Source organism: Marinifilum sp. D714, from assembly GCF_030851345.1.
Classification (GTDB): domain Bacteria; phylum Bacteroidota; class Bacteroidia; order Bacteroidales; family Marinifilaceae; genus Marinifilum.
On record NZ_JALPNU010000006.1, the window covers coordinates 1 to 57,671 of the forward strand.

The window sequence follows — 57,671 nt, forward strand, 5'->3', positions numbered from 1 at the left end:
GATATACTATCTACAAAAAGTGGCACAACTTAGACCGAAATCAGTGGCACACTTTGCTCCGATATGAGTGGCATAAGTTCGAGCGATTTATCCAAGTGAGAACAATTTTGCGGAAGCATTTATTTAATGTTATAATTCTAAGTTTCTCTGAAACTATTCATTTGTGGAGTCAGCTTTATTTAAGATTTATATTCAAAAATTTGAAAAAACTTCATATTAACATATTTTTTTTAATCAAATACCTCTTCATGAATTTATTACTAGAATACTTTAATTAAATTCGACAGGTTAGAAAAAAGTTTCAAAAAAAAGTCTCCAGGGAATATACCCTGAAGACTATTGATTTTTATTTAATAAAAACAATCAATAACGATTATTTAAATTAACGGCTAATCATTTCTCGTAAACAAGAAATTATAGGTTCCAAATGATCCTTCATCCACACTAATCTTAAATTGCATCTCGAAAGAACCATCACAAGACTTATACAGACCTCCACCAGGACCATAATAGTAGTTTGTGTAAGCCCCCCAAGGAGCACTTGAACCAAGAAGCGAAGTTACAACATCTACTTTAAATGAATTAGGATCAATGTTTAATTCAAGTAAATTATCATTTGCAGCTCCACCTTCCATTTCATAAATACCAGATACAAAAATTTTGAACGGATCATTAGGATCTGCTGTAAATTCAACATCGCCTGCAACCTCCCAATCTTCAGATACAACATGGTAGCTACCAACTGCCATAGCAGGAGTAAATTCACAAGTTACAAATACATTTAATGCAGCTGTCGATCTCGATGTAACATCACCTGAAGTAGTAACAACATGAAATAAAAACGAATCATCTACTTTAATATCACTTTCGGATAAACCTAAAACACCAATTACATCTAAAGCTGGTAAAGTAATAGTTGCCGGAAATGAAGCAATTTCTTGTACAACAGCAGTAGTGCCTTTATAAGTTACCTGTACTTCAGCAGCATCAACCTGTTCTCCTTCTGGTAAATCAACAACAAATTCCACATAAGAATTTGCTAAATCTGATGTATAAAAGGCTGGATTAACATCTGTAATTACCGGTATAATCGATAAACCACGAGATCCTACAAGATTCTCGTTCGTGTCATCACATCCACTAATAAAAAGTGAAAGTGCAACAAATAAACTTAATAATCTATATAATTTCATTCCTTTTTCGTTTTTGTTTAGTTATAACATTATCTGGATCCTCCAGCCCACCATACATTCTCAGAATAAACGTAACTTCCATCACCATATGCTTCACGAACATTTGCATTAGTAGTTACATCTTCAGATCCGTATGAAAATCTTAATGGAAATTGATTAGTATTCAAAGGATTATCCAATTGAATAAAATCTTCGCCCATAGCTCTTAATCGTCTAATATCATTATATGCTTCAATTGCTTCTTCTTCAAAAAAGGCAATATATTTCTGAACCATGATCTCTTTCAAAGTTGTGTTCTGATCTAATAATTTAGGCTCCACCTCATCAGTAAAATAAGTTTCAGCATCAGCTTGTGAAATACCAATATTAGATTTTGCACATGCTGCTACTATTGCTTTTTTAAGAGCTGCAGTCGCATTTACAAGATCACTTTGTCTAGCATATGCTTCAGCTTTTAAAAACTCAACCTCATGATAACTCATTAAATAAGTTGGTGCAGTTAGAGAACTAATTGCAGAAATTCCATAGCGCCCTTGTTCTTGACTTGGTGTTCCATTTGGAGCAAATTCCAAAGTACCTCCATCTGCGTAAGGCTTAAAGAAAATGGCATCTCGTGGATCGTTTCTAGAAGTAAGTTTGTTGTGTAAACTTGTACTTGCACCAAAATAATCACGATCTAAGAAAAATTGTTGAAAAGGACTTTTCGAAGAAGAACCATTGTAATTAAATTGACATTGTTCATCAGCATTAGCAAAAGATTGATTTGCAAAAGAAATTACATCAGTATAATTTGCATTGCGCAATGATAATCTCATTGTATACCTTGCTTTTAAACCGTAAGCAAATTTTATCCAATTATCAATACTATCTTCGTCTCCGTCATAAAGGAAATCCTGATTTCCTAAATTTGGAAAAGTTGTTTCCTTTCCTAAATTCTCAATAGCATTATTTAAAAAGCTAAATATTTCAGTATAGATCGATTCTTGAGAATCTAATACAGGGGTAAAAATTACACCAGGTTGCAATGCTTCAGTCCAAGGTACATCACCCATAACATCTGTTAATATCGCCAAATTATATGCAGATAAAATTTGTGCAATCCCTAACGTATGATAATTACCCTCTTCAGATCCACCTTCGGAACATTTAGCAATCACATCATTAAGATTCAATAAGGTCTGATAAATTGAATTCCATGAATTATTATAAGTAGTACTACTTGTAGGTTCATTCGATCTAATCTCTGCATTATACATCTGATTGTAAACACCCACATTATGCTCAACATAACATGAAGAATAAAAAGCCAAATCAGATCCTGTCACACTAAATGCTGTACTTGTCATTACATCCGTAATAATCAAGTTTGATGCTACATTTGCAGGATCATTCACGTTCTTATTGATATTGTCCATCAAATCTTCAGAACATGAACTAACCATAAAAGCAAATAAAACAATGGTTATATTATAAAATATTTTTTTCATAATTGTCCTTTCTTAATAATTAGAATTTAACATCTATACTAAATCCATAACTTGTTGCCTGAGGAAGAGAAAATCTCTCAAAACCTCCAGCCATATTATTATTTCCCTGAGAAGATTCAGGATCAAAATTATCTAGCTCTGTCCAAAGCAAGATATTTCGTGCAAAGGCAGAAACAGAAAGATCTACATTAGGAATTAAAGTCTTACCAAAATTATATTTTAATGATAATTCTCTAAGTTTCACAAAAGAATTACCATGTATATAATACTCATCAATATTAGTTAATACATCTGAGTATAATGTCTGGTATGCACCAACGTCATTAGCACCACCTCTTGCAATATCGTTTTTCGATCCATCTGCCTTATAACCTTCAAATATAAATGTAGATTCTCTGTCTTCTGTTCTTTCAGACATACCGTATAGATCAAGAAGTCCATTAGAGCCAGAATACATCTGTCCACCATCTTTCCATTCGAAAGTAGCACCAAGAGACCATTTCTTATATCTTAAGTTAGTAGAAACACCTACAATAAAATCAGGAGAAACAGAACCTATTACGCCAGGATCACCAGCCATTGGCATACCGTAACCGTCAGCGTTAGGATCTTCATTAACAAGGATTCTTCCCATTTCATCACGCTTATACTGAGATCCATAAATTACAGGATAAGTATCTCCAATTCCAGCTCTAACTTGAGGAGTTGTAAAACCACCTAAGAAAATACTCTCCACACCTGGGGCCAATTTATCGACAACATTCTCAATTTTTGAATAATTAACATTCAAATCCCAAGTAAAATCGTTTGTAGAGATAGGGGTAAAGTATAAAACAACCTCATGACCATTAGTATGTACCTCTCCTCCATTCATAGTTAAACTACTAGCTCCTGTAGAACCAGCAAGAGGTACCGAGAAAATTTGATCTTCAACATTTTGTCTTGAATATGTATAATCAACTCCTATTCTGTTGTTTAAGAATTTCAAGTTAATCCCTAACTCATAAGATTTTGTATTCTGTGGTTTTAATGCTGGATCGTACAAAACATTATTAGGAATATAAGAACTTGTACCATCTAACGGATATATGATAGGTTCATCAGTCCAGAATCCACCGCCATAATTAGGTTTTGCATAATAATTTTCTCTATATGTTCCAGCTTGTCCAACTTCCGCATAAGAACCTCTAATTTTAGCAAACGAAATCCATTTTGCATTCTTAATAAAATCAAGTTCCGAGGCTACAAATCCTAAAGAAACAGAAGGGTAAAAGAATGATCTGTTATCACGAGGCATTGAAGATGCAACGTCATTACGTCCAGTCATATTCAAGAATAACATATTTTTCCATGAAAGTGAAACACTTGAAAATACACCAACGGTTCTGTCTTTATATTGTGCCTCATCAGAAGTTACTGTATTCGCATTGTTAACATGATTCCATCCTCCAAAATTGAACTCCTGACCAAACTGATCATAAGTTTTCGTTTCGTTATGATTTAATTCATTACCAACAATAACATTCAATTGGAAATCATCATTTATTTTCCAATCAAAATTAGCTGTTAACAAAGAGTTATAGGTTACGTCAGTTACTCCGTAATTATTAATAGAACCTGTCTTTCCTTTACTTCCAAAACCAAAAATATCCTGATAGTGAGTAGTATAAGAATCAATACCCAATTGATATTTCACAGTTAAGTTCATATCTGCTGTTAACTCTTTAGAATATTGAATATATCCATTTCCGAAAAAACGATTTGTTTGTTCATTAAACTCATTATTATGCTCAATCCAATATGGATTGTCAAAAGTTAATGAACGATAATAAATCTGAGTATATGGATCGCCAGGAACATGATAAGGTATGCCTTTTAGGTTATAACTACTTGGAGCAGATAATACACCTGCCAAAGAAGCATCATTAGCTCCCGACAATTTATCAACTTCAGTTTTTGCAAAGTTTGTAGAAAATCCAACTGTAAAATTTTCATTAAGTTTTCTTTCAGCTGCAGCCTTTGCATTCCATCTTTCCATTCCAGTATTTAAAGCAATACCGTCTTGATCTGTATAACCAATTCCCACTGAGAAATTACCATTTTCTGTAGCTTGGCTAACATTAATTCCCGTAGTTGATGTATAACCAGTTTGGTAATAATCATCCCAATTGTTATATACCTGAGGAGTAACCCAAGGATCAAGACCTGCATCCTCTAACTGAGGAACCCTATACATTCCATCATGACCATTTCCATTACCACCATAAGTTGGATCATTAGGTAATTCTGAAATTTTACTACCCCATGACATTGATGTTCTTGGACTATACGCACCAGCATATCCTTGAGCCCAGGTTTTTTGATAGTCTGGAGTTCTGGAAACCATATCAAAACTTGTTGTGTGGTTAATTGAAACTATAGGTTTTCCTTTTACTCCTCCTTTTCCACTCTTGGTAGTAATAATAACAACACCATTCGAGGCTCTAAGCCCATATAATGCTGCTGCTGCCTGACCTTTTAGTACATTAATACTTTCAATATCATTAGGATTCAAATCTAATGCTCTATTAGAAATATCGGCTCCTGTAACACTACTACCAGTACTAAATGCAGCTGTACTTGCGATAGGCATTCCGTCTACTACATACAATGGAGTATTATTTCCTGTAAACGAACGCGATCCTCTAATAACAATTTGAGAAGAAGCACCAGGCATACCGCTTGACATTTTAATATCAACCCCAGCTACCTTCCCTTGCAGCGCTTTTGCCAAATCTGGCGTTCCTGTTTTCTTAAGATCTTCAGCTTTTACGTCCTGTACTGCATATCCAAGAGCTTTCTTTTCTCTTTTAATACCCAATGCAGTAACAACAACTTCATCAACCCCTATTGATTCAGCTTCCATAACAACATCAATTACAGTTTTATTTCCTACTGTAATTTCTTGTGGGACCATTCCCACGAAGCTAAACATTAAAACATCGTTTGGTGAAGCTTCTAATGTATATTTTCCATCAATATCAGTACTAGATCCTATTGTAGTACCTTTAATAACAACAGATACTCCAGGCATGCCCAGACCATCCTCAGCACTCGTTACCGTACCGGTAACTTGCTTGCTTTGCGCATTCACTATTTGTAAGCCCATTAACATGAGACACACAAATAGTCCAATCATTTTTTTCATAAAAAAACTTTTTAGTTAGTAATTAAGTAATGCAAAATGGTTAATGGTAATTAGGTAGGTAAAAATAGTATTTTAATTGGTTTTAACAAACATTAACATTTACAAACACCAGAAAATATAATCATTCTAGCAAAAAATAATTAACCATACAATAAGGCAAAAGTCTTAAACATGCACTTCACCACAACACAATATTTTATGACCTCATGATCTTATTATATTCATTTAATGAAAATTACACACCCCACAACACAACGAAGAGCTAACATCAAAATATGCTAGCTCTTCGTTTTATATTTATCTATGTATAAATCTATTCAAGAAAAAATCAGATTAAATATTTCATTCAAATTCCTATTTTCCCTATTAGCGTGTTCATAGAATGCTAAAACAAACTGTTATAGTGATTAAAAACTTTAATCAAATCATCTTCTTTACCAATCTTCAATTTATTCTTTTTTATTAAAGTTTGAACATACTCCCTTTTATCTTCTAGTAATTGTAAAATCGATTTTTTATTCACTTTAATGAGTTCAGCAACTTCATTACTCCTTCTTATATAGTATTCTTTCTTCAACACATAACGATCAGGATCTGGTGCAGAATAAGAACTAACATCTCTCCCTTTTATGAAACGACAGGTATAATATCTTAACAATTGCACCTTCTTACCTCCACCAAGCAATTCCATAAAATCATCTCTTACCTTATTTCCGTACAACAGTTTTCCATAGATAAAAGTGTGATTGTTAACAATAATAGAATCCATCGTTTGAGGATTTAAGAACCTTAAGAATACCTATTCAAAGTCAATTTGAGACAACCTCTTTTAAAAAAACATTCTATTTTAGTTGAATTACATAATGATTATTTTATCATCTTTTAGAGTATTAAAAGCTAGACCTAAGATGTGTCCTAAATATAAAAAACCGTCTCAAAAAATTATTCTGAGACGGTCTCTTTTTATTTATAATATACTTTTTTAAGGATTTTGATCATCAGGAGTAATTTCTGGATTATTATTAATCTCAGAATCCGGAATCATTAAAAGAATATCTTTATGATTATATGGCATATCTGGCAATAAATAACCATGATTAGATCCTGTATAATCTCTTATAATAGTTTTCTTAAATCTCTTTTTATAATATAATGCACGGCCTTCTCCCCATAATTCAATTCTTGCTTGCATATAGATTTCCTGAAGCAGTGCATCTCCAGAAAGAGAAGCTACATTATAAGGATCCGTATTATTACATCTTGCATTTATAAGATCTAACAATACTGTTTTAGCTTCACCATCTTTTCCTTGACGAGCCAAGGCCTCAGCTTCAATTAAGTACATCTCAGAAACTCTCATCAACACATAATCAGAAACCCAATCAAGCTCTTTTCCTGCTTCATTATAAAACTTATTTTGCCAAGCATCACCATAAGCAGCTCTATTGTCAGCATCTTGATTATAAAATGTGTTATAACGATAATCATTCTCGTCAATATGACTAAACAATTCTGCATCCATGATTTTATACATGTTAAATGGCGTATAACCGTCATCAACACTACTTACATGCGAGAAAAATGAATCATAGCTATTATTCGTCTCTGTAGTAACATCAATACCCCAAATCCATTCATCGTTATTAATATCATTAAATCCACTTTGATACTTTGATTCTGTCATGAAAGAATAACCTACTTTAGCTTTTTTAGCTTCTACTTCTGCTTTCTCATAATCGCCCATAAATAAAGCAACTTGTGCATAAATAGCAGATAGTGCATTTTCATTAAAATCGCGTACTCCCAAAGAAGCGACATCTTTCACATTAAATGCAATCTGCGCAGAATCTAAATCATTAACAATTTGTGTATATACTTCACCAACACTATTTCGTCCCTTAGGAGCATCATTAACAGATGTTGTATATACAGGTACTCCTGGTGCATTCATATCATCAAGATATGGGTGCTGAAGCATATTAATTAATTTGAAATAACAATATCCTCTTAAACCACGAGCTTGTGCATAAATTGATGCTAATTTAGGATCCTCAGGGACTGTTGGCATCGTTTCTATAATTCCATTCAAAGAATAAATTAAACTATAAAATGTTCTCCAATAATACGTAGGACGCGAATAAGTTGGACTATGAACTTGTAGGGTATATTCCCACCAGTACCATCCATATCCTTGGGCCGTCATAACCATATCTCCTGAAAATAAATCGGAAACAAGATCATATGACTTCTGCCCTGAATAAGGCTCACGATTGCTAACAGCTTCATTAATTAATAAAGTACTATAAACACCCTTTAATTTGCCTTCGATAACTCCAGCTAACTTTGATGCTGGTAAATCTGCTAATTGTTCTGGCGTAACCTGGGCTTCAGGTTCTGCCTCTAAAAAATCATCTGAACATCCGATAAATGTTAAAATGAAGATTCCTAATATAATATATTTAAATTTCATCATTTTCATCTATTTCAATTAAAACGTTACTTTTACACCTAATGTTACTGCACTCATTGGAGTATACCTATACTCATCAGAACTACCTGTAGTAGAAGTATTAGGATAAAAACCTTTTCTTTTTGTAAAAGTATATAAATTATTACCTGAAGCATATACACTTAATGCATCAACATTTAATTTATCACAAATTTCATTTGAGAAAGTATAGCCTAACCTAACATTAGATAGTCCAAGGAAAGAAGCATCTGTTAACCAGCGGTCAGATCTTGAACTAATATTCTTGTCTAAATCATTTGTTAATCTTGGAATGTCTGTAGTAGTATTTCCAGGGGTCCATCTATTCAATATATCCTTGTGATAAACTCCTTTACCAACAGCTCTGGCCGAATTCATAAGATCTGCATAAATACCATCATATGCTTTTCCACCAATTTGATAAATACATCTCACATCTAAGTCAAAACCTTTGTATCTATAATAAAACGAGAATCCACCTTGTAAATCAGGAATTGCAGTATTTCCAGTAAATACACGTGTAGCTTCATCATAATCTGTTGTCTTTTCCCAGGTATAATCACCAAGGTTTTCCTCGGTTGACTTATTAATATCTGCAATAGCTCCATCTTCATTTACAGCAACCCACCATTGAGCTTGACCCGTTGCAGAATCAACCCCGGCATATCTTTGAAGGTAACGATCATAGATAGAACGTCCTTTTTCATATCCAAATGTTCCATTACGAATGAATTCTGAAGGCTTACCTGTTGCAGGATCAGCTGGCATTTTTGTAATCTCATTTTTATAATGTGCTCCATTCAAATTAATAGTTAATTCATGATCATCATTACTTACAGGAGTATATGAGAAACTAAATTCAAATCCTGAATTACGCATATCTAAATCATTCACAAAAATAGAAGAATATCCCAATGAGCCAGCTACATCACGTGAATATAACATATCCTTAGTATCTCGAACATAATACTCTAATGAACCTGACAGCTTTCTGTTCCATAAGTCAAATTCAACACCAACATTAAAATTGGTATTAGACTCCCAAGTCAAATTAGGATTACCTTTTGAATCAAACTCCAAAGCCATTTGATCGTTAAGGTTAGCAATGTTATACAAGTCAAATGCAGGGTAAGATGATGTAATATTTTCGTTACCTGAAACACCATAACTAGCTTTAAATTTTAATAAATCAATAAAACTATAATCTGCTAAGAAATCTTCATCACTAGCTTTCCATGATCCACCAATTGACCAAAAATCACCCCATCTATCATTAGGGAATCTTGAACTACCATCTCTACGGTAGGAACCTTTAAGGAAATATTTACTTTTATAATCATAAATAACTTGACCAAAGTAACTTTCCATAGAACGACTATATGTATCTGAATTCAATGTCTCTAACTTAATGGCATTACTAAATTCAGGTACATGCTCTTTCAAAGTTCCAGTCTTATAACCATACTGATACTTTCTCTCATAGTCGTAAACCTCATGTCCAACCATAGCTGAAATAGTATGGTCATCAAATTGCTTATTCCAATTTAAAATCTGGTTCCATGTATAGGTAAGTCTGTTATTAGTAGTTCGTGAAACAGAACCTTTTCCTTTACCATCTCCATACAATGAATTTTGCTGTCTTGCTGACAATGAGCTTTGATATGTTACACCAATTCTAGTTGAAAATTTAAAATTATCTAAGAATGTAGCCTCTAAATAAGAATTCGCAGTAACTTCATGAATCTCAGTAAATCTTTCGTCTAACTCATAACTTCTCGCTGGATTAATAAAATTACCAAATCTTCTTTCCAAACCAGGAGCTGATCCATCAGAGTAGTCATACAAATAATCATCATTTTCATCAAAAACTCTGTTATAATCCTCATCATAAACAAATACTGGATAAATAGGAGGGATATTATTAATAAAATAAAATGCATTATTCGCTGCACTACTATCCTCACTAACAGGATTAGTCATTTTTGAATATGTATAACTTAACTTATTTGACGTTTTCAACCAAGATTTAACCTGATGATCCAAATTTATTACAGAACTTAAACGATCAAAACTAGACTCTTTAACATACCCTTCATCATTCATATAATTAACTGACGAATAATAAGTTGTTCTATCTTTACCCCCTCTAAAACTTACACCAATAGATTTGCGAAGACCTGTCCTCATCATTTCATCTTCCCAATCGTCATTAATCATTCGTTGGGCACTCTGATTAAATACACCATCTACTCCTACTAGTTGATCATCCGCAACATTATACAAATTATAACCACCTAACTCACTTACTAAGTTTTGTGATGCCCACGCATTTGCAGCATTTAAATCCAAGGCCCCTGCAGGTGCATATAGTTTAGCATTTCTTAATGCTTCCCAAGATAGCTCATAGTACTCCTCAGGACTATCAGTAGTTTCATAATATGGTAACAATCTAAAGCTAGTACCTAAATCTATATTTACATCAATTTTGGATTTTCCTTGTTTACCTTTCTTGGTTTCAATCAAAACTACACCATTAGCTGCTCTGGAACCATACAAAGCCGCTGCTGAAGCATCTTTCAAAACAGTAAAAGATTCAATATCTCTTGTATCAATAGAGCTTAAATCTCCACCAAATGGGATACCATCCAACACATAAAGAGGCTCTGATGAAGCATTTAAAGAGCCAATACCTCTAATTCTAATCTGTGCCGTCTCACCTGGCTGACCTGAAGAATTGATAACCTGAACACCAGCTACCTCTCCTTCTAAAGCTTTTGTAATCTCTGTAGTCTTTCTCTTTTCTAATTTATCTGCTTTTACTACAGTTGCAGAACCAGTAAATGATGATCTTTTAGCTGTCCCGTACGCAACAACCATTACCTCATCAACACCAATGGATTCGTTTTCCATTACTACATTAATTACAGTTTGATTTCCTACTGTAACTTCTTGAGAAACCATACCAACAAAACTAAACATCAAAACATCTGATGCTTCCGCTTTAAGGGTGTATTTCCCATCAATATCAGTACTAGCCCCAATCGTAGTACCTTTAATCACAACAGATACTCCTGGCATTCCCAGTCCGTCCTCGGCACTAGTTACTGTACCAGTAATCTGTTTACTTTGTGCATTTACTATTTGTACACCTATAAGAAATAGATACACAAATAGTCCAATCATTTTTTTCATAAAAAAACTTTTTTAGTTAGTAATTAAGTAAAGATTCTAATATGGTTAATGGTAATTTTAGATCCTAAATATAATATTTTAAATTTATTTAACAAATTTTAACAAACTCCTCCTGCTACTCATTTTTTTATGACTTTCATCATAGTTTACAACCAATTTTTCAGCACAATAGTTAAACTACAAATAAGCTAATTTTTCACGAGTACGCCCTATTAAAGCATCACTATAAAGATTTTTAACATTTGAATAGAAACAATATTTATCTATTAACTTTTTGTTGAATTATCACCAAGTACTTTTGATGAATACCCAAATATTTATTACTAAATATTATAATCCCGAGCCTAATTATTACATTTGAAAAAAAATTTAAACAACAATGGAAAATATATTAAGCAAATTAGAACCTAAGGAAGTTTGGAAACACTTTGAAGACATCTGTCAGGTCCCTCGCCCTTCTAAAAAGGAAGAAAAAATAATTGAGTTTTTAATTGAGTTTGGAAAGAAGAACAATTTAGAAACTAAAAGAGATGAGATTGGTAATGTGTTGATTAAAAAACCTGCTACTCCAGGCAAAGAAAACCTGAAAACAGTGGTTCTACAATCGCATATGGATATGGTTTGCGAAAAAAACAATGATACAACTCACAATTTTGACACCGATCCAATTACACCATGGATTGACAACGGCTGGGTAAAAGCAAAAGGAACCACTCTGGGCGCTGATGATGGTATTGGTATGGCTGCAGAAATGGCTCTTCTAACATCTAATAATATTGAACATGGTCCTATAGAATGTCTTTTTACTGTAGATGAAGAAACAGGCTTATCAGGTGCTTTCGCTCTACAACCAGGTTTTTTCGATGGTAAGATTCTATTGAATTTAGACTCAGAAGACGAAGGGGAGATATTTATAGGATGTGCTGGAGGAATTGACACTTTAGCCAATATGGAATATCAAAAAGAGGAGGTTCCTAACGGACATTTCGCCATTAGAATTGATGTTAAGGGATTACTTGGCGGTCACTCTGGAGACGAAATCAACAAAGGACGTGGAAATTCGAATAAAATACTGAATAGATTTCTTTGGCAAATCAACAAGAAGTACAATATCCGAATTAACGAATTTAATGGTGGTAACCTTAGAAATGCAATTCCTCGTGAAGCATATGCTATAATAACCTTACCTTCAGAATTTAAGGAAAATGTTAGAGCAGACCTGAACATTTACGCTTCAGAAATGGAGCATGTTTGGGAAATTTACGAGCCAAAACTTAAGATCACATTAGAGTCAGTTGAAAAACCTGCATTTGTTATTGATGTCAATACTAGTAATAATTTAATGGATGCTATTTACGCTTGTCCGCACGGAGTTTTTTCCATGAGTTCAAGAATGCCTGGTATGGTTGAAACATCAACCAATTTAGCTTCTGTTAAATTTACCAATGATAACAAAATACAAATCACAACTTCACAACGTAGCGATGTGGACAGCGAAAAATACAACATTGCTCAAATGGTTGGCAGCTCATTAACTTTGGCTGGTGCTCAAATCGAACATACCGATGGTTATCCTGGATGGGCACCAAACCCTAATTCAGAAATTTTAACTGTTGCTGTAGATTCTTACAAAAAACTTTTTGGAAAAGAGCCTGTAGTCAGATCTATCCATGCAGGATTAGAGTGTGGTTTATTCCTGGAAAAATATCCAGAAATGGACATGATTTCATTTGGACCTACTTTAAGAGATGTACATTCTCCTGATGAAAGAATTAATATCGAAACTGTAGAAAAGTTTTGGCAACATCTGGTAGATATCATTCAAAACATGCCAGCCAACTAAAAAATAGAATTTAAAAAATGCGATCAATAATTGATCGCATTTTTTCTATCTCCAATCGTAAAAATTTAAGTATTGAACCAATGGATAAAGCCTCTTGTCATAAAACATGAACATTGGTCAAATCCTTATCAATTCAACCGTACAAATACTTTCCGCTTTTATAGAAAAGATGTAGTTTTGCGTGCTATTTTAACACATACATCTTGAATCAAGAAATTTACCAAAATATTGAATCCTGGTTTGAAATATACTCAAACAGTTTTTCAAGCGAGAACGAGGAAATCAGCCTGAATTTTGACCTAAAAAGAATTCATTCTTGTAATACGGTTGAGATCATTACAGAACTTTCATCAGAATGTGAATTAAATGATGAACAGTTATTAATTTCCAAAACAATTGCTCTCCTGCATGATGTTGGAAGATTCGAGCAATTATTGAAACACGAAACTTTCTCGGATAACGAACAGGATAATCATATCGATTTAGGAATCGATGTTTTAAAATCGGAAAATGTACTTGGTAAACTAGAAGAGGATACCGTACAAATCATTTTCGAATGTATTCGTTATCACGACATCGACATTTTACCTAAATCAGTAAATAAGGACGCTCTGACATTCCTTAAGCTACTTAGAGATGCTGATAGAATAGATATTCTAAACATTCTTTCAAAGTACTATACAGAATATAAAACTGGCTCTAATAAAAGATTAGAAATGGAGCTGGCAGATAAACCAGAAATCTCGAAAATGGTTTATAAATCGGTTATGGACGAAAAGGTGGTTAGCAAAAAGGATATTCTTACACTTAATGAACAAAAGATTCATCAAATGTCATGGGTTTACGATTTAAACTTTAAAAAGAGCTTTAAAGTAGTAAGCGAAAAGAACTATCTAAAAAAAATCTACGAATCATTACCTAAAAAAGATGAGGTAATAGATATGTACAGACAGATGAAAATCTATCTTGAAAACAACTTATAATCAACACTTTGAATCTTTATTTAGATTTATTTTAAATTAATTACCTTATTTCTCTGATATCAATCGAAGAATATATATATTTACATCAGAATTATATATTAATTGAGATTAACATGAGAGACATAGTTTGCAACTGTCAAATGGTAGACAGAAACACAATAGATAAAGCAATTCACGATAAAAATGCCACTACAATAGAAGAAATTAGACGATACACAGGAGCTAACACAGGATGCGGAAAGTGTATGTCGTATATCAATAGTATTTTAGATGTAGAAGTTCCTAAAATAGTTAAAAAGGAAGAAAGCACTCAAGGTAGTAGATTTAAACTATGGTAACATAAAGCTTCGATTTTTCGAAGCTTTTTTTATTTCTACAAATTCACAAAAACAGAAACAGGAGAAACGAAAAAACCATATCCTTCTCGCCTCTCCCATTAAAACCATTTTTACATCTGATATAATTAGTTGTTATAAATATATAACATCCAATCAATATAAAAAAATCAGATATTTGGAAAGATTATACCTTCTGAAAGCCTCGCAATACATACTTATTGTTCCAATAGATAAACTCTAAACCCGAAAGCAAGGCCATGGCAAGATGAATAGGTTCCCAGACCTATAAGAAGCATGGGAGCTATTCCAAATACGATGAAAATCGTTACATATCCGATAAGAACCATAAAAAGGGCTGTTGATTACTCAACAACCCTTTTGATATATTAACTATAGATGTTTGGCTACATTAAGAAGCTCAATAAGATACCTGCACCTACTGCCGAGCCAATAACCCCAGATACGTTAGGAGCCATTGCATGCATCAATAAGTGGTTAGATGGATCGTTTTGTAATCCCATATTCTGAACTACACGAGCACTATCTGGTACAGCTGATACACCTGCAGCACCAATCATTGGGTTGATTGGACGATCTTTTGGCGAGAACCAGTTCATGATTTTAGCGAAAATTACACCTCCGGCAGTTGCTACAATAAATGAAGCAGCACCAAGACCGAAAATCATGATAGAGTCAGCAGTTAAAAACACGTCAGCCTGGGTAGAAGCACCAACAGTAACACCTAACAAGATTGTAATGGTGTTAATCAATGCATTACTTGCAGTATCTGCCAAACGGTTAGTAACAGTTGATTCCTTTAACAAGTTACCAAAGAACAACATACCTAATAGAGGTAGAGCTGTTGGTGAAATGTATGCAGTTAACAACATACCTACAATAGGGAAAATTATCTTCTCAAGACGAGTAACAGCGCGTGGTGGCTTCATCTTAATCTTTCTTTCCTTCTTAGTTGTAAGCAAGTTGATAATCGGAGGCTGAATTACAGGTACCAATGCCATGTATGAATAAGCAGCAATCGCAATAGGACCAATCAAGTTCTTCACAGTCTCACCATTGGCCATTACATTCATACCATTCGCCAATTTCGATGAAAGGAAGATAGCTGTTGGACCATCAGCACCACCAATGATACCAATTGCACCTGCTTCTGGCGGAGCAAATCCCAACCAAAGAGCACCTAGGAAAGTAGCAAAAATACCAATCTGAGCTGCTGCTCCCAATACCATCAATCTTGGATTCGAGATCAAGGATGAGAAGTCGGTCATTGCACCAATTCCCAAGAATATCAATGGCGGATACCATCCATTCACAACCCCGGAGTATAGAATATTCATTACTGAACCTGGCTCGTAGATACCCAACTTCAAGTTGAAGTCAACCGCCTGGAACATTGGAATATTACCAATAATAATACCTGTACCAATAGGAATCAACAATAATGGCTCATAATCATATCTAATCGCTAAGAAAATGAATACCAACCCAATTAAAACCATTAATAAGTTTCCTGCGGTAACGTTTGCAAATCCGGTAAATTCATAAAAGTTTTTCAACCCAACTACGGCACTTGAATTGTGCTCGCTATCTAACACAGGGTTTCCAAAGTTTAGGAAGTCACCTTCAATTTTTGCATTTCGTTCAGCAATTTGAAGAACTTCTGAAGTTGTAACGTATGCATTTGAACCTGAATTAGGGTCAGTATTCTTATGCAAGTGAGTAACTTTTTTAGGATTAAAGGTCATTGTTAAGTTAGTACCATTTAGCACCCAATGCCCCGTAAATCTCTGCTTAATAGAGTCCATTGTAAAGGTATTATCCTTCTTGAACTCAATAGTTTTGTAACGTTTTACCGTTGTTTTCGATTCACCAATAGGATTTGGAATATAACCATCAGCGTGGTTAACCCATTTTCCGCTTGTTAGTTTAGCTGTTGCATCCCCTTGATCTTGAGCAATAGAGTTTATTGCAAACCCCATTATCAAAATCATCGAGAATACCAATGTATAAAGTTTTCTCATTGTGTCAGTTCTTTGACTTTAAATTCAAAAATGTTATGCAATTTCAACAAGAACATCGTCCTGAAGTACGCTATCGCCTACTGCAACCTTAACGGCTTTAACAGTACCACCCTTTTCAGCCATAACATTGTTTTCCATCTTCATTGCTTCCATTACCAACAAAGTATCACCTGGGTTAATGGTATCACCAACAGCAACGTTGATTTTAATAATGCTACCTGGAAGTGGAGCCTTAACAGTGATTGCACCAGCACCACCTTTTTGAATTTTTCCTTCGCCTGGCTTATTAACAACAGGCTTGCGAACTAGTGTAGGAGTTTTAGTTGCTTTTTCTTCAACATGTACATCTACATCATAGCTAGTTCCGTTCACTTCAATTTTGGCATTCGATCCTTCAAAATCCTTGATTTCTACATCGTATTCCTGCCCTCTTATCGTAAATTTGAACTTCTTCATTTTTTTATCTTGGTTGATTATTTACTCCATAAATCTTAGAACTCCACGGAGAATAATTCTTAGTAACTTTTTTAATTGTGATGATATTGCTTTCTTCATCGTGCAATTGATTGAAGTGCATATGCAAAGCCATTGCAATAGCTGCATTCACGTTTCCTTCAACTGTTAAATCATCAACTTCTGCGCAAGGTTTACCTTCTTTTACAAGCTTCTTTCTTAAATTAAGCTGCAGAAGTTTAGGCAAATTGGTGAAAACAATAACCAAAAGTACCAATGCAACAAATACAATTGAGTACCCCACTAATGCTACTGTCCATCCTCCTTGACTTCCTATAGATAATAAATTCATCATCATAGTGCTATTTTTTACAATGGAATATTAGAGTGCTTCTTCGGTGGATTCACCAATTTCTTAGTCTGTAGAGACTGGAATGCGCGAATCACACGGAAACGAGTATTTCTTGGCTCGATTACATCATCGATATAACCGTAAGAAGCAGCATTGTAAGGATTAGCAAATGCCTCATTGTACTCAACTTCTTTTTCTTCAATGAACTTCACTTTTTCATCATCGCTTAGTTCAGCAAGCTTTCTACCGTGAAGTACTTCAATCGCTCCTTTAGCACCCATTACTGCAATTTCAGCAGTTGGCCAAGCGTAGTTCAAGTCACCACGAAGCTGCTTAGAAGACATTACATCGTGAGCTCCACCGTAAGATTTTCTAAGAGTAATCGTTACTTTTGGTACCGTAGCTTCACCATAAGCGAACATTAATTTCGCACCATGAGTAATGATACCACCGAATTCTTGTCCTGATCCAGGAAGGAAGCCAGGAACATCAACCAATGTTAAAATCGGAATATTGAAACAGTCACAGAAACGGATAAATCTAGCCGCTTTTCTAGATGATTCAATATCAAGAACACCAGCAAGGAAGTTTGGTTGATTAGCAACCACACCTACTGACATTCCGCCCATACGAGTAAAACCAACGATGATATTCTTAGCATAGTGACGGTGAACTTCCAGGAATTCCGCATCGTCAGCAATTGCATAAATAACATCCTTCATATCGTAAGGCATGTTAGGATTGTCAGGAATAATATCATTAAGAACATCCTCCATTCTATCAATTGGGTCGTTACTCGCTACGATTGGAGCTTCTTCCAAGTTGTTTGAAGGCATGTAAGATAATAGCTTACGGATAATAGCGATACCTTCTTCCTCATCTTCCAACATGAAGTGAGAAACACCTGATTTAGAAGCGTGCATTTTAGCACCACCAAGATCCTCTACTGTAATATCTTCACCTGTTACAGTTTTTACAACTTTAGGACCAGTAACAAACATATATGATTTCTCTTCAGTCATCATGATAAAGTCAGTCAACGCTGGAGAATACACAGCACCACCTGCACAAGGACCAAAAATTGCAGAAATTTGAGGAATAACCCCAGAAGCAAGAATATTTCTTTCGAAGATTTCAGCATATCCTGCCAAAGCAGTAACACCTTCCTGAATACGAGCTCCACCTGAATCGTTCAAACCGATAACTGGTGCACCCATTTTCATTGCCATATCCATGATTTTGCAAATCTTCTGTGCAAAAGTTTCTGACAAAGAACCTCCAAAAACAGTAAAATCTTGAGAGAATACGAATACCAATCGTCCATCGATTGTACCTTGTCCTGTAACAACACCATCACCTAAGAATTTGGTTTTTTCCATACCAAAGTTAGTACAACGGTGAGTCACGAACATGTCGAATTCTTCAAAACTTCCTTCATCAAGAAGCATGTCGATTCTTTCGCGAGCTGTATACTTGCCTTTCTTGTGTTGAGAGACGATTCTTTTCTCTCCTCCACCAAGCTTAGCCTCTGCTCTTAAATCAATTAGTTTTTTAATCTTATCCTGACTAGCCATAACTTTATTGAGTTGTTATATATATAATTATTGAGTTTTTATGTAATTATGAGTTTTTATTTGTCTCCACAAAGCTCAGTCAATACTCTCATTGTTGATTTTGGATGCAAGAATCCAATTTTCAATCCTTCAGCACCACCACGAGGAGCTTTATCGATTACCTGGCAACCAGCTTCCTGAACATCATTCAATGCTTCCTGTACGTCTTCAACAGCAAAAGCCAAGTGGTGCATTCCACCTCCTGTTTTCTCTACAAACTTTCCAATTGGACCTTCTGGATCTGTAGACTCCAACAACTCGATTTTTACGTCTCCAACTTTAAAAAAAGCAGTCTTCACCTTCTGATCAACAACTTCTTCAATTGCGTAACACTCCAATCCCAATACTTTTTCATAAAATGGAATTGCTTCTTCTAAGCTTTTTACAGCGATACCGATATGTTCAATATGCGTTGGTTTCATACTAGTTTATTTTTAAAAATTTATTTTGGACAAAAATATCTAATCAAAAATTTTTGATCAATGATCTTGAACATTATTAAAGTTGTTCTTCAACATGTTCTTGATTCACTGCAAAAAAGTTTTCTATCTATTGAATTTCAATAATATAACATTTAAATTCAAGTATTACGGTAACGATTTCACATGTTTTTTTCGAAAACCTTTGCAGAATTAAACGTCATTTTGAATTGCACTCCAAAGGAAAATGTTTTTTTCAAATTAAATGACAAAAAATTTACTATTACAAAACATATCTCTGCAGCATATAAAAGAGCTAAAACTCCAGTTCTATTTTAACAATTTATTGTGCGAGAACACCTACAATATCTATTTGCTTGCTATGCGGAAAATTATTCTTGATTATTCAAATAAATCAGCATATAAATAAAAGCAATAATGCAAGTCTTTTATTTATATTTGCACTTTGAAACAACATTCAACCAGTTTTATAAATTTATAAGTTGACTTTAAGATGATTTTATTCTTCAAAAAAGACGAAGTACACTTTGTTGTTCAGGCAACAAACCAATTGAATGGATTAGATCTTAACAAGCTATCGTGGCTGTTTGGTAATGCGGAAAAATTAGATCAAGACACACTTGATGGAATTTTTGTGGGTCCAAGAAAAGAAATGATTACTCCTTGGAGTACAAATGCTGTAGAAATTACTCAAAACATGGGAATTGATGGCTTGCTAAGAATAGAGCAATACATACTCGTTGATTCCGACAAAGCTGATTTTGATCCTATGCTTCAGTCGATGTACAAAGGCCTTGATCAGGAAGTTTATACAATTGACAAACAACCAGATCCAATTGTTTACATTGACAATATTGAAGAATACAATCAACAAGAAGGTTTAGCATTAAGTGCTGATGAAATTTCTTACTTGAATGATGTTTCAGAAAAAATAGGCAGAAAATTAACAGATTCTGAGGTATTTGGTTTTTCTCAAGTAAACTCAGAACACTGTCGTCATAAAATCTTCAACGGTACCTTTATTATAGATGGTGAAGAAAAAGAATCTTCATTATTCCAATTAATTAAAAAGACATCAAAAGAAAACCACAATAGAATTGTATCTGCATACAAAGACAATTGTGCTTTCCTTGGTGGACCTAAAGCTGAGCAATTTGCTCCGTACTCACACGACAAAGCAGACTTTTTCTATACAAAGGATATCGAAACTGTGATCTCGCTTAAAGCGGAAACTCACAACTTCCCTACTACAGTTGAGCCATTTAATGGTGCTGCAACTGGTACTGGTGGTGAAATTCGTGATAGAATAGCTGGTGGTAAAGCTGCAATTCCAATGGCAGGTACAGCAGTTTACATGACTTCTTACCCAAGATTGGAAGCTTCTCGAAAATGGGAAAGCGCAACTGAAGCAAGAGAGTGGTTGTATCAAACTCCTGAAGAGATCCTTATTAAAGCATCAAATGGAGCTTCTGACTTTGGCAACAAATTCGGACAACCTCTTATTGTAGGTTCGGTTCTTACATTCGAACATTTTGAAAACAACAAGAAGTATGGTTACGACAAGGTGATCATGCAAGCTGGAGGTATTGGTTACGGTCGTTTGGAGCAAGCTCAGAAAGATGTTCCTGAAAAAGGAGATAAAGTGGTTCTTCTTGGTGGTGATAACTACCGTATCGGAATGGGTGGGGGTGCCGTTTCATCGGTTGCTACTGGTGAGTACGACAACTCTATTGAATTGAATGCGGTTCAGCGTTCGAATCCTGAAATGCAGAAACGTGTATGTAATGCGATTCGTGCGATGGCTGAAGCTGATGAGAACCCAATCATCTCTATCCACGACCACGGTGCAGGTGGACACTTGAATTGTCTGTCGGAGTTGGTTGAAGAAACCGGAGGAAAGATTGACTTGAATGCCCTTCCTGTTGGTGATCCTACCCTATCTGCAAAAGAGATTGTAGGTAATGAGTCTCAGGAAAGAATGGGATTGGTAATGAAGGAAAAAGATGTTGAGCTTTTGACTAAGATTGCCGAGAGAGAAAGAGCTCCTATCTATCAGATTGGTGAAACAACTGGTGATATGAGATTTACTTTTGAAGATAAAAAGACAGGTGAAAATCCTATTGATCTTGGACTTTCTGAAATGTTTGGTAAACCACCAAAAACTATCATGAACGACAAGACAGTTAACGAAGGATTCGAAGCTGTTTCATATGATATTAACAAATTCGAAGAATATTTAGAGAATGTTCTTCAGTTAGAGGCAGTAGCTTGTAAGGACTGGTTGACAAACAAAGTTGACCGTTCGGTAACAGGTAAAATTGCAATGCAGCAATGTGCTGGTCCACTGCAATTGCCTTTGAATAACCTTGGTGCGGTTGCTATCGACTTCCAAGGTGAAAAAGGGATTGCAACATCCATTGGACACACTCCTGTAGCTGCTTTGGTTGATTCAAAGAACGGTAGTCGCTTATCGGTTGCTGAATCGTTAACCAATATGGTATGGGCGCCAATTGAGAAAGGTTTGAAAGGAATTTCACTTTCTGCAAACTGGATGTGGCCATGTAAAAACGAAGGTGAAGATGCGCGTTTATACAATGCCGTTGAATCGATTAGTGATTTTGCAATTAAATTAGGAATAAACATTCCAACTGGTAAGGATTCACTTTCCATGACTCAAAAGTATGGACAAGATGATGTTGTTTACTCTCCGGGAACTGTTATCATTTCAACTGTAGGTGAGATTATCGATATCAAAAAGATGATTTCTCCGGTAATGAAAAATGATGCAAACTCTCACTTGGTATATCTTGATTTCTCTAAAGATGATTTCCAACTGGGTGGTAGTAGTTTTGCTCAAATCGTTAACAAACTAGGTAAGCAAACTCCTGATGTTACCGATGCAGATTACTTTGTGAAGGCATTTGAAACACTGCAGCAATTAATCCTTGATGGAAAAGTATTGGCTGGGCACGATATTTCTGCCGGTGGTATGATTACAGCATTGTTGGAAATGTGTTTTGCCGATAACAAACTAGGTGCGAACATCGATTTAAGCTCAATTGAAGAGAAAGACTTAATTAAGGTACTTTTCAGCGAGAATCCAGGTGTTATTTTCCAGGTTGCTGACAAGGATGCTGTTAGCAAAACTCTTGCTGATAATGGTCTTCGTTTCCACTTTATTGGTTCTCCTGCTGAAGCTGGAAAACTCACAATTGCTAAAAATGATCAGTCATTCAATTTAGATATTGCAAGTTTACGTGACCTTTGGTACAAGACTTCTTACCTATTAGATCGCAACCAATCAGGTAAAGATCTTGCTTTGGAAAGATTCGAAAGCTACAAGAAGAATGAATTGACCTACAAGTTCCCTGAGAACTTCACTGGTAAATTCGCTCAATACGGAATCGATCCGAAGAGAAAAAACTTATCAGGCGTTAAAGCTGCTATCATACGCGAAAAAGGTGTGAATGGCGATAGAGAAATGGCATGGATCATGCACTTGGCTGGCATGGATGTGAAAGACATTCACATGACAGACCTGATCGCTGGCCGTGAAGATTTGAGCGACGTTAACATGATTGTTTTCGTTGGTGGTTTCTCTAACTCAGATGTTCTTGGATCGGCAAAAGGTTGGGCCGGAGCATTCCTTTACAATGAAAAAGCAAAAGCTGCTTTAGACAACTTCTACAACAGACCTGACACCTTGAGTCTAGGTGTATGTAATGGTTGTCAGCTAGTTTCTGAACTTGGGTTAATTTATCCTGAGCACGAAAAACATCCTAAGTTGATTCACAATGAATCTCACAAATTTGAATCTGGTTTCGTAAGTGTTGAAGTACCTGAAAATAACTCGGTAATGCTTTCTTCGCTTGCAGGAAGTAAATTAGGAATCTGGGTTGCTCACGGAGAAGGAAAATTCGATCTTCCATTCGGAGAAGAGGAGTACAATATACCAATGAAGTATGCTTACGATCAGTACCCTGCTAATCCAAATGGTTCGCCATTTGCAACTGCTGCTATTTCTTCTAAAGATGGTCGTCATTTAGCGATGATGCCTCACTTGGAGCGTGCTACTTATCCTTGGAACTGGGCATATTATGATGAAAATCGCATGGAAGATGAATTGACTCCATGGGTTGAAGCCTTTGTAAATGCTAAAAACTGGATTATTGAAAATAAATAATCTCATTTTAAAATATTCAAAAAAGCCTCTGCAATTGTAGAGGCTTTTTTTCTGAAAATCTTGAAAAATAGAATAGTTTTAAAGTTCAAAGACTTCCCCAAATTAACATTTGGTAATTAAAAGTAATTCTATTTCCAAATATTCAAAATCACACAAGAACAAATACTTTCATAAATGTCGGTGATTCTTATTTCATCATGAAATTTTTTATATGTAAATCATAGATCGTAATATTTTTTTCATAACTTGGGCTCTGCTAACTAAAATCACAAATAATATGAAAAAAATTCTACCTATTATCGCATTAGCGATCTATGCCATGGCTTGTGCCCCACCCAAAATGGCAAATGAAAATAATGTTCCAAAAAACATTAATCAACATGATAAAAATGTTGATCGAGACAAACAAGTTGCACCTGGAACTTGTTCTCTAATAATTACTGATTGTATTGTTATATCGAAAGATGGCTCCTACAAGCTTAAAGGCAAAGTACAATCCGTAATAGCCTATGGAGCAGGCTTTAATCGCACCTTGTCAAAAAACGATGAGATTACAATTCTAATTTCAAAATCTCAAGCTCAATCTATTAAAAACATGGAAAAAATTTCATGTAATATTTTGAGAAAAGAAGGTCGCTACGAATCGGCTGTTTTGGAACTTAATAAAGTCAATTAACAAACAATTATCACCATTTACTATGAAAAATATATTTATGGTTTGTGTAGCTCTGATAGTTTCACTTACTATTTGTGCTCAAACACCATTTAAAACAAAAAAAGAAAACAATACACAAAGTAAAAGTATTGTTATTACTGAGAATACATATAACAATTTAACCAGCCAAATACCTAACTTAAGAAAATTATCTAAAATTTCGGATAAGAAAAACGGTGTCTTAAGAAAACCTGATGATCCAAATGCAAGAGTAAACTATGCAACTAGAATGTTGATTGATCCAACTACTGGAAAAGTTCCTAATAATATTAGAGAACAAGAATTGAAGTTTGCTCTATCTCCACAGTCTGGATTAAGAAGGTTCACAAAAGCAGGTGGCTTGAACTTCTACAGCGCAGGTCCCAAAAATGTTGGAGGTAGAACAAGAGCTCTTGCAATAGACATTGCAAATGACAATACCATACTTGCTGGTGGAGTTTCAGGTGGTTTATGGAAGTCGACAGATAATGGCTCTAGCTGGAATAAAGTTACAGAACTTAACAATCTTCAGAGTATTACCGCCATTGCTCAAGATCCACGTGAAGGAAATCGTAACACCTGGTATTACGCTACTGGAGAACTTCGTGGGAATAGTGCTAGTTCTGATGGGGCTCCATTTCGTGGAGATGGCATATTCAAATCAACCAATAATGGAGAAACTTGGCAAGTTCTAGCATCCACAGTTTCCAATACTCCACAAACGTATGATCCATTCGATTACAGTTGGAATATCTGCATAGATCCTACCAATGGAAATGTATATGTAGCTACAGCTAATGGGATCAGGAGATCAACTGATGGTGGAAATAGCTGGGAAGTGGTTATAGATTCAGATTCTTATTACAGTGATATTATTTGTACTCCTTCTGGAGTATTGTATGCGGCATTAAGTGACGATGGTAATCTGAAAGGAATATTCAGATCAGAAAGTGGAGCAAGTGGTTCATGGACAAACATTACACCTGATCAATTTCCAGTCAATTTTAATAGAATTGTACTGTCTTATGCTCCTTCAAATGAAAAGTCAGTTTACGTATTAGCTGCTACCCCAGATGGAGGTTTTGAAAATCACAGTCTGTGGAAACTTGAATATGAAACCAGTTCAAATTACAAATGGTCAGATAGATCTAATAACATACCTGCAGCCGCTGGAGATGTGGGTGGATACAACTCTCAAGGATCTTATAATATGCTTATTAAAGTGGCTCCAGATAATGAAAACATCGTATTCATTGGAGGAACAAACCTTCATCGTTCAGATGATGGTTTTGCAACGAATAATAATACATACTGGATTGGAGGATATTCCACTAAAAACAATGTTTCTCAATATGAAAATCATCACCCAGACATTCATTCAATGGCGTTTAAATCAGATAATGCAGGCATGATATGTGGTCATGATGGCGGATTAAGTTTAACTAGTAACTACAAACAAACAGAAGATACTGATGCTTCAGACGGCATTGAAGAACCAGTAGATTGGATAGATTTGAATAATGGTTATCTAACAACCCAAGCATATACGGTTGCTATTGATCATGATATTTTCGCAAATAAATCCATGGTAGCAGGATTTCAAGATAATGGAACCTGGAATACAAACGATGCTACATCGGGTGGCAATTGGAGTGAAGCATTATCTGGCGATGGAAGCTACTGTGCTATAACCGATCAAGGGAAAGCTCAAATCGTTTCATGGCAAAATGGTGGTATGTATTTATTATATACCAATGGAGATTGGACCAGAATTAATCCCGAGGAAGCAGAAGGTCAATTATTTATCAACCCATTTATTGTTGATGCGAATAACAGTGAAATAGTCTATTCTGTTGGAGGTAACTACATTTGGAGAAATTCAAATATCTTTGATATTCCTTTATATTCTAATTCTTCTACAACCATTAATTGGGAAAAAATGGAAGAATCAAAAGCAAGTGGCACTATAACTACCTTTGCCTCATCTACGTACCCAAGTCACATTTTATATTATGGCTCATCAAACGGGAAAGTATATAAGATGGAAAACTCTCACTCGACAGATGCTAAAAAAATAGATATTACCGGCAATGGTATGCCAACAAATGCTTATGTGAGTTCTATTTCAGTTAACCCTTTAAACGCAGATGAAGTATTGGTTGCTTTCTCAAACTATAAGGTTGAAAGTATATTCTACTCTTCCAATGGAGGGACCTCATGGATGGCTGTTAGTGGTAATTTAGAAGAGAATGGAAACGTTATGGGAAGTGGACCTTCGGTAAGAACAGTTTCGATACTAGTCTCCCCTTCAGATACCACTTACTTTGCCGGTACAAGTACTGGATTATATAGTACAACAAAATTAAATGGAAGCTCTACTGTATGGACTCAAGAAGCTGCTAATACCATTGGAAATAGTGTAGTATCTATGATAAAAAATAGAGGCGATGGCTTTATTGGGGTTGGAACTCATGCAAATGGAATTTATTATGCCGACGTTGATTACAGCAGTGCTACTCCTGTTGCCAATATTGGTACAACCGCAGATACTATCTTTATAGGTGAAAAAGTAAATTTCAAAGATCGATCGATTGGAGAAGTAAATGCTTACCAGTGGACTTTTGAAGGAGCTGAAACAGCATCCAGTACTTCTCAACATCCAGAGGATATACTATATAATACAGCAGGGAAATTTAATGTTAGCTTGAAAGTTTCAAATGCCAATGGTGATGATACTAAAGTTCTTGAATCAGCAATTGTTGTAAAATCTGTACTCGCTGATTTTACAGCAAGTGCTACAACGGTTAATGTTGGTGATGAAGTAACCTTTACAGATAAATCTTCTGGTACAGTTAGTGCATGGGAATGGAATTTTGCTGGTGGTACCACCGATGATAATACCGTACAAAATCCTGTTGTAACATTTAGCCAATCAGGAGTTTACACCGTTACCTTAAAGATTACAGGATCAGGTAGTTTTACAGATACAGAAACGAAAGTTGACTATATAACAGTCATTAATCCTGCAGACAAAGAAGACGATATCTTATATAATGTTTTAGCAGAAGATGAAAGTAAATTATCTGTTTATAGCTTTAACGGTGAAACTTCGTGGGGATACGTAACAGGACATAACAGCTATAGCATGTCAGAATTTGCTGAAAAGTTTGAAATGATCAATACCAACCTTAATGTTGTAAGAAGTGTTCAACTAAATCCTGTAATCATTGAATCAAAATCAAGCGATCCGAAAATTCAATTGAAAATATGGAATGGTACAGATGCTCCGGGCACAGAAGTATATTCTCAGAACATACCTTTGTCTCAATTGCAAACAAACCAGTTCAATGAAATAATTTTAGATGCTCCTGTTGAAGTAGAAAATGACTTCTTTGTTGGGTATAAAATCTTCTTTGAAAATCCAGTAGATACTTTCGCTGTATATCATTTACCACTTGACGGAGAAATTACTTGGAACAATAGTGCTTATCTAAAATACAACAATTCATGGTATCCATATTCTTCCCCTTCTATTTTTGATGCCAATTCAGCTTTAGCAATAAAAGTAAAAGTAGGATATGAAGATGCTGAATCATTATTGGTACCTGATTTTACTGCTAGCTCAACATCTATTATTGCTGGTGAAAAAGTAAGTTTTACCGATCAGTCCACTGGAAATATTACTAGTTGGGAATGGACTTTTGAAGGAGGAACTACAAATGACAACACTGTACAAAATCCTGTTGTCACCTATGATGTTCCTGGTGTTTATACTGTTACTCTAAAGATTAAAGGAGAAAATGGCACTTCTAATACAGAAACAAAAATAAACTATATAACTGTATTAAACACTGAAGATAAAGAAGATGACCTTCTATATAATATTTCAGCAGAAGATGAAAATAAACTTTCTGTTTATAGCTTTAATGGAGAAACTTCATGGGGCTACGTAACAGGGCATAATAGCTATAGTATGCCTGAATTTGCTGAAAAATTTGAGATGATCAATCCAAATTTAAATGTTGTAAGAAGTGTACAGTTGAATCCGGTAATTGTTGAATCAAAATCAGGCGATCCTAAAATTCAATTGAAGATATGGAATGGTACCGATGCGCCAGATACTGAATTATACTCAAAGGATATCCCTCTGTCTCAATTAAAAGTAAATCAGTTCAATGAAATAATTTTAGATACTCCTGTTGAAGTGGAAAATGATTTCTTTGTAGGGTATAAAATCTTTTTTGAAAATCCAGTAGATACTTTTGCAGTATATCATCTACCACTTGACGGAGAAATTACTTGGAACAATAGTGCTTATCTAAAATACAACAATTCATGGTATCCATATTCTTCCCCTTCCACTTTTGAAGCAAATTCAGCTTTAGCCGTTAAGGTAAAAGTAGGATATGAGGATATTAGTACAGCTATATCAGCTGATTTTACTGCTAGTTCTACAACTATTATCGCTGGTGAAGAAATTGTTTTTACAGATCAATCTAATGGTGAAATTGTAAGCTGGGAATGGATTGTACCTGGAGGAACAATTGCTGACAACACTGAACAAAATCCATCAGTTCAATATGAACAAACTGGAACATTTAGTGTTACACTTAAAGTTTCAGATGTTAACGGAGTTACAGCTTCAAAAACAAAAACAGATTATATAATTGTTGATGTAGCTACAGCTATTGATGATTTTGATGAAGATAATAACAGGCTTCTTATTTATCCAAACCCAATGGTAGATAAAGTCAACGTTAAATTTCCAAATCAAACCAATCAAAAATATCGTTTGGTAGTTGTTGACGCAAATGGTAAAGTTGTTCGAATTATTGAAAACATTACCAATGATAATATTATCATTAACCGTGAACAGTTAAAACCGGGAGTTCATATCATAAATCTTTCTGGAGAGAAAATTTATAAAGCAAAGCTTTTGGTTAAATAAGAAAATCACACTTTACATATAAAAAAAGCTTGTCTTTAAAGACAAGCTTTTTTTATTCTTATTTTATTATTTATTAATCCTTTTTACTTCAATTAATAATCTAGTTCTCTTGATATTAAAAAAATAGATCATTTTAATATTATCAATTTAAGTTATCCTAAACAGCAATCAATTTGAAAGTAATCACACATCATTCTTAAACTTCACATTGCTAAATCTATATTCCAAACACTTTTCTTATTTAATGCAATCTTTTTTGTAACTTATATCAATTCAGTCTAATAAATCAGTTATGAAGAATTTATATTGTATCTTTTTATTTGCAATTATTTTTTTAGGATGTAATACTGCTAAACAAACATCAAATCCTAAACCTCAGGCTCCTATATCCAACCATGACAAAAAAGACAAAAAGGCTCAACAAATTGCACCCGCTACTTGTTTATTAACTGTCACAATCATTAAGAATTCTTTTGATACCAAAACCATAAAAGCAAAAGTCGTTAAAATACACGGTTATGGTTCAGGATTTATACGCTCTTTTAGTGCCAATCAGGAAATTGTATTGAAATTATCAGATAAACATTTAAAAGAAATTAAAAATTACAAAACCATTTCATGTGTCATTTCACAAGTAACAACAATGAATAATAATTCGCATTTAAAGCTCATTGAAATCAAACAATAATTTTACCAATTAAAATATCCTACTACTCCTCTTACACTTTCTTAGACAAGCTGTTTTTGATAAGTAATACTAATATTTAAAAATTGAACCGCATCTAATTGTTTAGTGCTGAACAAACACTGCAAAAAATGAAGAATTTATTAGTCGCTATAACGATCTCTATATTCAGTTGTACTTTACTTGCTCAAAACACCCCAAAACCGTCAGAAGATAAAGTAAAATCTGAAGTGAAAAACATTATCATCACGGAGAAAACATTCCAAAACCTTACCAATAGAAATGTAAACAAAAGCAAATTATCTAAAATTGCTGATCGTAAAGCTGGTAAATACAATTTTGCAGATGATCCCATAAGAAGACGAGAGTTTGAATTTAATCAACTCAAAAACCCTTTAACAGGAAAAATCCCCAATAACATCAAGCTCTTGGAAAAAAGATATGTGCTTTCTGCAGAATCAAAATTACGAAGCAATCTTAAAGCCGATGAAGTTACCTATCAAATTAGTGGACCACGTAATGTTGGAGGTAGAACAAGAGCTTTGGCAATTGATATCAGCGATGCATCTGGCAATACAATATTGGCAGGTGGAGTTACTGGTGGAATGTGGAAATCGACTAACAGAGGTATTTCATGGGTCAGGACAACAGGTTTGGATGAACACCCAAGCGTTACAGCCATTGCTCAGGATCCAAGAACAGGTTCACAAAACATTTGGTACTATACTACGGGAGAATATTTAGGTAGTGCAAGCGAAGATGGAGCATTCTATGCTGGAAACGGAATATTTAAATCTACAAATAATGGCGATAGTTGGGAACTTTTACCAAATACTGCCGAAAATACTTTTGCTTCATTCGATCGTTTTTTCGATATCTGTTGGAATATATGTGTAGACCCTAATAATGGAGATGTATATGTTGCTACATATGGGGCCATTTATGTTTCGAAGAATGGGGGTACCACATGGACTCGTGAACTAGAGTCGTTTAATGCTACCGATCCTAACTATGCTCCATACACTGATGTGATTTGCACTCCTGATGGCACCAAATACGCAAGTATTAGTTCTGGAGGAGATAAAAATGGAGGCATCTGGAGAAAACCAAATGGTTCTGCAAATTGGGAAAACATAAGCCCCGAGAATTTTCCTACATCCTATGATCGAATTGTTTTGGCACATGCCCCTAGCAACACAACCAAGGATATTGTTTATTTACTGGCCAGAACAAGCGGTGATGGCTTTCAAGACCATAGTTTTTGGAAATTGACTTATGATGTTTCTGCAACAAATCCTGCAAGTTGGGAAGATCGTTCGCAAAATTTACCTGAAAGAGATGAAGGCGATCGCGACGTAAATGGCTACAATTCGCAAAACTCCTACAACATGGTGATTATAGTGTCGCCAACCAATGAGAATGTTGTATTTATTGGTGGAACCAACCTTTTTCGTTCTGATGATGCATTTAAAACAAAGGCTTCTCCTGTCAGCGATGGCATCACCAACAATTCAAACACTTATTGGATTGGTGGATACGCGACTGAAAATGATGTGAGTCAATACGACAATCATCATGCTGATTTACACGCTTTAACCTTTATTGATGATAATACACTGCTATGTGGTCATGATGGTGGTATTAGTATTACCAATAACTTTATGCAGACCAATGATTCTGGGATTGAAGATGACAATGAAAATACACCTAAAAATAATAAGCCAGTGGATTGGGAATTGCTAAACAATGGATACTTAACCACTCAATCGTACACCATTGCAATTGATCATGACAATGTTGACAGAACCTCTCTTATTTCGGGATTTCAGGATAATGGAACCTGGGTAGCAGAGAATGCCAATGCAACAACAGATTGGATAAGATGGGGATCTGGAGATGGAAGTTTCTGCAGTATAACCAACAATGGCAATACAATTATCTCCTCATCGCAAAACGGAACAACATACTTAGAAAATAATGTATACAATGAAGAGAGCTATTACTTTACAAGAGTAGATCCTGACGGAGCAGAAGGACAATTATTTATTAATCCTTTTGTGATTGATGCCAATAATCATAAACTAATGTATTATGCTGCAGGTCAATTTATCTGGAGAAACCTTAATATTTTTGAAATCCCCAAGTTAAGTAACGATAAAGCCACAGTGAATTGGGAGAAATTAGATATTTCAGAGGTTACAGGAACAGTCAGTGCGCTTTCCACATCAACCTACCCGGCCAATATACTCTACTATGGTACCAGTAATGGGAAAGTATATAGAATTGACAATGCCAATTCAACAAATGCAGAAAGAGTAGAAATTACAGACTCTAATATGCCTGAAGGTAATGTAATATCTATAGCTGTAAATCCTTTAAACGGTGATGAAGTGATTGTAGCATTCTCCAATTACAAGATAGAAAGTATATATTATTCCACTGACAAAGGAGCTAGTTGGACAACAGTAAGTGGAAATTTGGAAGAAAATGGAGATCCACAAGGTGATGGGCCTTCGGTACGTTCCGTATCCATCATGCCTACACCAACTACAACAATTTATTTTGCTGGTACAAGTACTGGTCTGTACAAAACTGATAATCTAAGTTCTAACTCAACAATTTGGAATCAAGAGGCGGGAAATTTAATTGGAACAACAATATCGGCAATGGTTAAAAGTAGGCGAGATGGTTTTATAGCGATAGGAACACATGGCAATGGTGCTTTTACCGGCAATATTGATTTCAGCAGCAATACTCCCAAAGCACTCATTGGAATTGAAAACAATCAGCTTCAAATAAATGAATCTACCAGTTTTACAAGCCGATCAATTGGTGATGGAATTAACAGCTGGAATTGGAATTTCGAAGGAGGAACACCTTCAAATTCAACAGAGAAAAATCCAACAAATATAAGCTACAGCCAGGAAGGAACATATAGTGTTAGCCTAACCGTTGCAAATCCTATTGGAGAAGATACACAGACCATTACGGCAGCCATAAATGTAGGAGGACAGCCAGTAGGTATTGAAGACGACATCGCTAACAATATTATTCAGGATTTACGAATCTATCCTAATCCCATGTTTGATAAAAGCAAGGTGGAATTTCCCAATCAGAGCAATCAACAGTACCGATTAATTGTTATTGATGCCAGTGGTAAAGTAGTGCGCATTATCGAAAATATAACAGGAAATAATGTGACTATTAATCGAGAACAATTGAAACCAGGAGTTCATATCATTAACCTTTCTGGTGAGAAAATTTATAAAGGAAAGCTTTTAGTGAAGTAGAAAAACTGACTACAACAGGCCCAACAATGAAAAAACAAACAGCATCAGGTCATTAATCCGACCAGATGCTGTTTGTTCTATAAATTCTTTCTTTATTAACTTGTCAACTGATCAAGCAAATTCTCCTCTTCATCAACCTTAAAGTTTGAAAAGTTGAGAGCTGTTTCTATGATAGCCAAATGTGAATACGCCTGAGGAAAGTTTCCTAACATTCGCTTGGTTGCAAAATCAATATCTTCGGCAAATAAACCCAAATGATTTGAATATGTTAGGAGTTTATCGAATTTTTCCTGTGCCTCTTTTTTCCGTCCGATTTTGAACAAACTATTAATCAACCAAAAAGAACAAATGGTAAAGGCCGATTTTGGCGTTCCAAAATCATCCTGATTTTTGTATCGATACATTAAACCATCGTGTTCGAGCTCTTTTTGAATGGTAAGAACCGTTGATTTAAATTTAGGATCCTTCGCATCGATAAATCCATAAGTTTCCATTAACAAAACCGAAGCATCCATATCTGATGAGCCATAATGTTGAGTAAAAGCTTTTTTCTCCCTGCTCCAAGCTTTCTTTAAAATATCATCCTTAACCGAATGTCTCAACATTTTCCATTTAGCCACATAATAATCACGCTGTAGTAGTTCTGCTATTTTAACAGCTCTATCAAAAGCCACCCAACACATCACCTTGCTAAAGGTAAAGTGTAAACTTCTCCCTCGGATTTCCCAAATCCCTCTGTCAGGCTTTTTCCAGTTAGCTTCAACAACTTTAACAATACTTCTAACAATTGTCCATAAGCCCTCGCTATTTTCCAATGAGTTCTCGAAAGTCTCAAACTGCTGATGAATCAGATCCAATAAAATACCATAAATATCATTTTGCTTCTGCTTATAGGCTGCATTCCCAACTCGTACCGGCTTTGAATTCTCATATCCAGAAAGGTGTTCCAATTCATATTCTGTCAGCTTTTTTTCTCCATTTATTCCATACATGATTTGAATCTTCTCATTCTTTTCAGGTATGATATCCATAATGAATTTCAGGTAACGTTTGGCAACATTATAATGTCCCAATTGAGTTAAAATCTTTACTACCATAGAGCCATCTCGTATCCAACAAAATCGGTAATCCCAATTGCGAACTTCTCCAATGGTTTCTGGAAGCGAAGTTGTAAGAGCAGCTAACACTGCCCCGCTTTTCTGATAACTTAGCAATTTCAACACCAATGCGCTTCTGGTAACTTGTTCATTGTATTCCGGTAGTATTTTTGTTTTCTCACTCCAGTTCAGCCAATAGGTTTTTGTACGTTGTAATTTTAAATAAACGCGCTCAATATCTTGCTCTAAAAGTTTCTGATCATAACTTATCAAGCAAAATTCATTTTTTTCCAGGTGAATTAATTCCCTATCCAGTATATCTTTATTCTTAAAACTAGAATACAAATAAAGCGAATCATAATTCCCTTTTGTAGTGTATGACTTTATGAATCCTTCCCCAGAAATAATGCTTTCGGTATGATTACGAGCATAATCAAGCTTTGGATTATACTTGATTCTAAATGATGGCTTTCCATATACTAATCGAAAAAAACGAACAACATCTGGTGGCGCGTAGTACTGCTTATCATCTGTCAGATATCTTGGCATAAAATCCAAAACCTCAAACACCCCATCAATACATTCAAATCGGGTTTTCAATATATTGGTTTTAGATCGATACTCTTGCTTTATTTCAGACAGATTTTCTGGAATAATTTCAAAACTCCCTCCTTTTTCCTTATCCAAAATCTTAGCAAATGCCGATGAAGAATCGAATTGTGGCAAACAAACCCAATCCAAAGATCCTTGCTCTGATATTAAAGCAGCACTTCGACAATTACCAATTATTCCATAATTTAAATTCTTCATAAAAATTCACTATTTTAGAGCTTAACAAAATACGGTCCGCCAAGCCTTTTTAGTTTTGACAGATCCACAACAACACCAAACACACAAACAATCAAACGCTTAAGGAAAGAAAATTGATATCATAGAAATAATATCAAGATTAAGTAATTGTTAAATTTTAATTATTTGCGTTAGATATGATTCGGAAAATAGAGATTTTTCACGAATATTAATAACATTTCTACCAAAATTAAAAACCACATTTTATGAATAGAATTCACATTGTCTCCAACAGACTTCCTGTAAGTATAAACGTAGAAAATGACAAAATTGATCTTATTCCCAGCGTAGGTGGCCTCGCCACTGGTATGAGATCGGTGTACAAAGAATATAATGGCAAGTGGATTGGTTGGCCTGGATTACCAAATGATGATTTAAATGATGAGCTTAAAGCTGATATTGATGAAAAGCTTAAGGAGGAGGATTGTGTTTCCGTTCATCTGTCGAAAGAAGATATTGACTTGTACTACGATGGTTTTAGCAACAGAACGATTTGGCCATTATTTCATTACTTTGCGCAATATATCGATTATGAACCAGAACTTTGGGAGGCCTTTGTTAAGGTAAATCAAAAGTTTGCAGATAAAGCCTTGGAAACTCTTGAGGAAGGAGACACCATTTGGATTCACGACTATCAACTCCTTCTGGTTCCAGAAATGATTAAATCGAAAAAACCAGGAGTCACAGTTGGTTTTTTCCTACACATTCCGTTCCCTTCTTTCGAAGTTTTCAGAATTCTTCCATGGAGAAAAGAATTGATTCAGGGAATGTTGGGTGCAGATTTAATTGGTTTTCATACATTCGATTATCAGCGACACTTCTTTAGTTGTGTACGCAGATTAATGGGTTATGAGATCTCTTTTAATGAAATTCACATTGAAGATAGAATCATATTGGTTGATTCATTTCCAATGGGAATAGACTATGATAAATTTAGAGATGCTGCCACCCAAACTTTTCAGAAACCTTTGCAAGAGAAGTCAAAGCTGCATCGAGAATTAGAAAAGTACTTCCTTGTTTCTCCGAACAGAAAACTGATATTGTCAATCGATAGGCTGGATTATTCAAAAGGAATTCCTAACCGTCTGCAGGCATTTGCCAAGTTTTTGGAAGAGTATCCCGAATTTATTGGCAAAGTTACTTTAATCATGCTGGCTGTTCCTTCGAGAGGTACGGTAGAACATTACATCAACTTAAAACGTGAGGTTGACGAATTGGTAGGTAATGTAAATGGTAGATTTGGTAGCATTAACTACACTCCTGTTTGGTATTTTTATCGTTCCATGCCATTCGAAAATCTTATTGAACTTTATAGCTCCTGCGATGTAGCATTGGTTACTCCTGTAAGGGATGGAATGAATTTGGTAGCAAAGGAATACGTTGCATCGAGAACAAACAGAACAGGAGTTATTATATTGAGTGAAATGGCTGGCGTATCCAAAGAAATGGGAGAAGCTCTAATGATCAATCCGAACAATACGGGAGAAATTGCTCAAAGTATATATCAAGCCTTAACCATGCCGCTTGATGAACAACGTGAGCGAATGATTTACCTTCAAGATAGAATCAAGCGTTATGATGTTTTCAAATGGTCCTCGGAATTTGTAAAATCACTACGAAAAGTTGAGAAATTACAAAGTTCAATATATGCTAAAAAAGTTAGTACTTCCATTTTAGAGAAAATAAAAAACGAATATGTAGATGCGAAAAAAAGATCAATTTTCCTTGACTACGACGGAACCTTGACCGGATTTAAGAAAAATCCTAACGATGCAAAACCTGATGAAGAATTGCACAACATTTTAAATAAACTGGAAGAAGATCCTAAAAATGCAATCACAATTATTAGTGGACGCGATAGAGAAAGTTTGGAGTCTTGGTTTGAAGGCCACAAAATTAACTTGATTGTTGAACATGGTGTTTGGATTAAAAAACATGGCAAAGAATGGAAAATGCTAGCCAATGCAAATGACACCTGGAAACCAAGTATTCGACCTATTCTTGAAACTTTTGTGGACAGAACTCCTGGTTCATTTATTGAAGAGAAGAATTATTCTTTGGTTTGGCATTTTAGAAAAGCAGAACCTGAACAAGGTGAATTGAGAGCGAATGAGCTAAAAGATGAATTAACAACCATGATTGCCAATCACAACCTTGAAATATTGGAAGGTAACAAAGTGATTGAAGTAAAAAGTGGTGGCATCAATAAAGGAATGGCATCTTTGCAATTTCTACAAAATCAGAATTTTGATTTTGTTTTGGCAATTGGCGATGATTGGACAGATGAATACATGTTTAGAGAACTGCCAGAATCATCGGTTACCATTAAAGTAGGCTTAAAACATACAGCAGCCAGGTATAAAGTAGATTCTGTAGCTAAAGTTCGTAGTTTACTTTCCGAATTGAATTAATTACTTGTAAAGATTAAAACTAAGGTGGCAATATTGTCACCTTTTTTTCTGATATTCAATTAGAATTAATATTCTCGCAGTATTTTTTCTCCAATTTTATAACTGATAGCAGGAAAATAGCTATTTTCGCACGAACCAAGATTTTTCTAAAATGTTACACGAACAATTCGATTTCTTAATAATCGGAAGTGGACTTGCAGGATTGTATTCAGCATTCGAAGCCTCGAAATATGGCTCTGTTGCTATCGTAACCAAATCTAAATTAGATGTTAGTAATTCATACTATGCTCAAGGAGGAATAGCTGCGGTAACCGATTCTGAGGATAATCCTCAATTGCACCTGGAGGATACACTTACTGCCGGCAGAGGTTTGTGTGATTATACCCCTGTTGATATATTGGTGAATGAAGGCCCAGATCGAATCAAGGATTTGATTAATCTTGGAATGCAGTTCGATACAGAAAATGGTGAACTCTCCCTTGCTTTAGAAGGTGGTCATCACAAAAGAAGAGTTTTGCATGCAGGTGGCGATTCAACAGGAAAAGAATTGGTAAGATTTCTGATCCAGAAAGTTTTAAATACGTCGTCAATTACAATATTTGAAAATCAAATGGTTTATGAACTTTTGGTTGAAGAACAAAAATGCTTGGGAGCGAAAAGTTTTAATCTAAATGACAATTCGAATCTTTGTATTCAAGCAAAATCTACCCTATTAACTTTAGGAGGAGCTTCCGCGGTATATCAGAGAACTACCAATCCGGAAACTACAGTTGGAGATGGAATTGCTTTAGCTTATAATGCTGGTGCAGAAATTACTGATATGGAATTTATTCAGTTTCATCCAAGTTCGTTTTATTCTAAAGATGGACATACTTTTTTAATTAGTGAAGCTGTTAGAGGTGAAGGTGCTCATTTAGTTAATTCTAAAGGAGAACGATTTATGCCTAAAATTCATGAACTGGCAGAACTGGCCCCCCGCGATATTGTTGCACGTTCCATTTTTAATGAAATGCAGAAGTATGGCGATAAATATGTAACGCTAAGCTTGAAACACCTGGATAGTGAAAAACTTAAAAATCGATTCCCTTCGATATATGCTAAATGTAAAAAATCGGGAGCTGATTTTTTTGATCAAATTCCTATTGCTCCTGCAGCTCACTATACGGTTGGTGGAATTAAAACAGATAATAAGGGAAAAACAAATATTAATAATCTCTATGCTTGTGGTGAAATAGCTTCAACAGGTGTTATGGGTGCTAATCGTTTGGCATCAAATTCGCTTTTAGAATGTTTGGTGTTTGGTAAACGAGCCATTCAACATGCACAAAAAAATACCAGCATTACTCCATCAAAAACAAATCAAGAAGGCATATCTGTTGACAATAATTTATCTAGCTTGTTCTTAAATCATGTTAATGAAATCGCCAAAGCAATGAATACAAAGGTTGGGATTGTAAGAACAGCTCAACATTTGCAAGAAGTTTTGGATTTGCTGGAGGAAATAAAATCTAAATTTCCTTTTAAAACGAATGAATACTTCAGCATTCGTATGCAAAACCTATTAAGTGTTTGTTATTTAATTACAAGTGCAGCTTTGGCTCGAAAAGAAAGTCGTGGAGGTCATTATCGAGAAGATTTTAATACCGAAAATGAAGACTTTCTTGCTCACTCGGTGCAACAATTAAATAAAGAGCTTACTTTTGTGCCAGTAGAAATAAAATCAGAATAATATCATTTCATTCAAATGGAAGAAACAGGATTGAATATTCAGGAATTAGAATATATAATCGAACACGCTTTTCGCGAAGATATTGGCGATGGCGATATCACAACCAATAACTTGGTGCCCGAGAATTCGGCCGCTAAAGCAAGTATGACTGCAAAAGCAGATGGTGTAATTGCAGGATTACCAATCGCTGAAAAAGTTTTCAAAAAATTAGACCCAAACTTAATTTGGAAACCATTGGTACAAGATGGTGATACCATTGAAAAAGGACAGGTGATTGTTGAAATGCAAGGAAGTTTTAGAGCATTGCTTACAGGTGAAAGATTAGCGCTGAACTTGATGCAAAGAATGTCGGGCATTGCTAGTGAAACAGCAAAGTATGTTGCCGAAGTAAAACACACCAGTGTTCAAATTTTAGACACAAGAAAAACGGTACCAGGACTTCGAACTTTAGACAAATATTCTGTAAAAACAGGTGGTGGAACCAATCACAGAATAGGATTGTACGATTTGGTAATGATCAAAGACAACCATATTAAAGTTGCTGGAGGAATTGCTCCTGCGGTTGAACAAATTAGAAAGTCAATACCAAATCATATTAAAATTGAGGTAGAAACTACCAATATTGAAGAGGTAAAAGAAGCTTTAAGCGCAGGTGCTGACATAATCATGCTCGACAATATGAGCAATGAAGCTATGACAGAAGCCGTACAGCTTGTAGATGGTAAAGCCAAAACAGAAGCTTCTGGAAATATGAGTTTGGAAAGATTAAAAGGTGTTGCTGAAACAGGTGTAGATTTTATATCAATTGGCGCACTAACACATTCAGTAACAGCACTGGATATCAGTCAAAATATTATTCTATAGTTTAATTAGTAAGGGGTTTCCTAAGATGGAAAATAAAGAAATCATAAAACAGATTGAGGAGTTAAAAAAGGCAAAAAATGCAATTGTTCTTGCTCATTATTATACACATCCTGAAGTACAAGATATAGCAGACTATATTGGTGATTCATTGGGCTTAGCTCGTGAAGCTGGAAATACCACGGCAGATATTATAGTGTTTTGTGGAGTACATTTTATGGCAGAAACAGCATCTGTAATATCTCCCAATAAGAAAGTTCTAATTCCAGCTCAAAAGTGTGGATGTTCGCTTGCTGAAAGTATTACTGGTAAAGACATTCAAGATTGGAAAGCTAAAAACCCTGATGGATTAGTAGTGTCATATGTAAACACCACTGCAGAAGTAAAAGCTGAAACCGATTATTGCTGTACCTCATCCAATGCAATTCAGGTAGTAGAACATTTAGGAAAAGGCCAAAAAATCTTCTTTACTCCTGATAAGAACCTTGGTGCTTATATTGTAAAGAAAACCGGAATTGAGATGGATTTGTGGGATGGTGATTGTTGCGTTCATGAAAGAATTGACAGCAAAATGATTGTTGATAAGGCGAATCAATATCCTGAAGCAGATATTTTAATTCATCCGGAAAGCAATTGTGCCAATGATGATGAGATTTTAAACATGCCAAATGCATATTTTTATTCTACTGCTGGAATTATCAAGCATGCAGCAGAATCAAACAAAAAGCAGTTTATCATTGCAACCGAATTAGGTACTCTACATCAATTAGAAAAAGCAAACCCAGATAAAGAATTTATTCTTATTCATCCAAAAACCATTTGTGGTTCTATGAAAAGGGTAAAACTACAAGGAGTATTGGAAGCATTACAGGAAGATAAATATGAAGTAAAAGTTCCTGAAGAAATATCAAAAAAGGCAATCACATCCATTCAGAGGATGCTCGAAATTGGCTAACAACATTAAAAACCTTTCTGTATTATTTTAGAAAGGTTTTTTTTACGACCATCTTTAGCTTTTTTAATGTTAATATCTTGCAAGTAAGAAAAATATGGTATATTTAGCCATCAATAATTTGGCCATATACTATTCTAGTAATAACCAATCTAAATAAACAAAAACCAAATAACAAATTCTCTTTTATAACGTACAACTAACACCAAACAGCTATTGTTAACGAACGATCTTTTATAAAATGCAATTTCCCCTTAAACTTGTATTATTAATTTTCTGTCTATTCCCCTATACCATTTTTGCACAAGAGAAAATCGATCAACTAAAAAAACAGTTGAAATTAGAACCGGATAGTAGCAAAACTATATTATTAATTAATATTTCCGGAAAATATGCTGCAACTAACCTTGACAGTGCTTTTCTCTATGCCAACAAAGCATACAATTTTGCCAAAACCAATCAGGAAAAATCAGATTTAGTTAAAGCGGGTTTAAATTTGGCTAACAGATATTCTCAACTTGGGCAATCTAAAAAATCATATAAATATCTTTTGGAAGCAAAAGATTTAGCTCATTCTATAAAAGATACGGCACTATTAGCAAGGGTGTATCAATATTTCGGCTACCACTTTTCTGACAAAAGCGAATATGATCAGGCTATTGAAAAATTTAATAAAGCAATTGAATTCTGTAAAATATCAAAAAAAAATAGGATACATGCTAGTATTTTGAATGGATTGGGAATCATTTACTGGGAACGTGGCAATTCAGAAGTAGCCTTAAAAAAATACTTGGAAGCATATGATATTTTTGAGGAACTAAAAGATACTAATTTACAATTGGTATTGCTGCTCAATATAGCCAATATATATGCCGATGAAAGTAGAAATGATGTAGCACTTGAATACTACCAGAAAATTCTTGATTTGGCAATCAAAGACAAAAATCTAGATTCTCAAGCTGTAGTATATAATAATATTGCAATCTTACACCAAGAAAATAAAGATTATGGAAAAGCTTTAGAGTTCTTTAAAAAAACGCTAAACATCTATAATCAAATTGGTAACGAAGCCGGAGAAGCTCTAGCTATGAATAATATTGGCGAAAACTATTTCAAGACTGGGAATATCCGAGAAGCTATATTTTATATCGATAATTCTCTTGCCATAAACAGAAAATTAAAGTTAGAAACTGAAATTGTTTATAACCTGGAATCTCTATCGAAAGTATATTTATTTACAGGAAAACTACAAAAGGCCTATGATATTATAAATGAAGGCCTGCAATTATGCAAGAAACTTAAGATAAAAACGATGGAACGTAGTTTCTTGCAACTTAAATCGGAATACTACTATTCGACAGGAAATTATAAAAAAGCTTACAAAACTCACGAAAGATTTAACAAACTCAAAGACAGCTTAATAGAAGCTAGTAAATCTGATAAAATTGCACATCTGCAAATGCAATTTGAAACAGAAAAAAAAGAAAAAGAAAATGAGATATTAAGGGTAAAGAATGAATTAACACAAGAAAACCTAGAGAAAGAAAAGGCATTCACCAATTTCCTAATTGTGTTTTTTGTTATCACCATGTCTTTATTAATACTGGTTTACTTTTTATATAAATCGAAAACAAAAGTCAACCAAAGAATCAATAAGATTAATGGCATGTTGGAGGAATCAAATCAAAAACTAAAAGTAACAAATGCTACAAAGGATAGGTTCTTCTCCATTATTGCTCATGATTTACGTTCTCCATTCAACTCAATTCTAGGATTTTCAGAGTTGATCAAAAGCGAATTAAAGGAAGGCAAAAATCTAAATTTGATTGAAGAATACAATGCAAATATTAATGAATCTTCACACAGCTTGTTTACATTGCTTGAAAACTTATTACAGTGGGCAAAGAGCCAACGCGGTGAACTGGAATTTAATCCGGTGCAATTTGATCTTCACCACTTGGTTCAATCAAATCTCATTATTTTCAAGCTGAAAGCTGCTGATAAAGCAATAAAACTAAGTTCTGACATCGCTCCTCATACAGAAGCTTATGGCGACATTAACATGGTGAGTACAATTCTTAGAAACCTAATTAGTAATGCTCTAAAATTCACTGAACCCAATGGAGATATAAATATCTCTGCGGAGATACAAGATGAATTTGTATTCTTAAAAGTTAAAGATTCAGGGATTGGTATTAGTAAAGAAAACCAAGAGAAACTATTTAAACTAGACTGTAATTATACAACAGTTGGTACAGCTGATGAAACTGGTAGTGGTCTGGGATTAATTCTTTGTAAAGAATTCGCAGAACGAAATGGTGGTGATATTTGGGTAGAAAGCGAAGAAAATAAAGGAAGTGAATTTATACTGAGTTTAAAAATAGCTTAAACAAAATCTAAATAAATATCAAGCGATCTCTTTTTGAGAATCGCTTTTTTTTTGCTTTAATATTTCCTCTTATATTTGCCGTCCAATCTAATAAAACATGGAACTAATTAGTATTTTTCTTATCGCCACAGGGCTTTCGGTAGATTCATTTGCAGCTTCGGTATGCAGTGGTTTAGCAATTAAAGGTATTAGATTTCTTCAGGCTGTTAAAATTGCCTTTTTTCTAGCTTTATTTCAAGGAGGAATGCCTGTTATTGGTTGGTTTATTGGATGGGAAATCAACGAGTTTATAAAAGATTTTGATCATTGGATTGCTTTTATTCTTTTAGCTGGCCTAGGTAGCAAAATGATTTATGAAAGTTTAACCCAGCAGGAAGAGGATTGCTCCTTTAACCCTCTTAAATTAACAGTTCTAATTGGTATATCGATCGCAACAAGCATTGATGCACTTGTTATTGGTTTTAGTATGGCACTAATTGATGTAATTATTTGGTGGCCTGCAGTAATAATTGGAGTTGTAACCTTTATTGCATCTATGCTTGGAATGCTGCTTGGTAAAAAAATTGGAAGTCAAACCAGCAAAAGATTCGAAGTATTTGGTGGAATTGTGTTAATTCTGATTGGTCTTCGAATCTTAATTGAACACTTGCTATTTTAAATCTTTCCTTCCTCTTTTAAATGCACCATTAATAAACTAAGAGATTTTATTCCTGTAGTAATGGCTGGAGCAGATATGGTTGCACCTGAAATTGAATCAATATCTTTATTGAATTCAAGTTGTTCTCCGTTATACTTTCCTTCGAACTGCTTTAACCAATATTTGGCCATTATTTCACCACCATAGGATGAACGATACACAAGAATTACAACTTTCTTAATGGTCATTGACTCCTCAAACAGCACCAAATAATCAAACAGATCGTTTTTACCTTTTGAACTGGCAAAACCAGCTAAGCCAATTGCCTTTCCTTCATTCATTAATTTGCTAATGGACACTTTCTCAATACCTGGAAAGCTGGCAAAATCATACGATACTTCAGGTAAATCAACAAACTTTACCCCCTCAGCATCAAACGCATTTTTTATTGCTTTATCAATTCTTTTTTGAATTGGCTTGGGATAATTTTTAGCATTTACTTCTCCGCAAATCAACACAATTGATGCAATAATTAATATTTGTAATAATCTCTTCATAGTAAGTTTTAAATAACAGAAAACTGCAAAGCAGGTATTTACACCCACCTTGCAGCATTATAATTTGTTAAGAATTTCGGATTAGAACCAAACTCCAACTCCGCAATTGATAAAGTTCTTTTTCACATCATTACCATCTTTAAATCTTTGGTAATCTACTTTTACAACTGCACCTTTTGCCAAGTGATAGCTTAATCCAACAAACCAATCTTCACGATCGTAAGCTTTGTTAGCTGTAATACCATCAACTTTGTGGTGAGTGTTATAGTTTTCGTAACGTACGAAAGGAACTAAAGATTGTTCTTTACCATGTAGCAAATCGTAACCTGCTTCAAGGTAATAACCTCTCATTTGCTTTCCTAAATCTTTTCCAGTCTTATCGTTATACTCCTTTACATCGTTAATGTAAGAATGAATGTATTGCCCTTTAAGCTGGAATGCATCTAGCTTGTAACGCAAGTCAAGACCTAACATGCTAATTCCAACACGAGTTGAATCTGCAACAGCTTCTGCAAAATCATCATCTTTGTCTAAGCCATTAAATTCTGATGATTGAGTTTTACCAAAATATCCTGATAAACCTAGATTAAGCCCTTTAATTCCATAATAATCAACTTTAGCTGATACTGAAGGAGATGTAAATGTAGATTCAGCACCTTTCTGACGACCTTTTCTTAATCCATCTGATCCTCTTAATTTACCGCTACCATCAAATCCATTAAATCCATTCATAACGTACAATTGGTACTTCAAAGGAGCATTTGCTAATCTACCTGTAACACCTACTCCAATTTCTCTCCATGTAGTTGGAACAATGTACTTATCAACGCTAGGACGCTCAACACCATTAAAATTAGTTGGCTCGTGATATTCATTAGTAATACCCATTGGCACCAACATCAAACCTCCACGAATACTTGTATTTGGCTTGATATTGTAATTTAAGAATGCTTGCTCTACATACAATTCTTTAACGTGTTCATACTCAATTTCAGTTACAAAAGATGTCTTTTCGTTGAATTGATATCCAAAGAATAAAACCATTCTGTGTACATCCATTTTACCATTATATCTTTCATTACCGCTAATTTGCTGATTGTAGTGTACCTCGCCGTAACCACCAATACTTAGTTTTTCACTCTTAACTTTCTCTAAAATAGTTGATCCAATACTTTGTGGTTCTTTCTGATCTTGTGCATTAGTAACACCAAACGCAAAACAGATTGCTAATAGTAGTAATACTTTTTTCATTTCGTTTTTTCTTAGGTTTTAATTCTGATAATCCTCAGTGTAATTATCTGCGACAAAATTAGATTCAGTCTTAATAAATAAAAATACCTACATGTTGGTATTTTTTAACTTCAGAGCAGATTTCTTCGTATATAAACATTAAAGCATACAGATATTTTAATACTTTTGAATCAAAATAATTTGCGCAAACAGAAAGAAAAAAATGGAGTACCTGAACCAATTTATAATAGATTTTATTGAGATACTAAATGAAATGTCTCCCTATTTAATGCTGGGATTTTTATTTGCCGGAATACTTAAAGTAGCTTTTCCACAACGTTATATAGACAAATACCTGGGACAAAAAAATAGTAAATCAGTATCGAATGCTTCACTAATTGGGATCCCATTACCCCTGTGTTCATGCGGAGTTATCCCAACAGGAATTTCATTTTATAAAAGTGGAGCCACCAAAGGTTCTTCTGTTTCTTTCCTAATATCAACTCCTCAAACAGGCGTTGATTCCATTTTGGTAACCTATTCCTTATTGGGCTTACCTTTTGCTATCATTAGACCAATCATTGCTTTGGCTACAGGATATTTAGGAGGTATTTTAACCAATAGAATAGATGATTCTGATGAAATTAAAACTTTCAAAACTTCTGACAGTTCTTGTGCTACTGAAGGAAAAGACAATTGTGGTTGCGAAACAAATGACACAAAACAAAAATCAAAATTGTATACACTTTTCCATTATGCCTTTGTAGAGTTCCTGCAGGATATTTCGAAGTGGCTAATCATTGGTTTAGTTTTAGCAGCAGTAATTTCAGTTCTAATTCCTGATGATTTCTTTAGTAGTTTTATTGGCAACGACTTAATTGGAATGTTTGTAATATTAATCGCATCAATTCCTTTGTATATCTGTGCAACTTCATCAGTTCCTGTAGCTGCAGTTTTAATGATGAAAGGTTTATCTCCTGGAGCTGCCCTAGTATTTTTAATGGCTGGACCAGCCACCAATGCAGCAACCATAACCGTATTGAACAAAGTGCTTGGAAAAAAAACAATGTGGGCATACCTTATCTCAATAATTAGCGGTGCCATTGTTTTCGGATTACTAATCGACAACTTTCTTCCAAGAGAATGGTTTACATTTGGTGGATTACATCATCACATGTCAGGACATGAAGGACATTGGGAACTTCCCAATTGGCTAAAATGGGGAAGTAGTATAAGTTTATCCTTACTAATACTTAATGGTTACATTCAAAAGTATATATCCTCAAAAAAGGAAATTAAAAGCATTGAACAAGAAATTCAAAAAGAGGAAAAACTAGTGAGTGTATATGGCATGAGCTGTAACCATTGTAAAAATAGTGTTGAAAAACACATTGGTGCTTTGCAAAACATTGAAGTTGCAGAAGTTAACCTTGAACAGAAAATTTTACGAATGGTTGGTACATCTATTAATTTATCTCACATTAAAAAAGAAATAGAAAGTTTGGGTTTTGAATTTGATGAAAATGTAAAAAACTAAAAAAATATATTTTAACACAACCAACTTAAACAATAATCTCATACACTGTTAGTTCTGCCTTGTGTGCATATAATTAGTCTACCCTAGAAAAGCTATACAAACAACCTCTTATTTTTATTAAGAATCTTTCTAAACCAAGCGTTTTGCATGATATTTATCATATTTTTATGTCAAATCGCATTGATACATGTTCATATTTAATTACTTGGAAACTTCGATTTTTTAATTATTTTTGAGATGCTGTACAACATATTTATGCTGTATATTATCTTTTTTTTGGGAAACTATTCCTAATCTAATGGTAAATAATTGACTTAAAACAAGGCTTTTATAAAGTCTAATTAACAATTAACCAAAACTATGATTACGAAGATTTCAAAAGTCCTCGTTGCTAATCGAGGAGAAATTGCTCTGCGCGTAATGCGATCGTGTAGAGAATTAGGGATTAAATCCGTTGCGGTATATTCCGATGTAGATAGAACATCTATGCACGTTCGATATGCCGATCAGGCATTTCATATTGGTCCTGCAGCATCTGCTGAAAGTTACCTGAACATTGAAAAAATTATTGAAGTAGCTAAAAAATCCAAAGCGGATGCCATTCATCCAGGCTATGGATTTTTAAGTGAAAATGCAGAATTCTCAAAGAGATGTCAGCAAGAAGGCATCATATTTATTGGGCCCACTCCCGAAGTTATTTCAACAATGGGTGATAAAATTACCGCCCGTCAAACCATGATAGATGGAGGAGTTCCTGTAGTTCCCGGCACAAAGGAGAATCTTGATGATGATGAAACCGCCCTTAAAGTGATCAGAAAAATAGGACTTCCTGTAATGATTAAAGCTTCTGCTGGTGGTGGTGGAAAAGGAATGCGAATGGTTGATAAGGAAGAAAATATTCTTAGTGCTTTAAGAGCTGCCAAATCAGAAGCCAGATCCGCATTTGGAGATGACTCAGTTTATGTGGAAAAATACATCTCTTCTCCTCATCATATCGAGTTTCAAATCTTGGGTGATCAACATGGAAATGTAATTCACCTTTGTGAACGTGAATGTTCCGTTCAACGTCGACATCAGAAAGTTGTGGAGGAAACACCGTCCCCACTTTTAACTCCTGAACTTAGAGAAAAAATGGGTGAAGCTGCTGTAGCAGCCGCTAAAGCAGTGAATTATTATGGCGCTGGCACCATCGAATTCTTAGCAGATAACGATCACAATTTCTATTTCCTAGAGATGAATACACGTTTGCAAGTGGAACATCCAATTACGGAAAGGACTACAGGCTACGATCTTGTTAAGCAGCAAATTCTTATCGCTGAAGGACAGAAGTTGAATATCAAACAAGAAGAAGTATTTCAGTTTGGACATGCAATTGAGTGCAGAATTTATGCCGAAGACACCGATAATAACTTCATGCCAAGTCCTGGTTTAATAACTCATATTACGGAACCAATGGGATTAGGCGTTAGAACCGATGGATACGTTTATGAAGGATATGAAATTCCTATTCATTATGACCCGATGATCTCCAAGTTAATTATTTGGGCACGTACTCGCGAAGAAGCCATAGAAAGAATGCGTCGTGCGCTATATGAATACAAAATTACCGGAGTTAAAACCTCAATAAAATTCTTGGAAAGAATTATGGATTGTCGTGATTTTAGAGATGGAAATTACGATACTCACTTTATACAGAACAATGAAGAATTTTTGCTTGCCAATGATGAAGCCAAGCAACAATTTGAAGATCTGGCCATAGTTACTGCCTTTTTAGATTATCATCACAAATTAAAGAATGCTCAAGTGAGTCAAGAAATTTCTAAATCAAGCCGATGGAAAGATTTCGGTAGACGTAGAGGTGTTTACAGAGCAAGTGAAAATTAAAATGGTTCAACTTCAAAAAAAAAATTATGGCATTAGAAATTAAATTAGATGACCGAGTTGCTAAGGTTGAACTTCTTGCTGAAGATGGCAACCATGTTAAAATCATAGTAGACGACAGGGAATATGACTTGGACATGCAGCAGGTTGAAAATGGAGTTTACTCCGTGATGTACAAAGGACGTTCATTCAATGTTGAGTTAATTGAAAAAGGAAATCCTAAAAAATACACTGTCAACACATTTTATCACTCGTACGATGCTGAAATAATTGATGCTGAAACAAAGTATTTGCAAACGAGAAATGCAGGTAACCTTGAAGCAGCAGAAAGTACAATATCATCTCCTATGCCTGGAAAGGTTGTTAAAATTCCCGTTGAACTAGGCTCGGAAGTGAAAAAGGGAGATACTGTAATCATTATTTCGGCAATGAAAATGGAAAGCGAATACAAAGCAATGAAAGATGGAGTTGTGAAAGAAATCTTTGTAAAAGAAGATGATACTATTGATGGCAATCAACCTCTTGTATTCATTGATTAAAATCGAATTGTTTACACAATTTGAAGTTCGCAATTAATAATTTGTAATAAAATAAGACATGTTGACAATAGAAGATAAAATCAAAAAGTTTGAAGAACTAAATAAAGCTGCTGAACTTGGTGGCGGACAAGAAAGAATTGACAAACATCATGCAGCCGGAAAAAAAACGGCTCGTGAAAGAATTAATGATCTGCTAGACCCAGAAACATTTGTTGAAGTTGACAAAATGGTTACACATAGGTCAACGGATTTTGGAATGGAAAAGAACAAAATTCCAGGTGATGGAGTTGTCTGTGGATATGGAAAAGTGGATGGTCGATTGGTTTATGTCTTTGCACAGGATTTTACAGTTTTCGGTGGTTCTCTAAGTAGAGCTAATGCCGATAAAATTGTGAAGATCACCAAACTGGCAATGAAAATGGGAGCTCCAATCATTGGTTTGAATGATTCTGGTGGAGCTAGAATTCAGGAAGGAGTTCAAAGTTTAGCTGGCTATGCCGATATATTCTATCAAAATGTTCGTGGATCTGGAGTAATTCCCCAGATTTCAGCAATTATGGGTCCTTGTGCCGGTGGTGCCGTATACTCTCCTGCCCTAACCGATTTCATCATGATGGTGAAGGATACAAGCTACATGTTTGTTACTGGCCCGGATGTTATCAAAACTGTAACACACGAAGAGGTAACAAAAGAAGAACTGGGTGGTGCCATTACCCACAATTCAAAAAGTGGTGTAGCTCACTTTACTGCGGATAATGATGAGCAAGCAATGATGATGCTAAGGGAATTAATTGGATTCTTGCCTTCAAATAACATGGAAGATCCACCGATAAAACCATGCACCGATAACATTCATCGCGAAGATGAAAAACTACAGACCATGGTTCCAGTGGATCCTAACAAGCCATATGATATGAAAGAAATCATTGAAACGGTGGTTGATGATCACAATTTCTTTGAAGTGATGCCTTTGTACGCACAGAATATCACCATTGGTTTTGCACGATTGGCAGGTAGACCCGTAGGAATTGTAGCCAACAACCCAGCTTTCCTTGCTGGTGTTTTAGATATTAACAGTTCTATTAAAGCAGCACGCTTTGTTCGTTTCTGTGATGCTTTTAATATTCCATTGGTAACTTTTGTTGATGTTCCAGGTTTCTTACCAGGTACGGCGCAAGAATATGGTGGCATTATTAAACATGGTGCTAAATTGTTGTATGCCTTTGCAGAAGCAACCGTGCCTAAAATTACAATGATTACACGTAAGGCTTATGGTGGTGCTTATGATGTAATGGCATCGAAGCATATTGGTGCCGACATTAATTACTCGTTCCCAACAGGGGAAATTGCAGTTATGGGTGCCGAAGGTGCAGTAAATATTATGCACAAAGGTTTGACAGAATCGGAAAGAGCTGATGCTATTGAAGATTACAGAGATAAATTTGCCCACCCATACAAAGCTGCCGAATTAGGATATGTTGACGAGGTTATACAGCCTAAAGAAAGCAGATACAAGTTGATACAAGCTTTAGAAATGTGCGCCAATAAGAGCGAACAAAATCCTCCTAAAAAACACGGAAATATTCCTTTATAGATCAGATTAAATACAAAAGAAGCATGGCTTAAAAGTCATGCTTCTTTTTTTATGATGTTGTTTTTAAAATCGATAGCCAGCTTTCTGAATATCTTTAAAAGTATTTATAGGTTTGTTGGGTTTTAATTGCTTTGCCAAAAACTTATAAATCTTTACACGAATTTCCTTAGCCTTTTTAGTATCCATTCTATCAAAAGAGTGTCCTCCTGGAACCGCTTGATAGATTTCATATTCAAATGTTTTACCATCTGCTTTTAGCGATTTAATTAAATGCTCTACTTCCAAAACATTTACATCATCGTCGTTGGTATTGGTATGAATTAATAAGGGTGAATTCTTAAATTTATGAGTATTCCAAGCTGGTGATCGTCTTCGATATTCAGCCAAATTATCATTGGCTGTTTTGCCAATATGGTAGTCAGCCGAATACAAATCACGATATGATTGCGTCATATATCCCATTCGGGCAACCAAATCGCTTACAGGAACTCCTGCAAATCCAACTTTGTAATCCTTTGGGTGGTTAAACAGATTGAAGAGCGTAATCATTCCGCCATGACTCCACCCCATAATTCCTATTCTGTTCTCATCAACAAAATCGTAATTTTCAATCATATAATTGCGGCTGGCATAAACATCTTCATTCTCTAATCCACCGTAATCAATTTTCTCGTAATGACCTTTTCCATATCCTGTGCTACCACGATATTCAGCAGCAACCACTATATATTCCTGAGCAATAAGTTCACGAACAATATGGGTATAATAGGTTGTGAAATCGCCATGTACTCCACCGTGCGGTAATACCATTAAAGGGTATTTTTTATTGACATCTAAGTTTTTTGGGAAAAAGGCATAGGTCCAAAACTTTACAGGATTACCTGCCCCTTTTGCCGTTGGATTTTTCTCTTTCCACTTTGGTGGTCCGTAAATGTATAATTTATCGATATGAGCAACATCTCCTACTCTCTCGAACCAAATGATATCATCTACCATTTTTTGAAGACGATCCAATCGGTGGTCTAAATTTTCATTGTAATTTTTAAGTTCTTCAATCTCACTTTTCATTTCTTGAGATTGCGCAAATCCTGAAAGCGAAATCAGGCTTAACATGAGAATGACTAAGCTGTGTTTTAGTTTTATCATTTTGTGAGTTATTAATGGTTGGTTGTTATAAACTTCGACTAAGTTATAAAATAATATAGCAGATCATCACAGCCTTACGAAATATTACGGTGCGCTGCACCTTAGGTAAAACAAACCATATCGTTCTATAAATATTAAGGTACTCTTTACCGATTCATATAATCATGTAATTCAAGCAACAGAGATGCGTAATATTTATAGAAAATAATAGGCATGAAAGTTTAGGTGCAGCGCACCGTAATATTACCAGATTCTACTTCAACTCCAATTTAAATATTTTGGTAGTTGTAGCAGTAATCTTAAATCGATCATCTAAACGATAACCAACAACCCAGGCAATTCTATCGCCAGAAATCAATAACCAGGTATTTTCCTTATCCTGCAACGAAAACTTTTGATCGATAAAGAAATCAGATATCTTCTTGTTTCCCTTCATACCTATCGGACGGAAACTATCTCCCTTTTGCCATTTACGCAGCTTCAACGGAAACTTCAATTTACTGGCATCCAAACAAGCCATTTCCGGATTGGTTGGGAATTTAAAGTTTGCTGTTCTATCAATAAATGATGCCTCCATTTCTATTGGGAACTCAATCAATCCCGATTTTTCCTCCAACAAGTATTCGCTGGAATCATTTTCTTTCAATTCAGATAAAATCAAATACTTTCTATCTCTTAAAATCTGGTGTGTGGATGAAAAGAACCTTTTGCCAGAAATGGAATCTATTGATTTGGCAATCATTCTTACATCACGATGATGAAATCCGTAAGGTGATAATATTTCGAACAAATGAGATGATGGGGAAGGCAATTCTTGCAATCGTGCAATGGAGATTAACAATTGATTCTCTCTTTGGAAAACCAAATGCAAACGATTCTCTTCGATTACATCATTGTAAATCTGTTCAACCTCTTTAAATCGTTGAACATTTTCACTCATGGTTTTTCTAATGGCTGGATTGATCTGTTCCAAAACCGGAATTACCTGGTGGCGAATTTTATTTCGTACAAAGTCGGTTTCTCGGTTGGTTGAATCTTCGCGGTAGTTTAAACCTTCCCTTTCGGCAAACTCTTCTAACTCTTTTCGGGTGAAAGGAAGCAGTGGTCTAATAATCTTGCCCAACTTCGGTTTTATTCCTGTTAAGCCATGAATTCCAGTCCCTCTTACCAAGTTAATCAATACCGTTTCCGCAACATCATCGGCATGATGACCAACGGCAATGTATTGGTAATTCTCCAATTCCAGAATTTTATTGAACCACTCGTACCTCAGTTCCCGAGCTGCCATTTCAATAGAAAGCTTATTGCTATCGGCATAAGCCTTAGTATCAAAATCTTTAGAATAAAAAGGTAGATTGTATTGCTTGCCCAGATTTTTTACCAATTCGAAATCGCCATCCGATTCATCGCCTCGCAAATGAAAATTGCAATGTGCAATTGCGCAGTTTACTTCCATTTTTAAAAGCATATGAAGCAAAACAACAGAATCGATTCCTCCGCTTACCGCAACCAAAACTTTTTCATCACGATAAAACAGATTTTCTTCTTCTACAAAGCGAACTAACTTACGAAACACGATAGTAATTTATAATTAGTAATTAATAATGAGTAATAAGTCTAATCAATTTTACTCATTCTTTAGTACTCTCATAATGGCTTGGGCTTTTAGTAAACACTCTTCATATTCTTTCTCAGCCTCTGCCTGCATGGTAATGGCCCCGCCAACCATAAACGAAAGATAATGATTTCTTGCATTATAAAGTATGCTACGAATTACGACATTAAAATCAAAATCTCCATCAGGTGTAATGTATCCTACAGCCCCAGAAAACAATCCTCTTTTGGTTGTTTCGTACTTTTCAATCAGTTTCATGGCACGAACCTTTGGAGCGCCGGTCATCGATCCCATTGGAAAACATTGGCGAATGGCTTCAATAAAGTGCACCCCATCTTTAAGCTCCGAAACAACAGTCGAAATCATTTGGTGCACCTGAGGAAAAGAATAAATTCCACACAATTCTTCTACGATTACCGATCCTTTTTCTGCTGTTCTCGATAAGTCGTTTCTTACCAAATCTACAATCATGATATTCTCAGCTCTCTCCTTCGGATCATTAAATAAAGTCTCCTTTATTTGCTTGTCTTCAACTTCGCTTGCTCCTCGCTTGGCGGTTCCTTTTATGGGTTGAGAAATAATTTGCTTTCCAACTTTCTTGATAAATCGCTCGGGACTGGCCGACAACAAATACTGCTCTCCCATTTGATAAAAGCCCGAATACGGTGTAGGCGAAACTTCGGTTAGTTTCTGATAGGTGCCGCGGGGTTTAATGTAGCAATCTTCGGCATAAAATTCCTGACAGAAATTCACCTCGTAAATATCTCCTCTTCGAATATGATCTTTCAGTTGATTAACAGCCTCCAAATACTCATCTCGAGAGATTCTTGAATGAACCTGATCCACAGAAATGGATTTTTCATTAGGCAATTCCATATCTTGAAGATTTTGAACCAAAGAATGTACCTCATCTTCCGTAAATTCCTCATTGTAATAATGTACAATTAGCGTATCTACATCCAAAAGGAAGACCCAACGTGGTCGGAAAAAATTCATTTCTGGAAAACCCAATCCATCATGATTTTCGGACTTTAGCACTTCAATCTCATTCTTTAAATCATAGCCCATATAGCCAAACCACCAATCATTCGATTTTTCTATGGTCTCTTTCAAATGATGAAAACAATCCTGTTTTGGTTCGATAATCTGAAGTGCATCAACACCGGCAACCAATTCGTAGGTATTGTATTCGGCCTTCGAATTTACTTTCTGATTCACCTCATGACTATCAAGTATACTAACATACTCGAACTTCTTGCTCCAAAATAGAAGTTGCTCCTTAAATCTGTTCGGGTTAGTGATATGAAATGTAAGCTGTTTTCGCATGCCGCAAATTTAAACAAAAGATGCTTTGATTTGCTTTCTGAAGGTAATAACCTGATGTGAAATCAGGATTAAATGTATGATGAGATTATATTAACATTCGAATTGCATACAAATGATCTTTCTCATGGGTGTGAATTAAATCATTCCCAGGTATTGGTTGATATGTTTGTACGTTTAGCTAATCCAAATGCACAAAAATCTGTTCCTGACCTAGGTTTAGCTCATATTTTCCTAGAAAAACTTGTTCTAAACACATATTTCCCTGTCATAAACATACGTCAGTGTCTACTTTTTGCACAAAAAATAGACTCAAAACATGTTTATATGACATTCACCCTAGGAAAATATGAAATATTCCTACGATTGGTTCAGATATTTCCACAAAAACCTCATCTAAACATACGTTCGAATAATATTATCCTACGTCAGGATCATTCCAACCTAGGTTGAAATTATTTATTCCTACGAAAATGTTACATATCCATACGTCAAGACGAAGCATTTGCACGTAGAGTTCATTTCATCATTCGTCTACATTAATATTCACGACATGTAATACTCAATCAGATAAACGATTCATCACAAATGAAAAACTTTGCTCATTGTCTCCGAAAACATTCACCATTATTCGTGTTCCATCTATTTTCTGATATTGTATTTTCTTGGGAAAATCGTGCTCTAGATTTTCAAATGAATAATAGCCAGAAATAGACTCATTTAAAGGAAAAGAAATTGTAGCTCCCTGGTTTTGATTGAATACAGTTGCCTGATAAACCAGTTTTCCTTCAATTTCTTTAATAGCCAAATGTTCCAAAACCTTCTGCTTTCCATCAATCAACTGGTATCCTATTCCAATCAATTCATTACCCTTTACCTCCCACTTTTCGAACTGTTGCTTTCCTTCAACCTGCCAAGTTCCTTCCAAAAAGTGTAGGGATTGAATATCCTGAGTAGAACAGGAGTAGACACAAATCGAGAAAAGAATTAAAATCAGATACTTCATTGGATTAGTTTTGACTGATTTGAAAATACTAAAATTCCATAAAGCAAAAAAGGCAGCCAACCGGCTGCCTCAAACTATAAATGAAACCTTAGAGTTTCACAATTACTCTTCCCCTACTTTTCTTTTGTAACATCAAATCGATATAAGTATCCAATTCTTCTAAAGAAGATTCAATTACCTGTTCCTTATTCTTGTATACATTCCATTCAGCAGCCAATTTGTCCCAAACTTTTTGTCTTAACTCCATTGGACAGTTCTGAGAATCGATACCAATCAGGCTAATGCCATTTAAAATAAAAGGATAAACAGTCATCGGTAAATCTCCTGAGCCTACATTTCCGCAACAGGTTACGCTACCCATAGGCTTACACGCTTTCAATAATGTATGTAAGGTGTTTCCACCAATCACATCAATGGCTCCAGCCCAAAGTGGTCTTAACAAAGGTCTTCCCGACTGATCATCAGTAATGTCCTTTGAAATACGGCTACTAGCCCCCAGCTCTTTTAAAACCTCTTCATCTCCGGTTGAATCAAAAGTTGCTGCAATCACCTCGAAACCTATAGATGACAAAATACTAATGGCAATGCTACCTACTCCACCTAAAGCTCCTGTAACTACAACTGGTCCCATTTCTGGTGTTTGACCCGATGCCAGTAGTTTGTATACAGAAAGTGCTGCTGTAAAACCTGCAGTTCCGTAAATCATAGCATCGCGAAAGCTTAATTCTTTTGGCAATGCCACAACCCAATTGGCAGGAACGCGAATATAATCGGCAAAACCTCCATCGGTATTCATTCCCAAATCATAGCTGGTAACGATTACTTCATCGCCCACTTTAAATTTATCACTTGATGATTCTTCTACTACACCGGCAGCATCAATTCCAGGAGTGTGGGGATAGTTTCTGGT

Annotated in this window: 37 protein-coding genes (1 of these 37 running past the window's edge); 18 read left to right on the top strand and 19 right to left on the bottom strand. The window is 35.1% G+C overall.

All coding sequences use genetic code 11. From position 1 onward, the window contains the following. Positions 1 to 389: 389 nt before the first annotated feature. The 6 genes from M0051_RS07920 to M0051_RS07945 all read right to left on the bottom strand — a co-directional run bounded on the left by M0051_RS07920 (position 390) and on the right by M0051_RS07945 (position 11,547). A complete protein-coding gene (locus tag M0051_RS07920) occupies positions 390 to 1,193 on the bottom strand; it encodes a hypothetical protein (protein ID WP_306740995.1) in 804 nt (267 codons plus the stop codon). A gap of 29 nt (positions 1,194 to 1,222) precedes the next feature. Further along, positions 1,223 to 2,680, bottom strand: coding sequence for a SusD/RagB family nutrient-binding outer membrane lipoprotein (locus tag M0051_RS07925; RefSeq protein ID WP_306740996.1), 1,458 nt, complete (start codon positions 2,678 to 2,680; stop codon positions 1,223 to 1,225). Between the two features lie 19 nt (positions 2,681 to 2,699). Continuing rightward, positions 2,700 to 5,867 carry a SusC/RagA family TonB-linked outer membrane protein gene (locus M0051_RS07930; RefSeq protein WP_306740997.1) on the bottom strand — a complete coding sequence of 1,056 codons (3,168 nt, stop codon included), beginning with the start codon at positions 5,865 to 5,867 and terminating at the stop codon, positions 2,700 to 2,702. 385 nt (positions 5,868 to 6,252) lie between these two features. Continuing rightward, positions 6,253 to 6,636 (bottom strand): hypothetical protein, encoded by a 384-nt coding sequence (locus M0051_RS07935; protein WP_306740998.1) that lies wholly within the window; start codon positions 6,634 to 6,636, stop codon positions 6,253 to 6,255. Between the two features lie 213 nt (positions 6,637 to 6,849). Continuing rightward, on the bottom strand, positions 6,850 to 8,340 hold the full coding sequence (locus M0051_RS07940) for a RagB/SusD family nutrient uptake outer membrane protein (protein WP_306740999.1): 1,491 nt from the start codon (positions 8,338 to 8,340) through the stop codon (positions 6,850 to 6,852). Positions 8,341 to 8,355: 15 nt separating this feature from the next. After that, positions 8,356 to 11,547, bottom strand: coding sequence for a TonB-dependent receptor (locus tag M0051_RS07945; protein WP_306741000.1), 3,192 nt, complete (start codon positions 11,545 to 11,547; stop codon positions 8,356 to 8,358). A gap of 379 nt (positions 11,548 to 11,926) precedes the next feature. Between M0051_RS07945 and M0051_RS07950 the strand changes: the two genes are divergently transcribed. From M0051_RS07950 to M0051_RS07960, 3 genes are all read left to right on the top strand, one after another. Further along, on the top strand, positions 11,927 to 13,390 hold the full coding sequence (locus M0051_RS07950) for an aminoacyl-histidine dipeptidase (RefSeq protein WP_306741001.1): 1,464 nt from the start codon (positions 11,927 to 11,929) through the stop codon (positions 13,388 to 13,390). Positions 13,391 to 13,593: 203 nt separating this feature from the next. Beyond that, positions 13,594 to 14,373 (top strand): HD domain-containing protein, encoded by a 780-nt coding sequence (locus M0051_RS07955; RefSeq protein ID WP_306741002.1) that lies wholly within the window; start codon positions 13,594 to 13,596, stop codon positions 14,371 to 14,373. Between the two features lie 113 nt (positions 14,374 to 14,486). Next, positions 14,487 to 14,711: a (2Fe-2S)-binding protein gene (locus M0051_RS07960; protein WP_282014700.1), complete on the top strand. Its 225-nt coding sequence runs from the start codon at positions 14,487 to 14,489 to the stop codon at positions 14,709 to 14,711. A 404-nt stretch (positions 14,712 to 15,115) separates the two neighbouring features. On the opposite strand, the gene M0051_RS07965 is transcribed toward M0051_RS07960, so the two are convergent. From M0051_RS07965 to mce, 5 genes are all read right to left on the bottom strand, one after another. Then, positions 15,116 to 16,228, bottom strand: coding sequence for a sodium ion-translocating decarboxylase subunit beta (locus M0051_RS07965; protein ID WP_373568308.1), 1,113 nt, complete (start codon positions 16,226 to 16,228; stop codon positions 15,116 to 15,118). 555 nt (positions 16,229 to 16,783) lie between these two features. Further along, positions 16,784 to 17,206, bottom strand: a complete 423-nt coding sequence (locus M0051_RS07970; RefSeq protein WP_306741004.1) for a biotin/lipoyl-containing protein — start codon at positions 17,204 to 17,206, stop codon at positions 16,784 to 16,786. 4 nt (positions 17,207 to 17,210) lie between these two features. After that, complete coding sequence (locus M0051_RS07975; protein ID WP_243421787.1) at positions 17,211 to 17,561, bottom strand: OadG family protein; 351 nt, start codon at positions 17,559 to 17,561, stop codon at positions 17,211 to 17,213. A gap of 11 nt (positions 17,562 to 17,572) precedes the next feature. Next, entirely contained in the window at positions 17,573 to 19,129 is a 1,557-nt protein-coding gene (locus M0051_RS07980) for an acyl-CoA carboxylase subunit beta (protein ID WP_306741005.1), read from the bottom strand. A gap of 56 nt (positions 19,130 to 19,185) precedes the next feature. Then, positions 19,186 to 19,590: a methylmalonyl-CoA epimerase gene (gene mce, locus M0051_RS07985; protein ID WP_054721465.1), complete on the bottom strand. Its 405-nt coding sequence runs from the start codon at positions 19,588 to 19,590 to the stop codon at positions 19,186 to 19,188. A 511-nt stretch (positions 19,591 to 20,101) separates the two neighbouring features. On the opposite strand from mce, the gene purL reads away from it, so the two are divergent. From purL to M0051_RS08010, 5 genes are all read left to right on the top strand, one after another. Beyond that, the gene (purL, locus tag M0051_RS07990; protein WP_306741006.1) at positions 20,102 to 23,791 is read left to right on the top strand and encodes a phosphoribosylformylglycinamidine synthase; all 3,690 of its coding nucleotides are present in this window, start codon (positions 20,102 to 20,104) and stop codon (positions 23,789 to 23,791) included. Positions 23,792 to 24,068: 277 nt separating this feature from the next. Next, positions 24,069 to 24,467, top strand: coding sequence for a hypothetical protein (locus M0051_RS07995; RefSeq protein ID WP_306741007.1), 399 nt, complete (start codon positions 24,069 to 24,071; stop codon positions 24,465 to 24,467). A 22-nt stretch (positions 24,468 to 24,489) separates the two neighbouring features. Continuing rightward, entirely contained in the window at positions 24,490 to 29,433 is a 4,944-nt protein-coding gene (locus M0051_RS08000) for a PKD domain-containing protein (protein ID WP_306741008.1), read from the top strand. A 292-nt stretch (positions 29,434 to 29,725) separates the two neighbouring features. Next, the gene (locus M0051_RS08005) at positions 29,726 to 30,121 is read left to right on the top strand and encodes a hypothetical protein (RefSeq protein WP_306741009.1); all 396 of its coding nucleotides are present in this window, start codon (positions 29,726 to 29,728) and stop codon (positions 30,119 to 30,121) included. Between the two features lie 128 nt (positions 30,122 to 30,249). Beyond that, complete coding sequence (locus tag M0051_RS08010) at positions 30,250 to 33,408, top strand: PKD domain-containing protein (protein ID WP_306741010.1); 3,159 nt, start codon at positions 30,250 to 30,252, stop codon at positions 33,406 to 33,408. A 95-nt stretch (positions 33,409 to 33,503) separates the two neighbouring features. On the opposite strand, the gene M0051_RS08015 is transcribed toward M0051_RS08010, so the two are convergent. Further along, entirely contained in the window at positions 33,504 to 35,315 is a 1,812-nt protein-coding gene (locus tag M0051_RS08015; protein ID WP_306741011.1) for a glycoside hydrolase family 15 protein, read from the bottom strand. Between the two features lie 245 nt (positions 35,316 to 35,560). Between M0051_RS08015 and M0051_RS08020 the strand changes: the two genes are divergently transcribed. The 6 genes from M0051_RS08020 (at position 35,561) to M0051_RS08045 (ending at position 44,354) form a co-directional block, all read left to right on the top strand. Then, a complete protein-coding gene (locus tag M0051_RS08020) occupies positions 35,561 to 37,765 on the top strand; it encodes a bifunctional alpha,alpha-trehalose-phosphate synthase (UDP-forming)/trehalose-phosphatase (protein WP_306741012.1) in 2,205 nt (734 codons plus the stop codon). Positions 37,766 to 37,916: 151 nt separating this feature from the next. Beyond that, the gene (gene nadB, locus M0051_RS08025; protein ID WP_306741013.1) at positions 37,917 to 39,494 is read left to right on the top strand and encodes an L-aspartate oxidase; all 1,578 of its coding nucleotides are present in this window, start codon (positions 37,917 to 37,919) and stop codon (positions 39,492 to 39,494) included. Between the two features lie 15 nt (positions 39,495 to 39,509). Further along, a complete protein-coding gene (gene nadC, locus M0051_RS08030) occupies positions 39,510 to 40,358 on the top strand; it encodes a carboxylating nicotinate-nucleotide diphosphorylase (RefSeq protein ID WP_306741014.1) in 849 nt (282 codons plus the stop codon). Positions 40,359 to 40,383: 25 nt separating this feature from the next. Further along, a complete protein-coding gene (nadA, locus tag M0051_RS08035; RefSeq protein WP_306741015.1) occupies positions 40,384 to 41,310 on the top strand; it encodes a quinolinate synthase NadA in 927 nt (308 codons plus the stop codon). A 331-nt stretch (positions 41,311 to 41,641) separates the two neighbouring features. Next, a complete protein-coding gene (locus M0051_RS08040; protein WP_306741016.1) occupies positions 41,642 to 43,696 on the top strand; it encodes a tetratricopeptide repeat-containing sensor histidine kinase in 2,055 nt (684 codons plus the stop codon). Between the two features lie 97 nt (positions 43,697 to 43,793). Beyond that, positions 43,794 to 44,354: a manganese efflux pump MntP family protein gene (locus M0051_RS08045; protein ID WP_306741017.1), complete on the top strand. Its 561-nt coding sequence runs from the start codon at positions 43,794 to 43,796 to the stop codon at positions 44,352 to 44,354. On the opposite strand, the gene M0051_RS08050 is transcribed toward M0051_RS08045, so the two are convergent. After that, positions 44,351 to 44,890, bottom strand: a complete 540-nt coding sequence (locus M0051_RS08050) for an FMN-binding protein (protein ID WP_306741018.1) — start codon at positions 44,888 to 44,890, stop codon at positions 44,351 to 44,353. The genes M0051_RS08045 and M0051_RS08050 overlap by 4 nt on opposite strands. Positions 44,891 to 44,971: 81 nt before the next feature. Next, complete coding sequence (locus M0051_RS08055; RefSeq protein ID WP_306741019.1) at positions 44,972 to 46,141, bottom strand: hypothetical protein; 1,170 nt, start codon at positions 46,139 to 46,141, stop codon at positions 44,972 to 44,974. Positions 46,142 to 46,343: 202 nt separating this feature from the next. Here M0051_RS08055 and M0051_RS08060 point away from each other — a divergent pair, with 202 nt between their 5' ends. The 4 genes from M0051_RS08060 (at position 46,344) to M0051_RS08075 (ending at position 51,671) form a co-directional block, all read left to right on the top strand. Further along, complete coding sequence (locus M0051_RS08060) at positions 46,344 to 47,657, top strand: SO_0444 family Cu/Zn efflux transporter (RefSeq protein WP_306741020.1); 1,314 nt, start codon at positions 46,344 to 46,346, stop codon at positions 47,655 to 47,657. A 360-nt stretch (positions 47,658 to 48,017) separates the two neighbouring features. Next, entirely contained in the window at positions 48,018 to 49,541 is a 1,524-nt protein-coding gene (gene accC, locus M0051_RS08065) for an acetyl-CoA carboxylase biotin carboxylase subunit (protein ID WP_306741021.1), read from the top strand. Between the two features lie 26 nt (positions 49,542 to 49,567). After that, positions 49,568 to 50,077, top strand: coding sequence for a biotin/lipoyl-containing protein (locus M0051_RS08070; RefSeq protein ID WP_306741022.1), 510 nt, complete (start codon positions 49,568 to 49,570; stop codon positions 50,075 to 50,077). A gap of 58 nt (positions 50,078 to 50,135) precedes the next feature. Further along, a complete protein-coding gene (locus M0051_RS08075; protein ID WP_306741023.1) occupies positions 50,136 to 51,671 on the top strand; it encodes an acyl-CoA carboxylase subunit beta in 1,536 nt (511 codons plus the stop codon). A 63-nt stretch (positions 51,672 to 51,734) separates the two neighbouring features. On the opposite strand, the gene M0051_RS08080 is transcribed toward M0051_RS08075, so the two are convergent. From M0051_RS08080 to M0051_RS08100, 5 genes are all read right to left on the bottom strand, one after another. Then, positions 51,735 to 52,817 carry a S9 family peptidase gene (locus tag M0051_RS08080; RefSeq protein WP_306741024.1) on the bottom strand — a complete coding sequence of 361 codons (1,083 nt, stop codon included), beginning with the start codon at positions 52,815 to 52,817 and terminating at the stop codon, positions 51,735 to 51,737. A gap of 253 nt (positions 52,818 to 53,070) precedes the next feature. Further along, entirely contained in the window at positions 53,071 to 54,393 is a 1,323-nt protein-coding gene (gene tilS / locus M0051_RS08085) for a tRNA lysidine(34) synthetase TilS (RefSeq protein WP_306741025.1), read from the bottom strand. 51 nt (positions 54,394 to 54,444) lie between these two features. Then, positions 54,445 to 55,758 carry an anthranilate synthase component I family protein gene (locus M0051_RS08090; protein ID WP_306741026.1) on the bottom strand — a complete coding sequence of 438 codons (1,314 nt, stop codon included), beginning with the start codon at positions 55,756 to 55,758 and terminating at the stop codon, positions 54,445 to 54,447. A gap of 559 nt (positions 55,759 to 56,317) precedes the next feature. Further along, on the bottom strand, positions 56,318 to 56,761 hold the full coding sequence (locus M0051_RS08095; RefSeq protein WP_306741027.1) for a DUF6265 family protein: 444 nt from the start codon (positions 56,759 to 56,761) through the stop codon (positions 56,318 to 56,320). 88 nt (positions 56,762 to 56,849) lie between these two features. Beyond that, positions 56,850 to 57,671, bottom strand: partial view of a YhdH/YhfP family quinone oxidoreductase gene (locus tag M0051_RS08100; RefSeq protein WP_306741028.1) — the 3' portion only. Its footprint extends 171 nt past the window's final position; 822 of the gene's 993 nt are visible here — the last part of the coding sequence; the start codon falls outside the window, past its right edge — the gene reads right to left on this strand; it ends in the stop codon at positions 56,850 to 56,852.

Coding starts and splice junctions, on each gene's coding strand:
- M0051_RS07920 (WP_306740995.1), bottom strand. CDS start 1,193: ATGAAATTATATAGATTATTAAGTTTATTTGTTGCACTTTCACTTTTT.
- M0051_RS07925 (WP_306740996.1), bottom strand. CDS start 2,680: ATGAAAAAAATATTTTATAATATAACCATTGTTTTATTTGCTTTTATG.
- M0051_RS07930 (WP_306740997.1), bottom strand. CDS start 5,867: ATGAAAAAAATGATTGGACTATTTGTGTGTCTCATGTTAATGGGCTTA.
- M0051_RS07935 (WP_306740998.1), bottom strand. CDS start 6,636: ATGGATTCTATTATTGTTAACAATCACACTTTTATCTATGGAAAACTG.
- M0051_RS07940 (WP_306740999.1), bottom strand. CDS start 8,340: ATGATGAAATTTAAATATATTATATTAGGAATCTTCATTTTAACATTT.
- M0051_RS07945 (WP_306741000.1), bottom strand. CDS start 11,547: ATGAAAAAAATGATTGGACTATTTGTGTATCTATTTCTTATAGGTGTA.
- M0051_RS07950 (WP_306741001.1), top strand. CDS start 11,927: ATGGAAAATATATTAAGCAAATTAGAACCTAAGGAAGTTTGGAAACAC.
- M0051_RS07960 (WP_282014700.1), top strand. CDS start 14,487: ATGAGAGACATAGTTTGCAACTGTCAAATGGTAGACAGAAACACAATA.
- M0051_RS07965 (WP_373568308.1), bottom strand. CDS start 16,228: ATGGTTTTAATTGGGTTGGTATTCATTTTCTTAGCGATTAGATATGAT.
- M0051_RS07970 (WP_306741004.1), bottom strand. CDS start 17,206: ATGAAGAAGTTCAAATTTACGATAAGAGGGCAGGAATACGATGTAGAA.
- M0051_RS07975 (WP_243421787.1), bottom strand. CDS start 17,561: ATGATGATGAATTTATTATCTATAGGAAGTCAAGGAGGATGGACAGTA.
- M0051_RS07980 (WP_306741005.1), bottom strand. CDS start 19,129: ATGGCTAGTCAGGATAAGATTAAAAAACTAATTGATTTAAGAGCAGAG.
- mce (WP_054721465.1), bottom strand. CDS start 19,590: ATGAAACCAACGCATATTGAACATATCGGTATCGCTGTAAAAAGCTTA.
- purL (WP_306741006.1), top strand. CDS start 20,102: ATGATTTTATTCTTCAAAAAAGACGAAGTACACTTTGTTGTTCAGGCA.
- M0051_RS07995 (WP_306741007.1), top strand. CDS start 24,069: ATGAAAAAAATTCTACCTATTATCGCATTAGCGATCTATGCCATGGCT.
- M0051_RS08000 (WP_306741008.1), top strand. CDS start 24,490: ATGAAAAATATATTTATGGTTTGTGTAGCTCTGATAGTTTCACTTACT.
- M0051_RS08005 (WP_306741009.1), top strand. CDS start 29,726: ATGAAGAATTTATATTGTATCTTTTTATTTGCAATTATTTTTTTAGGA.
- M0051_RS08010 (WP_306741010.1), top strand. CDS start 30,250: ATGAAGAATTTATTAGTCGCTATAACGATCTCTATATTCAGTTGTACT.
- M0051_RS08015 (WP_306741011.1), bottom strand. CDS start 35,315: ATGAAGAATTTAAATTATGGAATAATTGGTAATTGTCGAAGTGCTGCT.
- M0051_RS08020 (WP_306741012.1), top strand. CDS start 35,561: ATGAATAGAATTCACATTGTCTCCAACAGACTTCCTGTAAGTATAAAC.
- nadB (WP_306741013.1), top strand. CDS start 37,917: ATGTTACACGAACAATTCGATTTCTTAATAATCGGAAGTGGACTTGCA.
- nadC (WP_306741014.1), top strand. CDS start 39,510: ATGGAAGAAACAGGATTGAATATTCAGGAATTAGAATATATAATCGAA.
- nadA (WP_306741015.1), top strand. CDS start 40,384: ATGGAAAATAAAGAAATCATAAAACAGATTGAGGAGTTAAAAAAGGCA.
- M0051_RS08045 (WP_306741017.1), top strand. CDS start 43,794: ATGGAACTAATTAGTATTTTTCTTATCGCCACAGGGCTTTCGGTAGAT.
- M0051_RS08050 (WP_306741018.1), bottom strand. CDS start 44,890: ATGAAGAGATTATTACAAATATTAATTATTGCATCAATTGTGTTGATT.
- M0051_RS08055 (WP_306741019.1), bottom strand. CDS start 46,141: ATGAAAAAAGTATTACTACTATTAGCAATCTGTTTTGCGTTTGGTGTT.
- M0051_RS08060 (WP_306741020.1), top strand. CDS start 46,344: ATGGAGTACCTGAACCAATTTATAATAGATTTTATTGAGATACTAAAT.
- accC (WP_306741021.1), top strand. CDS start 48,018: ATGATTACGAAGATTTCAAAAGTCCTCGTTGCTAATCGAGGAGAAATT.
- M0051_RS08070 (WP_306741022.1), top strand. CDS start 49,568: ATGGCATTAGAAATTAAATTAGATGACCGAGTTGCTAAGGTTGAACTT.
- M0051_RS08075 (WP_306741023.1), top strand. CDS start 50,136: ATGTTGACAATAGAAGATAAAATCAAAAAGTTTGAAGAACTAAATAAA.
- M0051_RS08080 (WP_306741024.1), bottom strand. CDS start 52,817: ATGATAAAACTAAAACACAGCTTAGTCATTCTCATGTTAAGCCTGATT.
- M0051_RS08090 (WP_306741026.1), bottom strand. CDS start 55,758: ATGCGAAAACAGCTTACATTTCATATCACTAACCCGAACAGATTTAAG.
- M0051_RS08095 (WP_306741027.1), bottom strand. CDS start 56,761: ATGAAGTATCTGATTTTAATTCTTTTCTCGATTTGTGTCTACTCCTGT.